This window comes from Bacillus sp. BP-3, assembly GCF_028401955.1.
Taxonomy (GTDB): domain Bacteria; phylum Bacillota; class Bacilli; order Bacillales; family Bacillaceae_G; genus Bacillus_A.
On the sequence record NZ_JAQOTJ010000023.1, the window covers coordinates 1 to 55,302 of the forward strand.

General features: G+C 34.0%; 54 protein-coding genes and 4 pseudogenes. 17 read left to right on the plus strand and 41 right to left on the minus strand.

All coding sequences use genetic code 11. From position 1 onward, the window contains the following. Positions 1-142: 142 nt before the first annotated feature. On the minus strand, positions 143-1,162 hold the full coding sequence (locus PLX19_RS22990; RefSeq protein WP_272191189.1) for a zinc-binding alcohol dehydrogenase family protein: 1,020 nt from the start codon (positions 1,160-1,162) through the stop codon (positions 143-145). 312 nt (positions 1,163-1,474) lie between these two features. On the opposite strand from PLX19_RS22990, the gene PLX19_RS22995 reads away from it, so the two are divergent. Continuing rightward, positions 1,475-2,101: a class I SAM-dependent methyltransferase gene (locus tag PLX19_RS22995; protein WP_272191190.1), complete on the plus strand. Its 627-nt coding sequence runs from the start codon at positions 1,475-1,477 to the stop codon at positions 2,099-2,101. A 349-nt stretch (positions 2,102-2,450) separates the two neighbouring features. Here the strand turns inward: PLX19_RS22995 and PLX19_RS23000 are convergent, their stop codons facing one another. The 6 genes from PLX19_RS23000 to PLX19_RS23025 form a co-directional block, all read right to left on the minus strand. Beyond that, positions 2,451-3,731, minus strand: coding sequence for an L-cysteine desulfidase family protein (locus PLX19_RS23000; RefSeq protein WP_272191192.1), 1,281 nt, complete (start codon positions 3,729-3,731; stop codon positions 2,451-2,453). Positions 3,732-5,012: 1,281 nt separating this feature from the next. Further along, positions 5,013-5,489 (minus strand): DinB family protein, encoded by a 477-nt coding sequence (locus tag PLX19_RS23005; RefSeq protein ID WP_272191194.1) that lies wholly within the window; start codon positions 5,487-5,489, stop codon positions 5,013-5,015. 41 nt (positions 5,490-5,530) lie between these two features. Then, entirely contained in the window at positions 5,531-6,304 is a 774-nt protein-coding gene (locus PLX19_RS23010) for a Cof-type HAD-IIB family hydrolase (RefSeq protein WP_272191195.1), read from the minus strand. A 488-nt stretch (positions 6,305-6,792) separates the two neighbouring features. Then, positions 6,793-7,995: an L-lactate MFS transporter gene (locus PLX19_RS23015; RefSeq protein WP_272191196.1), complete on the minus strand. Its 1,203-nt coding sequence runs from the start codon at positions 7,993-7,995 to the stop codon at positions 6,793-6,795. 137 nt (positions 7,996-8,132) lie between these two features. Continuing rightward, on the minus strand, positions 8,133-8,873 hold the full coding sequence (locus PLX19_RS23020; RefSeq protein ID WP_272191250.1) for a LytR/AlgR family response regulator transcription factor: 741 nt from the start codon (positions 8,871-8,873) through the stop codon (positions 8,133-8,135). After that, positions 8,851-10,617, minus strand: coding sequence for a sensor histidine kinase (locus tag PLX19_RS23025; protein ID WP_272191197.1), 1,767 nt, complete (start codon positions 10,615-10,617; stop codon positions 8,851-8,853). Before PLX19_RS23025 ends, PLX19_RS23020 begins: the two co-directional genes overlap by 23 nt. Positions 10,618-11,683: 1,066 nt before the next feature. Between PLX19_RS23025 and PLX19_RS23030 the strand changes: the two genes are divergently transcribed. Then, a complete protein-coding gene (locus tag PLX19_RS23030; protein WP_272191198.1) occupies positions 11,684-13,195 on the plus strand; it encodes a DUF5050 domain-containing protein in 1,512 nt (503 codons plus the stop codon). Between the two features lie 131 nt (positions 13,196-13,326). Here the strand turns inward: PLX19_RS23030 and PLX19_RS23035 are convergent, their stop codons facing one another. The 3 genes from PLX19_RS23035 to acnA all read right to left on the minus strand — a co-directional run bounded on the left by PLX19_RS23035 (position 13,327) and on the right by acnA (position 17,299). Further along, positions 13,327-13,470, minus strand: a complete 144-nt coding sequence (locus PLX19_RS23035; RefSeq protein ID WP_272191199.1) for a group II intron maturase-specific domain-containing protein — start codon at positions 13,468-13,470, stop codon at positions 13,327-13,329. A 241-nt stretch (positions 13,471-13,711) separates the two neighbouring features. Continuing rightward, a complete protein-coding gene (locus PLX19_RS23040) occupies positions 13,712-14,356 on the minus strand; it encodes an alpha/beta family hydrolase (RefSeq protein WP_272191251.1) in 645 nt (214 codons plus the stop codon). Between the two features lie 219 nt (positions 14,357-14,575). Then, on the minus strand, positions 14,576-17,299 hold the full coding sequence (gene acnA, locus PLX19_RS23045; protein ID WP_272191200.1) for an aconitate hydratase AcnA: 2,724 nt from the start codon (positions 17,297-17,299) through the stop codon (positions 14,576-14,578). Positions 17,300-17,581: 282 nt separating this feature from the next. Between acnA and sspO the strand changes: the two genes are divergently transcribed. Next, positions 17,582-17,731 (plus strand): small acid-soluble spore protein O, encoded by a 150-nt coding sequence (sspO, locus tag PLX19_RS23050; RefSeq protein ID WP_020063103.1) that lies wholly within the window; start codon positions 17,582-17,584, stop codon positions 17,729-17,731. Between the two features lie 34 nt (positions 17,732-17,765). Here the strand turns inward: sspO and PLX19_RS23055 are convergent, their stop codons facing one another. Then, positions 17,766-18,434, minus strand: a complete 669-nt coding sequence (locus PLX19_RS23055; RefSeq protein WP_429757263.1) for a polysaccharide deacetylase family protein — start codon at positions 18,432-18,434, stop codon at positions 17,766-17,768. Between the two features lie 103 nt (positions 18,435-18,537). After that, complete coding sequence (locus PLX19_RS23060; RefSeq protein WP_272191202.1) at positions 18,538-18,804, minus strand: hypothetical protein; 267 nt, start codon at positions 18,802-18,804, stop codon at positions 18,538-18,540. A gap of 207 nt (positions 18,805-19,011) precedes the next feature. Between PLX19_RS23060 and PLX19_RS23065 the strand changes: the two genes are divergently transcribed. Both PLX19_RS23065 and PLX19_RS23070 read left to right on the plus strand, forming a co-directional pair. Next, complete coding sequence (locus PLX19_RS23065; RefSeq protein WP_020063100.1) at positions 19,012-19,158, plus strand: small acid-soluble spore protein P; 147 nt, start codon at positions 19,012-19,014, stop codon at positions 19,156-19,158. Positions 19,159-19,306: 148 nt separating this feature from the next. Next, positions 19,307-19,690, plus strand: a complete 384-nt coding sequence (locus PLX19_RS23070) for an Hsp20/alpha crystallin family protein (RefSeq protein WP_272191203.1) — start codon at positions 19,307-19,309, stop codon at positions 19,688-19,690. Between the two features lie 127 nt (positions 19,691-19,817). Here PLX19_RS23070 and PLX19_RS23075 read toward each other — a convergent pair whose 3' ends face one another. Continuing rightward, the gene (locus PLX19_RS23075; protein ID WP_272191204.1) at positions 19,818-21,056 is read right to left on the minus strand and encodes an MDR family MFS transporter; all 1,239 of its coding nucleotides are present in this window, start codon (positions 21,054-21,056) and stop codon (positions 19,818-19,820) included. Positions 21,057-21,143: 87 nt separating this feature from the next. Further along, positions 21,144-21,536 carry a hypothetical protein gene (locus PLX19_RS23080; RefSeq protein ID WP_272191253.1) on the minus strand — a complete coding sequence of 131 codons (393 nt, stop codon included), beginning with the start codon at positions 21,534-21,536 and terminating at the stop codon, positions 21,144-21,146. 287 nt (positions 21,537-21,823) lie between these two features. On the opposite strand from PLX19_RS23080, the gene PLX19_RS23085 reads away from it, so the two are divergent. Next, positions 21,824-23,032: an alanyl-tRNA editing protein gene (locus PLX19_RS23085; RefSeq protein WP_272191205.1), complete on the plus strand. Its 1,209-nt coding sequence runs from the start codon at positions 21,824-21,826 to the stop codon at positions 23,030-23,032. A gap of 19 nt (positions 23,033-23,051) precedes the next feature. Here PLX19_RS23085 and PLX19_RS23090 read toward each other — a convergent pair whose 3' ends face one another. The 4 genes from PLX19_RS23090 to PLX19_RS23105 form a co-directional block, all read right to left on the minus strand. Further along, a complete protein-coding gene (locus PLX19_RS23090) occupies positions 23,052-23,336 on the minus strand; it encodes an HAD hydrolase-like protein (protein WP_429757262.1) in 285 nt (94 codons plus the stop codon). Between the two features lie 89 nt (positions 23,337-23,425). Beyond that, complete coding sequence (locus tag PLX19_RS23095; RefSeq protein WP_272191206.1) at positions 23,426-23,608, minus strand: HAD hydrolase-like protein; 183 nt, start codon at positions 23,606-23,608, stop codon at positions 23,426-23,428. 110 nt (positions 23,609-23,718) lie between these two features. After that, positions 23,719-25,332, minus strand: coding sequence for a long-chain fatty acid--CoA ligase (locus PLX19_RS23100; RefSeq protein WP_272191207.1), 1,614 nt, complete (start codon positions 25,330-25,332; stop codon positions 23,719-23,721). Between the two features lie 348 nt (positions 25,333-25,680). After that, positions 25,681-26,331 carry a 2OG-Fe(II) oxygenase gene (locus tag PLX19_RS23105; RefSeq protein WP_272191208.1) on the minus strand — a complete coding sequence of 217 codons (651 nt, stop codon included), beginning with the start codon at positions 26,329-26,331 and terminating at the stop codon, positions 25,681-25,683. A gap of 430 nt (positions 26,332-26,761) precedes the next feature. Between PLX19_RS23105 and PLX19_RS23110 the strand changes: the two genes are divergently transcribed. Continuing rightward, complete coding sequence (locus PLX19_RS23110) at positions 26,762-27,445, plus strand: DNA alkylation repair protein (RefSeq protein ID WP_272191209.1); 684 nt, start codon at positions 26,762-26,764, stop codon at positions 27,443-27,445. 170 nt (positions 27,446-27,615) lie between these two features. Here PLX19_RS23110 and PLX19_RS23115 read toward each other — a convergent pair whose 3' ends face one another. The 5 genes from PLX19_RS23115 to PLX19_RS23135 all read right to left on the minus strand — a co-directional run bounded on the left by PLX19_RS23115 (position 27,616) and on the right by PLX19_RS23135 (position 30,886). After that, on the minus strand, positions 27,616-27,810 hold the full coding sequence (locus PLX19_RS23115) for an Ada metal-binding domain-containing protein (protein ID WP_272191254.1): 195 nt from the start codon (positions 27,808-27,810) through the stop codon (positions 27,616-27,618). A gap of 115 nt (positions 27,811-27,925) precedes the next feature. Further along, positions 27,926-28,744, minus strand: coding sequence for an SPL family radical SAM protein (locus tag PLX19_RS23120; protein ID WP_272191210.1), 819 nt, complete (start codon positions 28,742-28,744; stop codon positions 27,926-27,928). A gap of 31 nt (positions 28,745-28,775) precedes the next feature. After that, positions 28,776-29,309 carry a methylated-DNA--[protein]-cysteine S-methyltransferase gene (adaB, locus tag PLX19_RS23125; RefSeq protein WP_272191211.1) on the minus strand — a complete coding sequence of 178 codons (534 nt, stop codon included), beginning with the start codon at positions 29,307-29,309 and terminating at the stop codon, positions 28,776-28,778. Beyond that, a complete protein-coding gene (locus PLX19_RS23130) occupies positions 29,293-29,931 on the minus strand; it encodes a bifunctional transcriptional activator/DNA repair enzyme AdaA (protein ID WP_272191212.1) in 639 nt (212 codons plus the stop codon). Before PLX19_RS23130 ends, adaB begins: the two co-directional genes overlap by 17 nt. A gap of 241 nt (positions 29,932-30,172) precedes the next feature. Then, positions 30,173-30,886 carry a 2OG-Fe(II) oxygenase gene (locus PLX19_RS23135; protein WP_272191213.1) on the minus strand — a complete coding sequence of 238 codons (714 nt, stop codon included), beginning with the start codon at positions 30,884-30,886 and terminating at the stop codon, positions 30,173-30,175. Between the two features lie 207 nt (positions 30,887-31,093). Here PLX19_RS23135 and PLX19_RS23140 point away from each other — a divergent pair, with 207 nt between their 5' ends. Then, positions 31,094-32,005 carry a DNA glycosylase gene (locus PLX19_RS23140; RefSeq protein WP_272191214.1) on the plus strand — a complete coding sequence of 304 codons (912 nt, stop codon included), beginning with the start codon at positions 31,094-31,096 and terminating at the stop codon, positions 32,003-32,005. Between the two features lie 726 nt (positions 32,006-32,731). On the opposite strand, the gene PLX19_RS23150 is transcribed toward PLX19_RS23140, so the two are convergent. The 3 genes from PLX19_RS23150 to PLX19_RS23160 form a co-directional block, all read right to left on the minus strand. Next, positions 32,732-33,307, minus strand: coding sequence for a GNAT family N-acetyltransferase (locus PLX19_RS23150; protein ID WP_272191216.1), 576 nt, complete (start codon positions 33,305-33,307; stop codon positions 32,732-32,734). A 24-nt stretch (positions 33,308-33,331) separates the two neighbouring features. Continuing rightward, positions 33,332-34,345 (minus strand): S66 family peptidase, encoded by a 1,014-nt coding sequence (locus tag PLX19_RS23155; protein WP_272191217.1) that lies wholly within the window; start codon positions 34,343-34,345, stop codon positions 33,332-33,334. Positions 34,346-34,753: 408 nt separating this feature from the next. After that, a complete protein-coding gene (locus tag PLX19_RS23160) occupies positions 34,754-35,992 on the minus strand; it encodes an esterase/lipase family protein (RefSeq protein ID WP_272191218.1) in 1,239 nt (412 codons plus the stop codon). Between the two features lie 322 nt (positions 35,993-36,314). Between PLX19_RS23160 and PLX19_RS23165 the strand changes: the two genes are divergently transcribed. Further along, entirely contained in the window at positions 36,315-37,115 is an 801-nt protein-coding gene (locus PLX19_RS23165) for an ANT(4')-I family aminoglycoside nucleotidyltransferase (protein WP_272191223.1), read from the plus strand. A 355-nt stretch (positions 37,116-37,470) separates the two neighbouring features. Here PLX19_RS23165 and PLX19_RS23170 read toward each other — a convergent pair whose 3' ends face one another. Together PLX19_RS23170 and PLX19_RS23175 are read right to left on the minus strand one after the other, a co-directional pair. After that, on the minus strand, positions 37,471-37,611 hold the full coding sequence (locus tag PLX19_RS23170) for a hypothetical protein (RefSeq protein ID WP_272191224.1): 141 nt from the start codon (positions 37,609-37,611) through the stop codon (positions 37,471-37,473). Positions 37,612-37,695: 84 nt separating this feature from the next. Continuing rightward, positions 37,696-38,187 (minus strand): DinB family protein, encoded by a 492-nt coding sequence (locus tag PLX19_RS23175; RefSeq protein ID WP_272191227.1) that lies wholly within the window; start codon positions 38,185-38,187, stop codon positions 37,696-37,698. A gap of 832 nt (positions 38,188-39,019) precedes the next feature. Here PLX19_RS23175 and PLX19_RS23180 point away from each other — a divergent pair. Then, on the plus strand, positions 39,020-39,388 hold the full coding sequence (locus tag PLX19_RS23180) for a VOC family protein (RefSeq protein WP_272191229.1): 369 nt from the start codon (positions 39,020-39,022) through the stop codon (positions 39,386-39,388). Between the two features lie 231 nt (positions 39,389-39,619). Here PLX19_RS23180 and PLX19_RS23185 read toward each other — a convergent pair whose 3' ends face one another. From PLX19_RS23185 to PLX19_RS23195, 3 genes are read right to left on the minus strand one after another with little or no spacing between them, the layout of a single operon-like run. Continuing rightward, positions 39,620-39,865: a DUF2164 domain-containing protein gene (locus tag PLX19_RS23185; protein ID WP_272191230.1), complete on the minus strand. Its 246-nt coding sequence runs from the start codon at positions 39,863-39,865 to the stop codon at positions 39,620-39,622. Position 39,866: 1 nt separating this feature from the next. Next, entirely contained in the window at positions 39,867-40,340 is a 474-nt protein-coding gene (locus PLX19_RS23190; protein WP_272191231.1) for a peptidoglycan recognition protein family protein, read from the minus strand. A gap of 11 nt (positions 40,341-40,351) precedes the next feature. After that, complete coding sequence (locus PLX19_RS23195; RefSeq protein WP_272191232.1) at positions 40,352-41,155, minus strand: protein phosphatase 2C domain-containing protein; 804 nt, start codon at positions 41,153-41,155, stop codon at positions 40,352-40,354. Positions 41,156-41,308: 153 nt separating this feature from the next. Here PLX19_RS23195 and PLX19_RS23200 point away from each other — a divergent pair, with 153 nt between their 5' ends. From PLX19_RS23200 to PLX19_RS23210, 3 genes are all read left to right on the plus strand, one after another. Further along, entirely contained in the window at positions 41,309-42,118 is an 810-nt protein-coding gene (locus tag PLX19_RS23200; protein WP_272191233.1) for a YitT family protein, read from the plus strand. 563 nt (positions 42,119-42,681) lie between these two features. Continuing rightward, positions 42,682-44,163 (plus strand): PAS domain-containing sensor histidine kinase, encoded by a 1,482-nt coding sequence (locus tag PLX19_RS23205; RefSeq protein ID WP_272191234.1) that lies wholly within the window; start codon positions 42,682-42,684, stop codon positions 44,161-44,163. A 205-nt stretch (positions 44,164-44,368) separates the two neighbouring features. After that, entirely contained in the window at positions 44,369-44,794 is a 426-nt protein-coding gene (locus PLX19_RS23210; protein WP_272191235.1) for a GNAT family N-acetyltransferase, read from the plus strand. Between the two features lie 216 nt (positions 44,795-45,010). Here the strand turns inward: PLX19_RS23210 and PLX19_RS23215 are convergent. From PLX19_RS23215 to PLX19_RS23225, 3 genes and pseudogenes are all read right to left on the minus strand, one after another. Next, positions 45,011-45,613: pseudogene (locus PLX19_RS23215) on the minus strand (DUF4272 domain-containing protein); the annotation flags it as partial. Positions 45,614-45,947: 334 nt separating this feature from the next. Beyond that, positions 45,948-46,121, minus strand: coding sequence for an asparagine synthase (locus tag PLX19_RS23220; RefSeq protein ID WP_272191237.1), 174 nt, complete (start codon positions 46,119-46,121; stop codon positions 45,948-45,950). A 163-nt stretch (positions 46,122-46,284) separates the two neighbouring features. Then, positions 46,285-46,659, minus strand: a pseudogene (locus PLX19_RS23225) (ferritin-like domain-containing protein). 225 nt (positions 46,660-46,884) lie between these two features. Here PLX19_RS23225 and PLX19_RS23230 point away from each other — a divergent pair. Beyond that, positions 46,885-47,241 (plus strand): carboxymuconolactone decarboxylase family protein, encoded by a 357-nt coding sequence (locus PLX19_RS23230; RefSeq protein ID WP_272191258.1) that lies wholly within the window; start codon positions 46,885-46,887, stop codon positions 47,239-47,241. 56 nt (positions 47,242-47,297) lie between these two features. On the opposite strand, the gene PLX19_RS23235 is transcribed toward PLX19_RS23230, so the two are convergent. The 5 genes and pseudogenes from PLX19_RS23235 to PLX19_RS23255 all read right to left on the minus strand — a co-directional run. Further along, a complete protein-coding gene (locus tag PLX19_RS23235; protein ID WP_272191238.1) occupies positions 47,298-47,654 on the minus strand; it encodes a MarR family transcriptional regulator in 357 nt (118 codons plus the stop codon). Positions 47,655-48,037: 383 nt separating this feature from the next. Beyond that, positions 48,038-49,255 carry an NAD(P)/FAD-dependent oxidoreductase gene (locus tag PLX19_RS23240; protein WP_272191239.1) on the minus strand — a complete coding sequence of 406 codons (1,218 nt, stop codon included), beginning with the start codon at positions 49,253-49,255 and terminating at the stop codon, positions 48,038-48,040. 342 nt (positions 49,256-49,597) lie between these two features. Further along, complete coding sequence (gene splB / locus PLX19_RS23245) at positions 49,598-50,626, minus strand: spore photoproduct lyase (RefSeq protein ID WP_272191240.1); 1,029 nt, start codon at positions 50,624-50,626, stop codon at positions 49,598-49,600. Beyond that, positions 50,623-50,886: a transcriptional regulator SplA domain-containing protein gene (locus PLX19_RS23250; RefSeq protein WP_272191241.1), complete on the minus strand. Its 264-nt coding sequence runs from the start codon at positions 50,884-50,886 to the stop codon at positions 50,623-50,625. The genes splB and PLX19_RS23250 overlap by 4 nt, the downstream gene beginning before the upstream one ends. A gap of 440 nt (positions 50,887-51,326) precedes the next feature. After that, a pseudogene (locus tag PLX19_RS23255) lies at positions 51,327-51,431 on the minus strand (IS6 family transposase); the annotation flags it as partial. On the opposite strand from PLX19_RS23255, the pseudogene PLX19_RS23260 reads away from it, so the two are divergent. Then, a pseudogene (locus PLX19_RS23260) lies at positions 51,423-51,890 on the plus strand (galactosyltransferase-related protein); the annotation flags it as partial. The pseudogenes PLX19_RS23255 and PLX19_RS23260 sit on opposite strands and share 9 nt — an antisense overlap. Before the next feature lie 409 nt (positions 51,891-52,299). Here PLX19_RS23260 and PLX19_RS23265 read toward each other — a convergent pair. Together PLX19_RS23265 and PLX19_RS23270 are read right to left on the minus strand one after the other, a co-directional pair. Then, the gene (locus PLX19_RS23265; protein WP_272191243.1) at positions 52,300-52,734 is read right to left on the minus strand and encodes a hypothetical protein; all 435 of its coding nucleotides are present in this window, start codon (positions 52,732-52,734) and stop codon (positions 52,300-52,302) included. Positions 52,735-52,942: 208 nt separating this feature from the next. Next, entirely contained in the window at positions 52,943-53,371 is a 429-nt protein-coding gene (locus tag PLX19_RS23270) for a hypothetical protein (protein ID WP_272191245.1), read from the minus strand. Between the two features lie 322 nt (positions 53,372-53,693). Between PLX19_RS23270 and PLX19_RS23275 the strand changes: the two genes are divergently transcribed. Both PLX19_RS23275 and fosB read left to right on the plus strand, forming a co-directional pair. Continuing rightward, positions 53,694-54,200 (plus strand): DUF1648 domain-containing protein, encoded by a 507-nt coding sequence (locus PLX19_RS23275; RefSeq protein WP_272191247.1) that lies wholly within the window; start codon positions 53,694-53,696, stop codon positions 54,198-54,200. Between the two features lie 241 nt (positions 54,201-54,441). Beyond that, the gene (fosB, locus tag PLX19_RS23280) at positions 54,442-54,858 is read left to right on the plus strand and encodes a FosB/FosD family fosfomycin resistance bacillithiol transferase (protein WP_272191248.1); all 417 of its coding nucleotides are present in this window, start codon (positions 54,442-54,444) and stop codon (positions 54,856-54,858) included. The last annotated feature ends 444 nt before the right edge of the window (positions 54,859-55,302 follow it).

Sequence of the window (55,302 nt, forward strand, 5' to 3'; positions counted from 1 at the left end):
TTTCTAGTTCTTTTGTTCATTAACAAATCAATAATTCCCAGAGTGTCGGAAATCCTGAAGGGTTTCCCAACACTCTGAGAGCTGTAGTACATACAGCTCCATTCTTCATATTTCACCCTTGGTAGTATTCACTTATATACCTTTAAAATGTTTCCAATACAATCTTTCCAATCGTACTTCCTGTTTCAATCATCTCATGTGCTTTTCTAATATTAGCCGCATAAATTGGTGATAGCGTCTTGTTTAAAGTTGTCTTAAGCACTTTTTGATCCAGTAACTCACTAACTTGATTTAACAAAAGATGCTGGTTAATCATATCTTCAGTCTGGTACATAGCTCTTGTAAACATGAATTCCCAAACAAATGAAGCACTTTTACTTTTTAATATCCCTAACTCTAACGGTTTCTCATTTTCTACAATCGAACAAATCTTCCCTTGCGGTTTGATTACTTCTGCCATGCCGTTCCAGTGCTGATCTGTATTATTTAAACAGAAAATATAATCAACTTCTTCTATTTTCATTTGCGATAATTGTTCTTTAAATGATTCACGGTGATTGATAACATAATCAGCACCTAAACTTTCCACCCACTCTCTCGTTTCCTTTCGAGAGGCAGTTGTAATAACGCTTAGACCAGCCCACTTTGCTAATTGGATGGCAATAGAACCTACACCACCTGCACCGCCAATGATTAAAATATTTTTCAATTTATTCTTTTCTTTATTATTAATATCAATTGCTAAGCGCTCAAATAATCCTTCCCACGCTGTAATTGCAGTTAAAGGAATAGCAGCTGATTGGGCATGGGTCAAATTTTTCGGTTTTGCTCCAACAATTCTCTCATCCACTAGATGATACTCACTGTATGTACCTGGTCTAATAATACTTCCTGCATAGAAAACTTCATCGCCTGGCTGAAACAAAGTACAATCTTCTCCAACTTCTACAACAACACCGCTAGCATCCCATCCGAGTATTTTATACTCTTCTTCTTTCTTATCTTTTGGTGCTCGAACTTTTGTATCAACTGGATTAACCGAAATAGCATGAATTTTTACGAGTATATCCCTTCCTTTCGATATTGGACGTGGTAATTCAATATCGATTAGACTGTCCTCATTTTCAATAGGTAGGTATTCTAACAAACCAACTGCTTTCATGTTCGTTTCCTCCGCTTAATAAAATTGAACTTCTATTTACATTATAAATTGCAAAATTTAATTATGTAAGAAGGCACATTTATGTTACATAGCATCACTAATGTTACTATAGATTACCACCTTTTTAAGAGAAATCCCCCCTATCAGAGTTTGTTACCTAAAACTGATTTTAAACACTATAGAAGGATTTCAAAATTTCAAATCGAAGATATACATCTAGTACATATTAGTTGGAGTGATAACAATGATGAATATGAAGATTACTTACACATTGAAAACTGAGGTAGACCATTTATAAAGGAGGCAATTTATTTGCTACGAACGTTTGAAACTACTCAAAAACTTTTTAATGATTGGGCAAAAACTTATGATGAAAGTTTAGAAAATCCAAATGGCCCGCTTTATGGATACAATCATAGTTTACTTGAAGCAAAGCAAATGCTTTATACTAACGATAAAGATAGAATTCTTGACATTGGCATCGGTACAGGTGCTTTTGCAGCTTTAGTAAGTAAAAATGATTCTAATATGTTTGGAATTGACTTGTCAGAAAAAATGTTAGAACAATGCCAAAATAAGTATCCAAACTTCCACTTAAAAACTGGTACTTTTACGAATACAGGACAAAAAAGTGAGAGTTTCGATTCTGTTATTTCAAGTTTTTGTTTTCATGAAGTTTTACCCGAACAAAGAGAAGAAGCATGCAATGAGGTATATCGTATCTTGAAACCAAACGGGACTTTTCTTTTATTAGACATTATGTTCGCATCCAAAATTGCTATGGAAGATGCAAAACAACGAATAGGAAAACGTTGGGACCCTACAGAAGATTATCCCCAAATAACTCAACTTGATACAATGTTAAGAATGAGCGGTTTCTCTAGTGTAAATTGGAGACAAACAGCACCATGTCACTGGGCCGTACTAGCTTATAAGTGAGTTGTAGGAAGTAAAGTAATACATTTCGTTCTTTTCTTAATGATTTTTCTATAGTTTTTTCAAAACATAATCAGCTATTTGATTGAAAAATGAATAGACTATTCCACTTGTATGCTCTTTTAATTCCATATGCTTTATGCTGTATAATGTGTCTTCGAATTATAAAAATTGGTAGACATAATAAAGAATATATAGCTCAGTTGACAAGAAAAATCATCTGAGCTTTTTGTATATTCATATCTTATCCTTACTTTGCTAAACCCTACCCAACAAATACGACCAATTTTATTCGCAGTTGTTGTTAATGGAATATACACATACTCGTCGCGTACAAGGTGATACATCCCTACTATTTTCTTTTATTAATCATCATCTCTAGCATGATCTTATCCATATTCGATGAACCTTCATTTCCTAATCGGCAAAAGTTCTCAATTGTTTTATCAACATCTGCTTCGATAAATCCATCTGTAGCAGAGATACACATTCCTTGTGAGGCTAACAGTGCAGATTGTACAGCTGCGCTTGAACAAGTTGCTACTTTCATCGCACATCCTGCTTTTGCTCCGTCACAAATCATTCCTGTCACATTTCCAAGTGTATTTTGGATTGCATACTTTATCTTTTCAATATCTCCACCTAATAAATATGTAATAGCAGCTGAGGCACTTGCACCAGCAACTGTTACACCGCAAAGTGCAGACAAACGTCCAAACTGATTTTTAATGTAAATCGCTAATAAATGACTTAACGTAACCGCACGAATTAACTCTTCCTCCGAAACATTTAATTTCTCACCTGCGGCTACTACAGGCATCGTTACGGCGATTCCTTGATTACCACTTCCTGAGTTAGCCATTACTGGCATTGTTGAACCGGCCATACGCGCATCTGAACCAGCAGCTGCTAATGCCATCGCATGAGTTGTTAAGTCATCTGATAGAATTCCTTTCAATACATTTGCTTTTAATGTTTTTCCAACTTGTAAGCCGTATTCATTCGACAAGCCATCTAATGCCACATTACGATTCAGTTCAATACTCTTTTTTACAAGTGCCAATCCCTTTACATCTACAGTCGTAACAAATTCATAGATTTCTGGAATCGTTAATTCATCACGTTCTTCTTCAGAAGTGGCAAAGTGTGTATTTCCACATCCATTTTTATAAACAAGCTCCCCATTCGCTTCTACTAATGCGATAAATGTGTGATTATCCTGAATAATAGCCCTTGCATATCCCTCGTCTGTCGTAAGCTTCACTTCAATGTATAGCTTTTTAGACGTATCTGCTAATTCTACAGACACTTTCCCCGCTTCTACTAAAGAGATTGCTTGTTCTTCATCTTCTTCTGAGATTCCGGCTAACACTTCTAAATCTTTTTTGCTATCTCCTGCTAACGCCCCTAAAGCAGCAACAAAGTCAATTCCAGTAGCCTTCATTCCTGGTATACCAACCGCCATTGCATTTTTAATGACGTTTGCACTTGCAAGTACTTCGATTGACTGCATGTCGCCCTTCATATAATCTCTTGCAGTAGCTGCGGCTAACGCAATCGACACTGGCTCTGTACACCCTAAAGCTACAACTAATTCTTTCTCTAACACACGTAACATACTATTCTTGTTCACAAATTATCCCCCAGTCTTTCAACTGCCCATCATGTGAATTAATGAGCAATTTTTCACAAAAAAAATTATTTTCACCTTAATCTTCTGTAAATAACTGTATATAGTTAGCTCAGATGTGTTTAACATCTTCGTCCTTTATTACTCCTATATCCTCTGTATTATATTATAATAATAAATCATCATGATAATTCATTATTATAATTTAATAGTATAACAATGTGTAAGCGATTACAAAGTATTTTTGAACTCTTTTAACATTTTTTTCTATCCGTAGATATTTGCATTGCAAGCAAGCCTTTAAGAAAACAAAAACGATTCAAGGAATGAAAGGCACTCTGGAGAACAAATGCAAACAAAGGGGTTATTTTTAAAATCCGACGTTTATATCCCAAATTTTATTTAGAAAGGAGGCTCTCCGGAGTATACAAAGAGAGTTAAAAAAAGAGAAAAGTTTTCCTCATTACTGTAGCCTCCTTTATAAAGGTAACAAAGAAATGACACGAAATTTATCCATTTTTCCTAAAAAAAAGAATCTTTACTGTTCCACAATTAGATAGAAAAACATTTACATGTAGTATTTCTACTTATATTGAGTTCATTTGGTCACAGAATGAGCAAAATAAATTAAACCCTTCAAAGGTTTCTTATTCATCCATTGAATACAATTAGAATTTTCAGTATAATTATCATACGTATATGGAATTTTATAGGAGGTTAATAATTAATGAAGGACTTCATTGTAGTGTTCTTTTCTATCTTGCTTTCCAATTTCATTTCTAAATTCATATATTCCCATATCAATCTAAATTACAACATATTCCGGGATAAATTCGACATTTTATTATTTACAATTGATTTTGGGATTTATATCATCATTTTTCTAGCAATATACTCTCTTTTACGTAAATTTATAGGGAAAGAAAAAAATTGAATTACTCTACTCCTTTTCTTATTTTATACAAAGAATTTTGTAGTCTTCAAATTAAGAAGTGATGAGGTGAAACAAAACTGAAAACATGTCCTAAATGCCATATCAAAATAAAAAAGACAACCTTCTTTTTACGAAATAACACTCACAAGCTTTTTTGTCCAAACTGCGGTACAACATTACATGTAACAAAAAAATCTTTTTTTGATTTATGTCCTATTTCATTTACTAACTTGTTTATTAATTTTTATAAGTCCAATGACGAATCCATTTCTTATCCTTGCCATATGGATCTTAATTTCAACTTTAATAATTCAACCGATTGCTTTTTTCTATGAGGAAACAGAAGCGAACTAAATTCTTACATAATCCCTTATTAATAAATCAGATGAAACAGGCTCAATGCCAATTTCTCGCGACCAAACAGACAACTGTCCAATGTGATGAATTTCATGAGTAATGATATGACGAATAATTCTTTCATAAGTAAATGAAATTGAATTACCATTCTTACTCTTAACTTCTAAAATTCTCTCACCAGTATCAAGAGTATATGACTCAAGAAATCTCTGTGTTATTTGTTTTGTTATATTAGAAAATATCTTGACATCACTTAGGCTAGAAATTGTATTAATATCTTTTTTAATGACAGTAGTTCCTTGCATCTGATTAACCCATAATTGTTCGCAATCAATCACATGAAATAAATTATGTAAAATGCTACCCATACCGCCTGTACGTTTTTTCGTCAACTCTTCACTCGCAACTGCTTCACACCACTTAAACCATTCTTCTCTAACTTGCCAATTATATTGAAACAAATCTATCAAAGAAATCACTCCAAACAAAAATATCCATTCTTTATTAATACTTAAATAATTCCGTACTTTCTAAGAGCAAAATCGATCCCATCTTCACTTGACTTTTTCGTGACGAAATCTGCAACGGTTTTTAATTGTTCATTCCCATTTTCCATAGCAATCCCAAGACCTACTAATTCCAACATATCTATATCATTTCCTCCATCCCCAAACGCAACAGCCTCGGATTTATCAATGCCAAAATACCGTAAAACACTTTTGATTGCTAAAGATTTGGATACTTCTTCTTGTAATACATTTAAAACAAAAGGGTGCCATCTGCTAAACGTTAAATGTGGAAACTTATGAATGTATTTCTCTACTGTTTCATCAGAAGCATACAAACACATCAAATATACCTCTTGATTATAAATGTGTTTATTTGTAGTTGGATAAGTATTCAATGACAACGTTTCATTCAATGCTTTTAATATTGCTTTATCTTCTACACCATTCATACTAAAATCTTCTGTAAAGAATGACAGCCCGGTATTCTCTATAGATGCAAATTCAACCACTTCTCGAATGATATTTTTATCTATTGGTACCTTATGAAGAACCTCTTGATTGTGCTTCACATAAGCTCCATTTGCTGTAATAAATGTATCGACTCCTAATTCTCTTATCTCATCGCACATCGATAACGGTCTTCCTGTTGCTGCAACTACTCTTATCCCTTTATTCTTCAACGCTTTTATAGCTTCTTTCGTATTATTTGAAATACTTCCATTTTCATGATGTGTAAGAGTTCCATCAACATCAAAAAATACAATCTTATAATTCATAAAATAGCTCCTTTAAAGATAAATATACAAATAAAAAGGCAAGTTTCCAAAAACTAAAAAATCTGATTATTATTCACTCTGATAATATAACCTTAAATATATTAATTTTCAACATTTCTAGAAATAAGAAAACATAACGTGTTGTGAAACAAAGTGTTTAATCTTTATGACTTGATAATTTCATTCATACATACTGATTATCAACGTAAACTATCCACAATTCTATCTGGTTTGAGGAAATTCCATTTTCATTACTTTGGCTTATACCAACCAAAATGCATCCCCTTCCTACTCATTGGTCTTCACACCCTTCTCATTCCTTGAGGAAGGGGAATTCTCTTGAAAATAGGTTGAATTTTAAGATCATATATGTTTATAAATTTAAATAAAAAGAGGGATTTACTTTTCATTAGAAAAGCGAATCCCTCTTTTTTTATCTTTAAACTTTAAATGAGCCTCTTTTTATAATATATCAATATTCAAAATACTCACGCTGCACTACGATAATTTTCTTGTTTTTCTTCTTGTTGACTAGGTGGTCGAATTGAAATAGCAATAATAAATGATACAACACACAACACGCCAATTACCATAAAGGTTGGTTTAAATCCACCTAGAATTGCACCAATAAAGGAACCTGCGAGCGCTCCAAAACCAAAACCTTGATACACGATACCATAGTTCTTACTATGATTTTTTAGACCGAAGAAATCACCAACAATGGCTGGGAAAATGGTGATATTTCCACCAAAACAAAAAGCTACGCTTGCTACACAGGCAAAATAGATACCATAATTTAAATCCACGAAACTGAGTACAAAAACAGACATAGCTATGACGACAAACGTTGTGGAAACAATTTTTAAACGGCCGATTTTATCTGACAACGGCCCCAAAATGATTCGGCCAATCGTATTAAAGATCGCAACCATAGCGACAGCATTAGCTGCTGTTGCTGCACTAAGTCCTACGAGTTGAACACCGATATCTTTTACCATACCAATTAAGTATAAGCCACTCATACATGATGTAAATAACATGATGAATAACAGATAAACTTGTTTTGTGTTTAGCATTTCTCTTGTTGTAAAGTCATGACTTTTTGTTTCATGAACTGTATCTTTTTCAGCGGCTGTATGGATTAGACAAGCACCTATCACTACCATAATTGCAACAATTAAGCCCCAATATAAAAACGCTTGTGATACGCCAACTGAATCAATGAACTTTGCGTTAATGTATTTAAAAATTAGACTACCCGTTCCATATGCGGAGACAGATATGCCAGCAATTAAACCTTTACGTTTTGGAAACCACTTTATTAAATTGGATAGTGAAGTGATATAGGCTGTACCATCTGCGTAACCTACAACAACCCCTGCTAGTACATAAAGCATTGGTAATGAAGAAGCTTGCGAACTAAGCATCAAGCCAATTCCTAAGGCTAATCCGGCTATCATAATGAGCTTACGAAGTCCCAATTTCTCTTGTAATTTACCCGCAAACAAAGTTGAAAATGCTAAAGAAAAGCTAGTAATTGAGAAAGTTATCGCAACAGCATTAAGACTCCATCCGTATTTACTAACTAAAGGTTGATTGAATAAGCTCCATGTATATATCGTTCCAAGTCCCATTTGTACAATAACTGTACCGAGTACAACAAGCCATGGATTAATAGATGATTTTTTCATACTATCCTTCCACCTCTTTCGATTTGATGCCTTTATTGTATAGGATGTAAACGATTGTGTAGGTACTTACAACACAGAGCGTCAAATATATGAAATCAATTACAGAAAAGGAAGGATGAAATGCAAAAAGCTGCTCGTTAAATACGAAGCAGCTTCTTTAATTCTTTTGCATATGTGCGGCTTACAGGCACTTTTGAATCCTCTTTCATAATTAAATTATACGTAGAGTTAAACCACGGCTGGATTTCAGAAATATGATTTACATTTACGATAAAACTACGATGAACACGCTGAAAATTCGTTTGCAGCAATTTCTTTTCTAAAATGGCAAGTGTATCGTATGTCACATACGTATCACAAATCGTTTTCACAATTACTTTTCCGTCCAACAATCCAGCATATACGATATCTTCTATATTCACTAGTACAATCGATTCATCAATAGGTAGCGCTAATTTTTCCATTCTGCTAGATACATTGGGCGCATGTACTTCTTGTTTTTCCGCCATTTCATGCTGTTTTCGTTTTTTAAATTTCTTAATCGCTTGAACAATGCGCTCTTCGTCAAACGGCTTTAAAATATAATCTAAAGCATCTACTTCAAAAGCCTGAATGGCATATTGATCATAGGCCGTTGCAAATACAATAGCAGGTGGATTTTTCATCTTCTTTAGTATATTAGCAATCTCAAATCCATTATCATCCGACAGCTGAATATCTAAAAAAACAAGATCCGGTTTACTTTCTATCAACTTCTCTAACGCTTCTTCTACACTGTCTGCCTCGTCAATAATATCGACCTCTTTCGTTCGATATAATAAATATTTTAATTCGTCACGCGCTAACATTTCGTCATCAATTACTAATATTCTCAATATCGCTTCCCCCTTTTCTTTGAATTGGAATCGTAAAGGAAATCTCCGTCCCTACTTCTAGTCTACTTACAATATGAAGCGTTGTATCTTTTCCAAACAACCCTATTAACCGTTCATTAATATTATATAATGCTGTTCCCGTTCCTTTTTTTGACGATACAACTGCTTTTCCTAACCGCTCTAATCGCTCTGGTTCAATCCCTTGACCGTTATCTTTTACTTTGAAATGTACGCTGTTTCGCTTAGCATAAACATGAATTTCAACTTGGCATATCGGCTGTTTTTTAGAAAATGCATGACGAAGAGCATTTTCTACTAATAATTGCAGCACAAACGGTGGAAGCAAAATAGTATGCAGTTCGTCTTCAATGTACATTTTCACTTCATATTTATTCGGAAATCTTGCTTGTTCTAACGACAAATACGCATGTACATGATTTAATTCCTGTTCCAACGGAATAAGAAGCTGCCTTGCACCTTGTAAATTGCAGCGAAAATACACGCTTAGCTGCAACAATAGTTTTCTTGCTTTCTCTACATCTGTACGACATAAAGCAGAGACTGTATTAATCGCATTAAAAAGAAAATGAGGGTTAATTTGTGCTTGCAGCGCCTTTATTTCCGCATCTTGCAATAATTTACTTTGCAGTTCTGCTTCTCCAAGCTCAAGCTGCGTTGAAAAGATTTTTGCTAATCCTTCTGCCAGCTCTTCCTCAACGGGGCTTAATGAATTCGGATTTTTAAAATAAAGCTTTAACGTACCAATGGTCTTTCCATGAGATGTGAGCGGAATCACGATTGCCGCTTGTAATGAACACCCTTCATGCGGACAATTAATCTCCTCGCGCGACTTTGCTTTCATAATCTCTCCGCCCTTTAACACCTCTTTGGACAATTCAGTAATTAAGCTATGGGAAGGAATATGATGATCAGATCCTACTCCAACATGTGCTAATATTTTTTCTGTATCTGTTAAAGATACTGCATCTGTTCCTGTAAAGCGATGGATAATTTGTGCCACATGCGTACATGATTCTTCCGTTAACCCTTGGCGAAAATACGGAAGCGTTTTATCAGCAATGAGCAATACTTTATGCGTTTGTAATGCCTTCGTATGCTCTTCTTGTCGTATAATGGACTGAATCATTGACAATAGAATATAACTTCCAAAACCATTTACAATAATCATTGGGATTGCAATAGTTTTCACAATGCTCCAGCCGTCATCGATTATGAAAAGAATCATAAGCATTTCCAGCGATACCATACAGATGCTAAGCACTGAAGAAAACTTTGGGGTTACAACGCGATTCCATTTTTGATATAAATAGCCAATATAACCTGTCACAATACCAGCTAAAATAGAAGAGAGTGCACAGCTTAATGCAGTCGTTCCCCCGAGCACATAACGATGAATACCAGATATAAATCCTACTCCTATTCCAACAATTGGACCTCCAAGTAACCCGCTAATCCCAATTCCCATAATACGCGTATTTGCAATCGTACTAGAAGAAGAGACGCCCCGTAGCCAGTTGTCATTCAAAATCGTATTACCAGAAATCTCAATCCCTGTGTAGTTACTTACAATTGTAAATAATGAAAATATGCCAATTAACATAAAGCTTCCCTTATAGCCTTCTTGCTTATACAGTAGCCAACGGAACACCTTAATATGCGAAAGTAAATATCCTAAAATGACGATTAAACCAACGCGTTCAATCATCATCAATAATAAATTCCCCATTTTATGTCCTTCCTTCATGTATTTTTCATTCAATATAGTACATCATTATGTCTATACCGTAAACGTCAATGAAATCCAAATTACATCATAAAGATTGATTTTAAAGTTACTTTTTGTTTCCTTCACTTTCCACAGCGGAATACCACTTAAATTAACAAGTCCAATAAACGCTGTTAGCAGTAAAGAAAAAAAACGCTTAGAGTATAAAAAAATTCTGAGCGTTTTTTCTTTACTTATGTATTCAACATAAACACCCTTAATGTAAATGAGGAAAAATTTGATTGTTCTAATGTTGGCTGTTTATTTTGAAAAATTCCTTCTTCACAAAAATTGTATAAACTAACACCATATTTGACCAAACTAAATCCCTTATAAATGGCTAATGTGATTGATTCGTTATCAGTAAGGAACTAACTATTCCAAAAAGAATTGAGTGAATATAAAGCTATATAAAACTCATCAGAGTTTATTTCGTATGTGAATTTTTGAATAATTTACACTGATCCTTTATAAAAAATAAAGGTAACTACTCAGTCACTCTATGAAAGAACGATAGAAAAGCATTTTTTTAATTGGACAAGATGGACTGGCTATGTATAGTAGCGGTCAGGACCTTTTCCTGCCACGCGCAAGGTTTTAAAACAAAGAAAGGCAGCAATTTTTCGCTGGCATTATACTCGTTACCAAACTTCTAAATGAAGTGTATGGCTGAGTAGTTACAAATTAAAAAATAATTCCCATTCTTTTAAAAGTCCTGGATATGCATCATCGAGCATTCTAAATGGACTATAGTAAAAACTAAAACTAAGTTCATAACCTGTTATAATTTGTAAAATTATGTTTTGAATATTTATACAAAAAACAGCGATATCAGTACATGCACATAAAATTACTGTTTTTTTGAGTTTAACATTTTGTGCCTTTTGTAAAACTAATTCTTGTTATCGGCTTCAAACGGAAAATAAACAGAAAATTGTTTTTATTCACAAAAGCACGTATAATCAAACGCAAGTAGACAATTACTACCAATATTTAATTCTATTGAAATATCATAAGGAGGCAAACAATGGGGAACATTTATGAAAAAACAATAGTTATTATTGCAACCATGGCCATTTCAATTTCTCTTTTTGGTTGTGAAGCAGAAAACAAAACAGCAAATACAACAAATGTCAAGAAAGAAAAAAAGGATACACAAACTGATTCAATAGTACAGCAGCAAATAAAAGAGGCTGAAAAAAGAGGAAATACGGTTGGGAACATTTCTAACAAAGGGAAAATGGTCGAAAGTGATGGTTGGATTTATTATGCGGTCAATGGAAGTAAGAATACAAAAGGTATTTATCGTACAAAGGATTATTTTCAAACATCAGAACTTTTAGTAAAAGATGTAAATGCCTCTTATATAAATATAAACAATCAATCTTTATATTTTATCCATATGGCGACAAATGATAATACAGGTTCAAATGAACTGCCTTCTTTAATGAAGTATGACATTTCAGCTAAAAAACTCGATACATTGAAAACAGATACAAGTTACGTATATATAAAAGATCAAACTTTGTTTTATCCGAAAAAATACTCGGAGCATGGTGGTTTTGATATTGTAGGGATTATAAAAATGGATTTGAAAACAGGACAAGAAGAGGAAACTACACCTAAATACACTGGTTGGGCTCAAACAATAGATGATAGTATTCTACATTGGAATAAAAATCGTGGAAGACAGGTTACCAAGAATAACAAAACCTGGTCAAAGGAAAAGTATGCAGAAATATCTAGTGCGGTATATCATGATGAAAAACTATATGCTGTTGTAGATTTTTCGCTCCCTTTTGAAGCACATAAAGCTACGCACGGTATATACGAGTTAGACGTTCAGCAAAATACAGAAAAGCTATTAATACAGGACGTCTTACAGATGAACATAACAGGGGATACTTTTTATTATGTAAAAAATGACGGTGTGTATAAGAGAAAAATCAATGGTGGAAGTGAAGAATTAATCTATAACAAAGCTCTTGAACCTTCTAAATCTTATTTATATTTTATAGCAGGAGATATGTATCTATATACAGATAATGGCGTTATTTTAAATCTGAAGACAAAAAAATCAAATGAAATAAAAGATAAACCGTTACCTAATGACGCAATGTTAAACAAAGTATTAAATGCACAAAAAGAACTCACCTATATCCAAACGAGAGCATTCACAGGGAATTCAAAATCAATGGGGCGTTTTTCGTACGGGGAATTGCTCATCCCCGCATATAATACAAAAAAAGCGTTAGAAACTACATTGTCTACATATTTCTCAAAACAATTTATTACGGAATATATGCAAAGTGAATATGTAAAAGAAATAGACGGAAAAATGCACTATGTTATTGGAGATCCAAGTTCAAAAGCTGCAACTAAATATATAAAGATTACTTCTTCTCAATTAAAGGATGGTAAGTTAGCAGCAAAAGTGGAGACATATAACGAGTATGCAAATGTAACAAAAGATGTAGAAATAGAATTCAGTTATGAAAATAATCAATGGGTGATAAATAAAATGCCAAGTTTTGAGTAGAGTAGAAAACTGAAACAAATTTCTTTGGTTTTCAGTTTATTCTAGCTTCCTACTTTCACGAGTGTGTATGGTATTTTCTTTATCATGTCCTTAAAACGACCATGTTTCTTTCGAATATTTCTTTGCTTGTTTCAGAAAAGATTGAATCTCTCTAGAACGTACCAGTCTATTTTGCTAAGCCATTTCTGAACAATTGGAGATAAGCTGTAGTAATTTTTAAATCCTTGTAAGATTCGATTTAACCCTTTCACCAACTCATTCAGTTGTAAGTACAATTTATTTCTAGGCTCTGTGTACTTCTGGATATCAAGCCATGTTCCTTGCTGCTGCGATTGCAGTCGTTATTGCTATGCTAGCCATGGTATTTGTGAAACCAGGAAAACAGCAACCTGCATCTTCAGGTGCTGAAAGTTTAAAAGCATAATAATGCAACTCTTTGAATAGTAACGGGGTTAAATTTGAAGTACAAAATGCAAAAGAGGTGCAATTAGCACTTTTGATCCTATCAGTTTATCACTAATTTGTCCTAACGGTTTCTTGGAGTTTTTCTATTACCCTTGATAAAGCTAAAATTGAATTTGTTGTTTCATATTCTCCAACATTTAAGGAATGATTTGCATTTTGAATTACATCAACTTTTAAATTCGATTTACTTAATTGGTCAATTTGATTTGCATTGTAATAATGATCTTTATCCCCGATGACGAAAAGCCCTTGATGTTGACTATTCAAGATTGAGTCAAAGATCGAATCAAAATTTATTAGAGGAGTAAATAAAATCATTTTTGACTTTAGGAATTCTTCTCTCTTCATTAAGTCATTCGCGATTGGTATTGTTCCGAGTGATTTTCCTAAAAAAATAGAATTGTCATATTGTCCATTTTTTAAAACATCTAAAATCACAGGATTAATATCATCCATCATTATCTTTGTTATCTTTTCAATATTATTTTTCGTTGGTTGCTCATTATAGGAGTAATGGACATGGACAATATCAATTTTATTTTGGAGCATTGCCATTGTCGCGTAATAAAACAATGGTTTATCGTAATTGTAACCTGAACCTGAAAACATAAAGCAAATCGTTTTGGAACCCATTTCGAAATGTGTATAACGAATCGATTTGTCGTTTATTTGTAGCTCTTTTTTATTTCCTTTCATCATTGTTCCCTCCGAAACTTTTATAATATAACAACAAAAATTACCGATTGTTTTATTTCCTTTATGTCAAAAATCTTTTTAACGATACCGAGCCGATTCGCAATTATAAAAAAAGAGAAGATAACTTTCGTTAGCTTCCCTTTTTCATACAGTGTAAATATTTATACTAATCTAGAAACTACTAAACTATTGTTCATTTAAAATTATTGAAATCTAAACTTAGTTAGAAACCTTAGACTCTTCTAATTTCTCACGAAGAACCATTTGTAAGATACCGCCGTGACGGTAGTAGTCGATTTCTACTTCGCTGTCGAAGCGTGCTACAACTTCAAATTGTTTTTTGTTTCCATCAAGGTCAGTTGCAACTACTGTTACAAGGTCGCGTGGTTTTACTGTTTTATCGATTTGAATTTCAAATGACTCTTGACCAGTAAGACCTAATGTTTCTGAGCTTTCACCATCTTTAAATTGTAATGGTAATACGCCCATTAATACTAGGTTACTGCGGTGGATACGCTCGAAGCTTTCTGCGATAACTGCTTTGATGCCTAAAAGGTTTGTACCTTTTGCAGCCCAGTCACGTGAGCTTCCCATACCGTAGTCTTTACCAGCGATTACAAGAAGACCTGTGCCGTCTTGTTTGTATTTCATTGCTGCATCATAGATAGATGTCACTTCGCCTGTTGGCCAGTATGTTGTGAATCCACCTTCTGTGCCAGGTGCGATTTGGTTTTTAATGCGGATGTTCGCAAATGTACCACGCATCATAACTTCATGGTTACCACGGCGAGAACCGTAAGAGTTGAAGTCAACTGGCTGTACGCCATTTTCTAATAAGTAACGGCCTGCTGGTGTGTTTTTACCGATAGATCCTGCTGGTGAAATGTGGTCTGTTGTTACAGAATCACCAAATTTACCAACAACGCGTAGTCCTGAAAGTGCTTCTACTTCACCTGGTTCTTTAGATAATCCTTCAAAGAACGGTGGGTTTTGGATATATGTTGAGTCATTATCCCAAGTATATAACGCTTCGTTTGAAGTTTGGATTTCGTTCCAACGTTCGTTGCTGTTAAATACTTGTGCATATTCTTTCTTAAATAGTTCAGATGTTACAACATTTTGTACAACTTCTTCGATTTCTGCCGCTGTTGGCCAAATGTCATTAAAGTAAATTGGGTTGCCGTTTGCATCGTTACCGATTGCATCATTTTTCAAGTCGATATCTACTGTACCAGCAAGTGCATATGCAACTACAAGCGGTGGTGATGCTAAGTAGTTTGCTTTTACAAGAGGATGAATACGACCTTCAAAGTTACGGTTACCAGATAATACAGATGTTACTAATAGGTCATTTGCAGCGATTGATTCTTCTAATTCTGGTGCTAATGGACCAGAGTTACCGATACAAGTTGTACAGCCATAACCTACTGTTTGGAAACCTAATTGATCTAAATAAGTTGTTAATCCAGACTTATCTAAGTATTCCGTAACAACTTTAGATCCTGGTGCTAATGAAGTTTTTACATAACCAGGTACTTTAAGTCCTTTTTCAATTGCTTTTTTCGCAACTAAACCTGCACCAATTAATACATATGGGTTAGATGTATTTGTACAGCTTGTAATCGCAGCAATTGCAATTGCACCTGTTTTCATCGTTACTTCTTCATCTTCTAATACTACTTTCACTTCTTTATCAAATTCTTGCTCTGCGAAGCCAAATCCTTGGTTACCAACCGGTGCCACAACAGCTTTACGGAACTCATCTCTCATGTTAGAAAGAGGAATTAAGTCTTGTGGACGTTTCGGACCAGAAAGGTTAGACTCAATTGTATTTAAATCAATTTCAACAAGATCTGTATAGATTGGATCTTGACTATCAGCTGTATAGAATAAGCCGTTCGCTTTACAATATTCTTCAACGATACGAATTTGTTCTTCGCTTCTTCCTGTTAAACGTAAGTAATCTAATGAAATATCATCGATTGGGAAGAATCCACAAGTCGCGCCGTACTCTGGTGCCATGTTAGAAATTGTTGCACGGTCAGCTAGTGGCATACTTTGTAAACCGCTACCGAAGAATTCAACGAATTTTCCAACTACACCTTTTTGACGTAATACTTGTGTTACTTTTAATGCAACGTCTGTTGCTGTTGTACCACTTGGAAGTGTACCTGTTAATTTCACACCGATTACTTCTGGTACTGGGAAGTATGAAGGCTGTCCAAGCATTCCAGCTTCTGCTTCAATACCACCAACGCCCCATCCAAGAACGCCAATACCGTTAATCATCGTTGTATGAGAATCTGTTCCTACTAATGAATCTGGGTATGCAACAAGTTCACCTTCAGCATTTTTCACTGCATGCACAACTGGCGCTAAATACTCAAGGTTTACTTGGTGAACGATACCTGTTGCTGGTGGAACTGCACGGTAGTTATCAAATGATTTTTGTGCCCAGCTCAAAAATTTATAACGTTCTTCATTACGTTTGAATTCTAAATCCATGTTAAATTGAAGCGCATCTGCTGAACCCGCTCTATCAACCTGTACAGAATGGTCAATAACAAGATCAACTGTAATTTCTGGATTGATTTTATCAGGATCTCCGCCCATATCTGCCATTGCTTTACGAAGAGAAGCTAAATCAACAACAGCTGGAACTCCTGTAAAGTCTTGTAAGATAACGCGAGATGGTTTAAACGGTACATCGATATCTTGAATATCTTTCGTTCCCCATTTCGCTAAATTTTCAACATGTTCATCTTTAATAACACGGCCATCAACTTGACGAAGTACTGACTCAAGTAATACTTTAACCGAATAAGGTAATTTAGAAACATTACCTACCCCTGCATTTTCAAGCGCTTTCAAACTATAATAGTGATACGTGTTTCCATCTACTTCAAATGTTGCGCGAGTGTTAAATGGATTGTGTTTTACCATTATGGTTACCCCCCTGTTAAACGTGACTGAAATTGTCTGAATATAAAATGTAGACGAATTTTTCAATACCTTACGATAATATATTATTACAACTTAAAGGATAAGTAAACAATAAGAAACTTATGGTTTATCATAAGTTTTCTTTATAACCTCGTTGCTGTATAATAATTTTCCCGTTAACAGATACTATTCCTATAAAGTGAAACTTCTTTTAAGAAGGTATTTTACTTTATAAATGAACCGAACTATTCAAATTCTCATGGCTGACTAAGGGGGATAATAATGGGAAAACGTAAAGCAAACCATGTCATTCCTGGAATGAATGCTGCCTCTGCACAAGGACAAGGTACAGGATACAATGAGGAATTTTCGAATGAGCCATTAACACCTGCACAACGCCAAAACAATAAAAAGCGTAAAAAGAATCAATAACTCAAAATCCCAAAAGATAATCTTTTGGGATTTTTCAATGCTTGTACTTTAATAACTCTGACACTTTCACAAAGCGATACCCTTGTTTTTGTAAGACTGGCAAAATTTCTTTTAATGCTTCAACAGTTTGACTTCTATCAGCTCCGCCGTCATGTAGTAAAACAATATCACCACTTCTTGCATTGCTTAGTACATGTTGTACAATTTTATCTTTCCCAGGATTAGACCAATCCTTTGGGTCCTGGTGCCATGACCATAATACAATTTGATATCCTGCTTCTGTCGCTGTTTTAAACACCGATTCATTAATATAACCACCAGGTGGACGGAAAAGGAGTGGTTTCTCTACCCACTTTTCCAAATATTTTTTCCCCTCTAGAATATCATTCTCGAGCTTTTGTCCATTTGTATTCCGTGCATACAAATGGTTCATTGTATGATTTCCAATTTCATGACCATCTTTTAGTACTTGTTTGATTAAATATGGATTACGCTGAACTCTGAAGCCAATCATAAAAAAAGTCGCTTCTGCGTGGTATTCGCGTAATACATTTAAAATTTGCGGTGTATATGTAGGATCCGGACCATCATCGAAAGTAATTGCTATTATTTTCTCATTCGTTGGTACTTCCCACGTTACATAACCAGTAGGCTCTAACTCTTTTCTCATTAACATCTTTGCATCGACTTTCTCAATTTCCATCAAGCTTAACACTATGATTAGACAACTGATTATAATGCGGTTCGTTTTATTTATCATTATTACCTCTTTTTATGTGAAAAGGCTGCTGAGGAAGCTCAACAACCTAATAATCACGCGCTTCCTCCACATTTTGCATAATCTGCCCTAAATCTTGTTCATACTGTTGTAATTGCGTTCGCTGTGTTTCAGAAGCAACTTCTAATGCATTTTGGATTTGTTCATATGCTTCTTGCACTTCTTGACGTAAATGTTTTAAGTCCTGGGCATAATTCGGATCGTTTTTCACAATGTTGTTATACACGTTTTCTGCATCTGTTATTCCTTGCTGCGCAGCTTGAAATGCTTGTTGTTTATCCTTGTGGTACGGCATAATCATTCCCCTTTCTGTCATTACTCTCCATTATCTTTTACCTTTTTCTCAAAAAACATTCTCGTATAAATTTATGAAGTTCTCTCATCCTAAGATAAAGCGAAACTTTAGGCGTAGTGCTCTTCCTCAGCTGATACGTTTCGCTAATCGAGCTTTATCGTTGATTTGATTAATCGCTAAAGCTTAATAAAAAGAGGGGTAGTATAAATGGAGAAAAACAACAGCAAATCCATTCGTAAAAATTCACCGCAAGGACAGGTTTCTGGCGGACAACCGGAACCATTAAGCGGATCACACAAAGTAAAAAATCGAAAACATTCCCGCCAAAAAAATCACGCTCACCATGATATGTAAAAAAATAGACAGTGCATGTGCACTGTCTATTTATCATATATTTATACTATCTCCCCTTTTTGAAAAGCACATTTCCTCTTTCCTTTTCACCTCTAATTTCAAAGTGAATATCGTATTATGAATGAAATTTTACGGAGGTTTTCTTACAATGGGCAAGCAAAAGAAAAAAGACTGCCTTTTTCATGTTGATGGCTTTGAAGAATGGATGAATCAATTTTGCTCCGATTTATACACAAACTCCCCCTCACCAAACGATATTCACGTTGACCTTTTTGAAACAGAACAAGAATATATTTTAGAAGCTGATATCCCGAACATAGTTGAGCAAAATATTTTTATTAAAAAGATGGAGACAGGTCTACAAATTAACATATCTAATAATAATTCCGCCTTGCAGCATATGATTTTCTTACCAGCTACTATTATATATAAAAAAATGTTAGCCTATCTTGAAAATGGTCTTCTTGCCATTCACATATCTAAAACAGAAGCAGCGCAACTAACAGAAAGAACTGTTCTCCTTATAAAATAATTGTATACAAATTTATTAAGTCATATAAGAAATGCCCTTTCTGCAACCGAAAAAATATAAATGTATACGAAAAAAGGTGGCTGATTACAATTATCCACCTTTTTCATTTCGGAACCTTAATTCTAAATCACATTACATTTGTACTTCCTATTTTTTCTTCCATCGTTCTTTTACGAAGCAAACTTCTCGTCAATAAAAGAATTGGAAATGCAAGCATAGAAAAAATCGCCAAAATTACAAAAATCGTAAAACCACTGTGATAACCGTAATAATCTAACAGAAGCCCACCAAACCATGGCCCAATAACAGATCCGATCCCTGAAAATCCCATTGCCCCAAAATATGTTCCCTTTAAATTCGCAACCGCAATTTGATCAATAAACACATCTGTCATGCAAAACATTAATACTTCTCCAATTGTAAATATGACCGTCCAAACAAAAACAGCCCACATTGATTCCGCGAATCCAAATCCACATAATCCTGTACTAACAAATATTGTACCGATCATAATTGATACGAGCGGTGTATATTTTTTACAAACTTGAATGAGTGGGTACTGAACGATTACTACAGTAATTGCGTTTAATGCTAATGCATAAGAAAATAATTCCACTCCATTTTCAAATAGATGAGACTTCGCAAAATATTGAGAAAGCGTTGATGAAAACTGTGCGTATCCTGCTGTACTAATAATAATTCCAATTAATGCAACTAAAAAAACAATGTCTTTTCTTATAATGCGCAAGGAATCTATAAACGTAACTCGTTCTCTCTCTTCTATTTTTTCCTCTCCAACATGATACTTTCGAAATTGTAATACAAGTATAATTGTATAAAGAACATACATAATAGCCGCTATAAAAAATGGTGTTGTTGATTCAGCACTGCCAATCTGAAGACCAACAAGTGGTCCAATCGCAACACCAACATTAATAGCACCGTAACGTAAGTTAAACACCATTAAGCGGTGCTCCGGTTTTGTTAAATCAGATAATAAAGCGCGGGACGTTGGTTCAAAAAATGAACGACACATCCCATTTAGTGCATTTAGGAGGAAAAATGCAGCAACATGCTCCGCAAATCCAAACCCAATAAAGACAAGAATCCAAACTATAATAGAGGATAACATAATCTTCTTTCGCCCGTAACGATCTGATAAATTCCCGCCAATAAAACTTGCAAATACCCCCACTAATGCACTTGTTCCAATAATTGCTCCTGTAACGCCTGCTGATATTCCTTTTGCATTCGTTAAGTAAATTGCTAAAAACGGAATACTCATCGATGTTGCAAATCTTGCAAATAATGTTCCAAAAATGATAGTCATCCCAATTGGATGAATGCTTCCTAACTTCCCCTTCATCTCTTTCACCTTCTCTATATCTAAATGCAACGTAAAGAAAAAGAAAGCTGAAAAACAGCTTCCTTTGAAACCATAATTTTCATTTTCTTAAACACGAACTGTTCGTTTCAGCTCCATATCAATACCATATGTAAACTGTAATTCTTTTAATACTTCCTCTACTAAAATATTCACATTATGTTTACTATTAAATTCTGCTACATAGTTCTCTACTTCTTCATGTGTATAAGCATATTCTCCAGAAATGAAACTTTTCATATCAAAACATTCATTGATGCAAAGTTGAACGAGGAGCTGATCATACATAGAAACTATCTCTTCTTTTTTCCATAATAATTCTTTCACATATAACCGATCAAATATTACACTTTCACGGTTACATTCTTTTAAATGACGGGTCATTTCATTCAATTCTCGATATAGTTCAGAAATATTTGTGTTTAGATGAATCAGTTTGCGTACGCCATTTTCATACAACATATCATCCACCCCCGTTATGTCCCCTTTTTCTCATTATAGCAAGAAAATTCTAAAAAAGAGAATTTTTCTTATGAAATATTAGGAAAATTATACGTAGTGTTTTACAATAGAACTATATATGTCCATTTTAATTTTTCGACATATAAGTCGCTGCTATGTAGAATACAACAGGACTGCCATTAGCTTTCTCCTTTTGCTTTAAACCTTTCCTGCGGGAGAAAAAAGTGGGGTTTTATGTCGATTTTTAAATTTATATTTATAAAGCTAAGTTTGAAAGGAGTAAGGTTGTGAATCACAAATTATTTTATAAAGATCCATATTTACAAACCTTTACAGCTCAAATTACAAAACAGGAACGTGACAAAGACGACAATTTATATGTTGTATTAACACAAACAGCTTTTTATCCAACGGGCGGTGGTCAGCCCCATGATACAGGGCAATTAAATGACACTCCTGTTATAAATGTGGAAGAAATAGATGGTGAAATTCGTCATTACATTACTGAAGTGATTCATACAAATGAAGTAACGGGATATGTTTCTTGGAAACGTCGTTTCGATCATATACAACAACATGCCGGGCAGCATATTTTGTCCGCGATATTTTGGGATCACTTCAATATTCCAACGATCGGTTTTCACCTAGGAAGAGAAATTGTAACAATTGATTTAGAAACTTCTGACCTCTCTTTCGAAATAGCTGAGGAAGCTGCAAATCTTGCAAATCAAATTGTCCTTGAAAACCGTCCAATTACAGTTCGGTGGGTAAATCTAGAAGAAGCAAAGCAACTTCCTTTGCGAAAAGAACCAACTGTAACAGAAAATATTCGTGTTGTGATTATTGAAAATCTTGATTTTAACGGATGTGGTGGTACGCATCCAAAACAAACGGGCGAAGTCGGCCCAATTCAAATTATCAATTGGGAGCGTCATAAAGGAAACATTCGCCTTACATTTGTTTGCGGATGGCGTACAATTGAACTAATGCAGCGCAATCATTTCCTCTTGAAAGATGCCGCACAGCATTTACATAGTAAAGAAAGCAATATTGCAAACAAAATAAAACAGCTCCTTTCTGCTCAAAAGGAAAATGAAAAAGCGTTGCAAGCAGCCAATGAAAAACTCATTCTTGTAGAAGCAAATGAATTGTTACAGCAAGCAGAAGAAACTTCATATGGCAAACAAATTGCCGTTATCTATACAGAGCGTTCTATGCAGGAACTTGCTAAATTAGCAGCTATCCTTACAGAGAAAGATGACCACGCCATTACATATCTTGTTACACAAAACGGCGAAAACTTACAATGCATTTGTGCATGTGGTCCAGCCGTTAAGCTAAATATGAATACCCTTTTAAAAACAGCCCTTCCTCTAATAGAAGGAAAAGGCGGAGGGAATCCAAAAAGCGCACGCGGCGGCGGTAAAGCAACTGTGACAGGCGAAGCATTTTTATCACACCTTATTCATACGCAAAAAGAAACACAAGAAGCATAAATTGCTTCTTGTGTTTCTTTTATATTTGCATACTCTTCTCCTTCAGAATATGAAATAACTGATGATATGAATCAATGTAATAATCTGCGCCTGGGATTGCTTCGTTTTGAAAAGCACATGTTGTAATTCCTAGTTTTGTAGCCGGTATAATGTCTAACTCACGATCTCCCACAACGAAATTGATAGCATATTTCTTTTGCATATGAACATATGATTCTGGATTTGGCTTTTTAAGAAATCCATCTTCCCATCCATAATATTTTAATATCCGCAATACTTCTTTCTTCGAATTATGAGTTACAATACAATTACGATGCGCTCTTTGTAATACTTTTTCTACTCTAGGAAACGGTTGATACTCTCATGGATGCACAGACCTTTCCATGAGAATATTTAATCAATTTGTTGCTGTGATAACCCATAATATTTTACTGCATGTGTAAATGAAATCTTTAAATGTTTCATAATATCATCTTCATGTATGTGTTCTTCTACAACTCTTTTAAACATACGTACAAATACACGATAACTATCTACTAAAGTACCATCAAAATCCCACATTATATTTACTTTCATACACATTCTCCATTGATAACGATGTATAAAGTCACATACCTTCTTATTATAATTTTTCATACATACGCTATTTTACACTACTAACAAAATATGATTATCTTTACAAAAAATTAATCTTCTATATAGAATTCCTCTAGTTCTTTTCGAAGTGCTTGCTTCAAAAATTTCCCGACTGAAGTTTTTGGAATTTCTTTCAGAAAAACAATCTCATCTGGTAACCACCATTTTGCAAATTGCGGTTTTAAAAAGTCATATAATTCTTCTTTTGTAACAGATTGATCTTGTTTTACAACAACGCATGCAACAGGACGCTCTTGCCACTGTTTATGAGGAACTGCGACAACAGCCGCCTCAAATATTGCTTCATGTGCCATTAAGGCATTTTCTAAATCAACAGATGAAATCCATTCTCCTCCGCTTTTGATTACATCTTTCGTACGATCAACAATCTTAATACATCCCTCTTCATCCACCGTAACGACATCTCCTGTATATAACCATCCATCTCGAAATCCATCTACTGTTCGTTCGTCTTTATAATAACTTGCCGCAATCCAAGGAGCACGTAAACACAGCTCGCCCATTTGCTGTCCGTCCCATGCTACCTCTCCTTTTTCTCCAACAACTTTCATCTCTACACCAGGCACTAAATAACCCTGCTTCGCCCGTATTGTAAGTTGTTCTTCATAAGGTAGTTCGCGTTCATAACTTTTCAAACGTGCAAGCGTAACAAGCGGACTTGTTTCTGTCATTCCATATGCATGTACGAACGGAACATTGTATTTTTGTTCAAATGCTGCAATCACACTTTTCGGCGCAGCTGCTCCGCCGCATAAAAATCGTCTTATATTTGATAAATCATAACAATTTTTTTCTAATTCTTGCAGCACACCAAGCCAAATTGTTGGAACACCAGCTGCGATTGTTACTTTTTCTTCCTGCATCATTTCTAATAAAATCTTCGGTGTAAACATCGGCCCAGGAAGAACTTGCTTGGATCCAAACCATGTTGCTGCAAACGGCAATCCCCAAGCGTTTACATGAAACATTGGAACAATCGGCATAGCAGCATCACTTTCAGAAACTGCCGTTGTATCTGCAAGGCCAAGCGACATACTATGCAAAACAGTACTGCGATGCGTATATACGACGCCTTTCGGATTACCTGTCGTAGCCGATGTATAACACATACCAGCTGGCATATTTTCATCAATATCTTTTAAAAATGGAAAATTAGGATCTCCTTCTTCAAGAAGTTTTTCATAGTGGTATACAGGTTGAAGTGAAGTTTCTGGAAGTTCTTTTTCATCAGTCATGATGATATAAGCTTGTACAGTTGATAATTCCCCTTGAATTTTCTCAATAAGCGGTACCATATCTTCATCTATGAGTAAAATACGGTCCTCTGCATGGTTAATAATATAAGAAATGTGTTGCTGGGATAAACGAATGTTAATCGTATGCAGGACAGCACCAATACCAGGAATCGCAAAATAGGCTTCTACATGACGATGGTGATTCCATGCTAATGTGCCAACTCGTTCCCCTTGCTTCACACCTAATTTTTGCAACGCACTAGACAAACGTCTCGTCCGCTCACCTAACTCCTTATACGTTAATCGTGTAATTGTGCTATGTGTACGAGAGATAATTTCTTTCTTTGGAAATAACTTCTCTGCTCTTTCGATCATCGAATTAATTGTTAATGGGACATCCATCATCATATTTCTTCTCCCCCTTATAAAAACGCTTTCATTATTAAATATTACAAAATGACTTATTAACAGTCCATTACATTCATACAAGCTGCCATAAGTATAAAAATTGAAAGTGTTTTTGTCAATATTTTTAGAAAATTTAGATAAATATTTATATATTTTTTTAAAAAATAAACACGGCTAAACATTAATGTTGATATTGACTAAAAGAGACCCTATTCTGAACTGTACTCCGATTGTTAGATACCAAGAATAATTGGAGGTGCAGTTTTTATGAAGAAATACTCTTTAGAAACCAAATAAGCTTATCTTGACGGTGTGGAGTTCTTTCAAATCACAGCTCAGAGTGATATTTTAATATAAATGCCTTCTTCTCATCCATTGCGTCGCAACCCATTTTTCACCTTTGATAACAGGTGCACTGCCATGTAAAGTGAGTTTGTTTAATGATGTATCCTGATAAAAATATTCGAAATATACCGCCATTCCTTTTTTCGGAGATACAGAAAGGTTGAGTTTGGGAAAGAAAGTCTCTCCGCCTTCTTCTACATCATTTAAATATATGACAAGGGTACTCATACGATTATTATTTGCTGCCGCACTGTTTTCTGCGAAAAAATCATAATGCGCTTTATATTCTTGGCCAACTGTATACTTTAAAATCTGTATCCCTTCTCCATGTTCAATAGGAACATTCATGATCGAAGCGATTCGTCTTTCGATTCTAGTAGTGACCTCACTTTCTTCTAAAAACGTACCACTACTCGTCCGCATGTCATTTATATTGCGCGAAACACCAATTTTAGAACGTTTCATTTTATTCCTAGACATTCCCATTAACATTTCACACTCTTCATCACTTAGTACATTTGCTAACACGACAATAAGAGGCTCTTCTATTCTTGAAATAATTTGAATTTCTCTATCTTCCGTTACAATTGTGTTTCCAATGTGGTTAAAAATCGTGAGTTCCTTATTTTCAGCTGTTCGGTTTTCCTTTGTCATGTTCCCCATCTCCCTTAAAAATGATTGGATAGTATAAATATATCATATTTTTCTTTTTATTCGGTTTTTTAAGAGAATTCAATCAACGACTGTTCTTTATTGTATTTTAACTATTTGCATAAAAAAACTCGACTCACTTTGGAATCGAGGTTTATAATTTTTCTCTCTATCTCATATTACGTTAAGAAGAGTGGGGTAAAAACCGGACTCTCGGAGAATTTGAAGGTTTAACGCTCTTCCAATGAATTATTATTAGTCAGCTTTTATTTATCCAGTTTTATTTATACAAGGGAATATTTAAAAGTAACTAATAATATTGTTTCGATATCTTGCTGTTATATTCAATTCTTGACTTTTCCAGAAAATAATCAGTTATAGTGAGGTTGTCAAATAGTAAATGTAAAGAAATCAAATAAATAGGAGAGCCCGAATGGAAAATATAATTAGAAAACAAATCTTTGAACTCATTGATACAGACTATCAGAAGTTTTCGGCCGCACTTATACCTACTATTAACAATGTATTAGGTGTTCGGCTGCCAGAGCTTCGTAAAATAGCTAAAAAAATTGCAAAGGGTGACTGGCACACTTACCTTGAAACAGCAAAGGATGAATATTTCGAGGAAATCATGCTGCAAGGTATGGTCATTGGCTATGTTAAGACGGATATTGAAGAACTCCTGGTTTATGTGGCTTCGTTTGTGCCGAAAATTGATAATTGGTCGGTCTGTGACAGCTTTTGTATAGGTCTTAAATCTACAAAGGAAAATAAAGAACGTGTATGGGAGTTTTTACAGCCCTATCTGTCTTCTAAGAAAGAATATGAGATACGATTTGGAGTGGTTATGCTCCTAGACTTTTATATCGAGACCGAATACATCGAAAGGGTGCTCAACCTCCTGGATCGTGTAAAGCATGAAGGGTTTTATGCCAAAATGGCGGTTGCGTGGGCTGTCTCTATCTGTTATGTGAAACTTCCCGATTTAACAATAGAATATTTAAGAAACAACATGCTCGATGATTTTACATACAATAAAGCCTTGCAAAAAATTACGGAATCTAATCGTGTGGATAAAGAAACAAAAAGTATTATCCGCAGTATGAAACGGGGATAGGAAAATAAAGAGGTCAATGAAATTGAGACAACATGAAAAATAAGTTTGCATATGAAAAGTGTACGTTTATGTATCACTGCGATTCTATTTACAAAAAATCCGAACTGATTCAATATCATAATAATCCAAAATTTCGTCATGCGTTTTAAACATTTTCATTAGCCCTCTTATCATTTCTTTTTCTTCCATCGTACATAGTTTTCAGGTATGCAAACTGCACATGGCCTAAAACCTGCTGATATAGCCGTCTGTTCATCAGCAAAAAACACGCGGTGTTTAACGTATCCAACTTTTGTTATAGCTCTAATCGCTGAGGGACAATCTAATCTTCCATATAATTTACTCGGTCGATACCCACCAAAAATTCCCGGTGTATCACTTTAATATGGATGCATATCGGCCCCCAACAGGGTGAATGTCTTTTTTCTATTTTCAGCACTTTTCTCATAATCTTTATACATGCAATCACTTCCTATTTTTTTACGGCTCAAACCCAGCCTGGCTCACATAAACGTGATTTTCCGGAAAGATTTCAATAAATCGGTTATATACTTTTTTAATTACATGTGGTCCATACCATTCTTCTAAACCAATTTGGGCGTATTTTTTCTCAATATCAAGTTTTCTTGTGCGTTTTCCACCACTGCCATCGCCCATGAAGTAGTCATCAATACATATCCGATCGACGAATGACTTCAATTTCACAGGAAAATATTCCCCACTCGGTAAGATGGGGGCTATAGCAACTTGGGTCGGTATTCCCGTAGCCGCTAATTTTTCCAATATCTTAAAGCGCACCTGAATTGGGGGGGCCTTTGGAGTAAAATGTTTACGTATCGTTTCCAAATCTGTCTCAATTGTCATACTTACTCGAACTTTATCTTTAAAATGTTGCAGCAAATCGATATCTCGAATTACAAGTGGGCTTCTAGTCTGTACTAATAGGAAGTCAGGGGGATCTTCTACCATAACTTCTAGTAAAGATCGCGTCACTTTTTCCTTATGCTCTATTGGTTGATACGGGTCTGTACTTGATGACATAAAAATGGTTACATTCCCTTTGGCTTTGGCGTGATAAAGTTCCTTTTTTAATAAATTCGCAGCTCCTTTTTTAACATCGACCCAATTTCCCCATTCCCCTTCTCGAAAAAGAGATACAGGCATTTCGCGTACATAACAATAGGAACACCCAAATGAACAGCCTGTATAAGGATTTAGTGAATGAGTATATCCAGAAAGAAAGCCAGTCCCTTTATTTAGAATGGTTTTCGGACTTTTATAGAATAATTCACTTTTCATGACGGAACCTCCATTCATTGTATGGCAATAATTACTCATTGCTAGATGAAGCTCGCTTTTCCAGATCCAGGAGCTGTGTCTTCATTTCTAATCCGCCCCGATAGCCAGTTAATGAGCCATTCTTTCCTATTACACGATGGCACGGTACAGTAATTAATACCGGATTAGCCCCAATAGCCGTGCCTACAGCACGAACAGCTGCTGGTTTATTTATATCATTTGCAATGTCGGAATAGGATTTCGTCTGTCCATAAGGAATTTCACAAAGTGCATTCCAGACTGCTAGCTGAAATTGCGTACCTACGTACTCAAATGGAACAGTAAAGGTTTTCCGCTTTCCTTCTAGATACTGAGTCATTTCAACGACATAGGGTTCAAGCGTTTCATCATCTTCAACCAGAGAACTTCCTGGAAAGCGTTTCTTAGCCCATTCGAACAATTCCTCGAATGGTTTGTTCTGTGAACCTACAAACACAAGCCCCTTTGTAGTTGAAGCAATATAAAAATTCCAATCCTTAAACTTTAATAAAGACCAATAAAGGGTTGGTTTATTCTTTGTTTCCATTGTACTTTCCCTCCATTTTACTCATTTGACGAAATTGTGTTGGTGTCTGTCCAGTTTTCTTTTTAAATAATGTAATAAAATAAGGCGCGTTAGCCATCCCCACACATATAGCGATATCTCCAATCGCTTTATTTGTCTGAATCAAATACTTTTTAGCCGTGTGTACTCTAACTTGTTGTATATACTCAACCGGCGTAATGCCTTTAATTCTTTTAAATGTTCGATGCATATGATACGCACTCCCATGACAAATATCTGCTAACGATTCTAGAGTTAATTTTTCTGTGAAATTTTTATCAATGTATTCAGTAATTAAATCAACCCACTCGCTATCAGGCAGATTTTCATTAGTGGGCTTGCAACGTTTACAAGGGCGAAAATTTGCGCCGAGAGCTTCTTCTGCGTTTGGAAAAATGCATACATTTTCTTTTTTCGGAACGCGAGATTTACAGGATGGTTTACAGAATATCCCTGTCGACTTTACAGCGTAGAAAAATTGATTATTGTACGCTGCATCATTATTTATAATTGCTTGCCACTTTTCATCTGTTATCATTTCTATATCATTCGAAATTCTATGATCACGGCTCTCTTTATGTCCGTTATTGATACTATCCAGCATTTATCTCACCTCTCCTTACAATATACTCCCTATAAATTCAGAATGTACAATTCTAGGAATGGAATAGCAAGATATTGAAGTTTAATTTTTATTCCGCATTAACGGGCAGTAATACTCCCACCTCAAAATTCAGCAAAAGCAAAGAAGTTAGGCGAGAGATAAACTACCCGTAAAAGCCCGATTGATGAGGGCTTTTAATCAGTGGGGGATGAAGAAAAACCCCACTGATTAAAGTTTCACTTTATTTAGAATCGTGAAAAATGATTCCAAGACCGTATCGTTCTCCAGCGGTAACCGTGCTTACTCCGTGACGAACCGTATTTTTGTAATATCCTTTTTTACCTAGAACAGGTCTATGGTTAGTAGGAAAGATCAGCGCGCTGCCTTGTTCTAAAGTAATTACATGTCCCCTACTCTGAGCACGAGGAATTTGTTCCACTAATAGAGATTCTCCACCGCAAAAGTCTTTATCTCGTTGATTTAATACAAACACTACTTGAAACGGGAAAAATATGTCGCCATATAAATCTTGATGCAAACAATTAAACCCGCCTGTTTCATACTTTAATATTAAAGGTGTCGGTCTAGTTTGTTCATATTTTTCACAGGTGTTCAAAAAATCTTGAAGATGATCTGGAAACTGTTCTGTTTTCTTTAAATAACCCAACCATCGATTGGCTGTTTTGGCCAATTCTAGATAAAAGGACTCTCTTAAACTTTGGATGATTTCAGGTAATGGATAGGAAAAGTATTTGTACTCCCCATCCCCAAAGCGATATCTCGTCATATTGATTATCGTTCTGTATGACTCTTCTTCACAATACAATTCTATGAAGAATTCACATTCCTCTTTTGTTAAAATCACCGGAAGCTTTGCAAATCCTTGCTCATCTAATTCATTTTGAATTGAATCCCAATTTAAGTTTTCGACACGTGTTTTTATATCTTGGACCATTTTTACCCACTCCTATTTAGCATTCTTGATAACTAACACTATAACCTCATAAATAGAAAAAAATAAGGTGTTTAGAATGTAATAGCAAGATAACAAAATTAATAAAGATTATTATGTGATAAAGTAAAATTTCAATCAGTGTGAGTTTTCTTATAATTTTTTTGTAAATAGTATAGAAAATCGTAATGAGATGAGGAGAATGAAAAAGTGACATGGCATGAAGTCAATGATGTTATTGCAATTGCATTACCTGAAAATTTCGACATGAATGCTAACCTAGGCTATCTAACAAGGGAAAAAAATGAATGCATGTATGAAATAGAGAACGATATAATTACAAAAGTTATAGCGATTGGGGAAATTCGGTCCTTAGTACAGGTAAGCGTAATCAATAATAAACAAATGGTTGTTCAATTCCTAAATGATTCTAGACCTATTGAAAAGTGGAAACGGGAAGAGATTGTAAAATATATTCATGAATGGTTTGATCTTGATAACGATTTAACACCATTTTATGAAATGGCAAAAGCAGACCCATTACTTAAAATGCCTGCCCAAAAATTCTATGGATTGCGAGTTGTCGGCATTCCCGATTTATTTGAAGCTTTATGTTGGGGAGTTTTAGGGCAACAAATTAACTTAGCCTTCGCGTACTCCTTAAAGAAGCAATTTGTAGAAGGGTTTGGCGATTCCATCGAATGGAATGATAAAAAGTATTGGGTGTTCCCACCGTACGAACGAATTGCACAGTTAACACCTACCGACCTAGCAGATATTAAAATGACGTTAAAAAAAAGTGAATATATCATTGGAATTGCCAGTTTAATGGCAAGTGGAGAATTATCGAGGGAAAAATTAATGAAAATGAACTTTACAGATGCTGAAAAAAACTTAATTAAAATACGAGGAATCGGTCCTTGGACAGCCAATTATGTTCTAATGCGCTGCCTCAGGTTTCAGACAGCTTTTCCAATCGATGATGTGGGCCTTATTAATTCGATAAAAATATTACGTAATATGAACCGAAAGCCTACGAAAGATGAAATCTTAGAAATATCGTTTCCATGGAAAAACTGGGAATCTTACGCTACCTTTTATTTATGGCGTGTCCTTTACTAAAAAATTACAACTTAAACGGAAATGTACTCTATAAAAAGAGAATGAACTTTAAAACCTAATTCCTTCTGTTGGTTTTGAATACAGTTTGATTAAAAAGTAATTTATAACATTGATTCCATCCTAAAAAGCCCCTCTACTTTTTGAACAAAGATTAAACAAAATATAGAGGGATTATTGTTTATACATGAATTTTTTATAAAAAAGATTAATAATTTCAATAAGAAAATCATTACAAACAGCCCTGATTATATATTAAATTTGTCTTTACAGTTCTCGCAAATAAATTTCCCCTCTAAATTTAAATAGGCTTTAATTTCTGTAAACCCTTTTCTCTTAGGATAGGGTACGATTACTAATGCTTGTTCGTCCTTTTTAATATCTTCCTTACAGTAGATGCATTTCGGAACTATCAATGCCACATTAATCCCCTCTTTCAACTTCCTATTTTTACACTATATTTCAAACTATCCCTACTTTTATTATACAACACATCTCATTTAGAATTCTTTGATAGAAACGTCGCAACTTTTTTCAATTAAATAATGTAGTAATTTAACAAATCATTCAGGATTGAAATAGATTTTTTGTATTTTTAGTAAATATCAACATGAATAAGGAACAGATCCAATAAGTAAAAAGATATCACATAATAGTCATGACTATTATGTGATATCTTTTGTTTTTCATGACCTTTTACATTTTAGGTCTTGATAAATTGTTTCTCTATTACTCTCTCTTTTGTATATTATATTCCTCTCGCAAAATCGCATATATTTTCGTGTCTCGATATATTCCCTTCACAAACATATCTTTACGCAACGTTCCCTCATACTGCATTCCTAGTCGTTTCATCACTCGTTCTGATTGTACATTACTAGCATGACAGCCTGCCTCAATACGGTTTAACTGTAATACTTCAAATCCATATCGAATACATGCTTTTGCTGCTTCCGTCGCAATGCCTTGTCCCCAATAGTTTGGCGATAATGCATACGCTAGCTCCGCCTTATGATGATTTTTGTCATACTCGATAAAACCGCACGTCCCTATGATCTTTTTTTCGTTTTTCAGTTCTATTCCGTAAGCCGCCATTTCTCCCTTTTCATATTGATCTAGGATCGACTGTACGAATATTTGTGAATCCTGTAAAGTTCCATGCGGATACCATACTGTATACGTCGCAATTTCTGGATTTGAAGCATATTCAAATATATCAGCAGCATCTTGTATTGTTAACGGTCGTAAACATAATCGTTCTGCAATGAGTGTTGGGTATTTTTCTAAGATATTTCTATATTCCATTCATGTCAGTTCCTTTCTACATTTCTACTTAAAATGCTGTGTAATTACTCCTTTACCCTCTTCTACTTCAACTTCTGCAAACGCCCCGTTTATAAATGTAATTTGCGGAGGCCTATGACCGCAGTCTACATCATAAATAATTGGAATTTGCAGCTCATTAGTAAGTTCTGCATATACATCTTCAGCGGTATATTCATTTACTGGATGATTGGCAGCACTGCGTCCAAATAAAATACCTGAGCAATTATCAAACCAACCAGCCAGTTTCATTTGAACCAACGTACGTCGTAAATCAGTAGTAGTTAACTCACAATTTTCAAAATACCAAATAAGTGGATCGTCATGAAAATGGTTCTTCCTAAACTCTTGCAAGTTACCAAATGGCGTGCCAATGAGGTGTCTAATCACATCGATACATCCACCAAGCAATCGACCTGTAATGTTCACATTACCATTCGAAAGTGTTTTCCAATTTGTATTTTCTGTTAAGTGAAACACACACGGTGATGGATTATTATGTTGCCATTTCGCTTGATATTTCTCTGAAGAATACTGAGTGATTGAATCCCCAGCTTCCGTTGATAACACACTTTGCCACATTGCTGTTGTATCATCAGAATATTCGCCTCTTACATCTACGAAATTTGTTCCGTGAGCAGTCGCTATTCCTGTTTTTAAAGTTATCGCTAATAATAAAACACTCGTATCTGAGTATCCCAATAACCATTTCTTATTTATCTTTTCAAAATCAATTTCTTCTAGAATTTCAATTAATAGTTCTCCCCCCCAAGGCGGAATAATAATATCAATGTCCTCATCTTGCATCATTTCCATAAATTCATTTGCTCTTTTTTTCGCACTAGTAGACTTCGCTTTCTTTTGTGTCCAAACTGTTTCTCCGCAAACGACTGTATAGCCTTTTCTTTCCATACTTGCACAAGATTGTTTAAACATATTATGTAACGCTTCATCTACACCAGAAGAAGGTGCCGTTACCCCAATCGTTGCTCCTTTTTGTAAAAACGGATATTGTATCATATGTATTTCTCCATTCTTTTCTATATATTTAGATTTGTATTCGTTAAACTACTATCGAAATCCTCCATTTCATGCAATCCAAACTGCTTGAAATCATCACTTCTTATCTTAAAAACTGTTTATAAAACATTCAAAAGGAAGTAGGGAAAACACGTTATATTAAGTAATATAATGGAAGATTTGTAGATAACTAAGAAAGGTGAATAGGCCAAGCTATGAAGCATGTCATGAATATAGATTTAGCAAAAGCAATTCTGACGAAACTTTTATAATATTTTTATCCCCTCCATATATGAATGAAGGGGATTTTAATTTCCTTCCTCTAATTGGAGTAGCACCACATCACGATCAAGCTAATATTTTGTGGAACAAGAGATTTCTTTAGTTGATGGATGTGTGGTACTCCCTCTAATTCAAAGGTAAACGATAAATATTCCCAGCCACTTCATTATAAAACGAATATATATCACTAATCCCCAAAGTATCCGCAAGATCGATTCCAATAAAATCGATATGATCCCAATTATATTTTGTCACGGTATAATTCCAGACACCTTTTTGAGCATTTCCTGCATACAGCTGATTTCGATGTCCTATCGGATATTGTGACGAAACAACACTAACAAGTCCATCATTCGGCCACCATTTTTCATTAATACTTGGCTCTGCATATCCTCGTGTAAACTTTCCAATATGTAAGCCAGACAAGTACATCAGTGGATTCATCGTCAACAAAGGTACAGAATATCCCGTCAGTAATGAACGATACGTCGCATCTCCTGTATAAGAAAAATAATATACATCATCATATGTTTTTACCCATCGATTAAGCTCTTTAGATCCAGCTGTCGTTAAATCGTATGCACTAATATCTTTACTTTTCCAAACAGAACTATTAAGCATTCGATCCGCATATTGCAAGAAGCTCTCTCCTTGTTTTCGCTTTAATCCCCATTGTTCCAATTTAAAGTCATAGCCAAATGTTTCCGGATTATTACCTGATAAACTAGCAATCTTTATTACAAATTCTTTAATAAACGAAGACATCGTTTCTTCATCCGCAAACGTAGAACCGTTATGTGGCGTACCAATGCTTGTTACACTCCGTACCCAATCTTTATTCCCTTCAAATAACGGAGATATTCCTACCTCTGGATGTTGTTTATAATACTCTCGTTCTTCTAAACTTCCCTCCTTTAATAGTTGCAATAAAACCCTTGCCGTCTGACCACCCATGCTATGTCCTACAAAATGAACTTTATGTTGATTATCCCATTGGCTATATACCCCTGAATATGTTTTTCCATAACGGGCATGTCCATGCGCTTTCGCATGTGCTTCTCCATAATCAACTGTTCCACCTTTTAAATACGAATATAACTCTGCTGCACGATCCCAATTGCTTGAAAATGGTCCAACCGAAGCTGTATATGTTCTATACCCTTGTCGGTTCAAATTTGTCTCGATATCTTTAAAACCGCCCCAATACTTAAAACCAAACAATTCATCACGGCCCCAACCACCTAAACCATGAATAAGAACAATCGGTTCTTTTTGATTTTGTTCCTCTGCTTTTAATTCAAGAGGCGACCAAAATAAACTAATAATAAGTAAAATAGAAAGCATTACTTTTACGTATCTCCTCATAAAAAACCTCCTCTATTTTAGATAATATTTTACTGAATTTTCTGTTATTTTTGAAGATGTGAAAATTTTTCTCAACAATTATTCTTACATGTTCTAACAAAAATGAGTTCTTTATATTCTACTTTGACTAAACGCTCTAAAAAATTTACAATTAAATTCATAAAATGGATGTTATTATATTTATCGGTTTGTATATATTATAAATTTAGAAAGGTGGTTTATTTAAATGACATCAGAGAAAATCCCTCGTTAAGCCCGCGGACCTCCTTGACCATTTATATATGATTTTATTCAATATTTTTATAAAAAAGGAGAAATATATATGATTGGTCCAAGAAAAGTTACAAGAGAAGAAAGAATGCAAATCGCTTATACGATAGCAAATCAAATATTAGAAAAGTACGGTTCAAACGTTAAAGCTATTGGTATCTACGGTTCTTTGGCTAGAAAAACAGATGGTCCATTTTCAGATATTGAAATAAAATGTATTTTGCATTCTTTAGAAGATAGCTATAGCTATGAATGGACAGCAGGTAATTGGAAGGCTGAAGTAAACTTCGATAGTGCAGCTGATGTTGTAGAAGAAGCCACTACAGTAGAAGAAGAATGGCCTCTTACTCATGGACAATTCTTCACAATACTACCAATATATGATCCTGAAGAATTTTTCCAAGAGTTAAGACAAAAAGCAAGTTCTGTAGATCACACAATTTTTCAAGAAGCGATTTGTAAAACATTAGTTGAAGAAATGTACGAATACATTGGGAAATTAAGAAATATAGAAATTCAAGGACCTGAAACATTCTTACCTACTTTAGCTATAAAAATAGCAACTACAGGTGCGATGATTTTAGGATTACACAACAAACGATATTTTACGACGTCAGCTCAAGTATTGCCTGAGACTATAGCTTTTACAGATAAGCCAGAAGGATTTGATGTACTTTGCAAAATGGTGATGTATGGGTATCTTTCTGATCCCAAACAAATAATTAATGTCTGTGAGAACTTTTGGAAGGGTCTATTAAGTTGGACAGCTAAAAATGGTTATATAATAGAATGTTCAAATGATATACCTTCTAATTGTGGTCACCATACATGCCCATCAACCCAATCAGAATAACTTTCCCCAAAACGAAAAAAATGAGCTAAGTTCTCATAAATAACCGTAGAGATATCAAATTTTCATATTTGGGTTATTTCAAAATCTTAGGTTGATGAGCATGGGGTCCTGCCAACATTTCGCGGTTATCTGTACTCGAATGTGAAAAAACCTTGAAATATAGGGCTCTGCACATTGTTTACATGTATTCTTGTGAGAGCATCACAAAAAGCAGTCCATAACTGGAATAATTCAGTCTTGGCCTGCTTTTTTTCTGTCATTCAAGTATCGTTTTCGTTAGCTCAATCATCCTATTTTAACTTTTTCAAGGCAGACCTACTTTATTTGTTTTAAACCCGTAAACCAGAAATAAATGTTAACAAAGCTGTTCCACAATTCCCTCAGGTAAATAACCGCACTCATCTCTTTGAATAAATAGGAATTGCTGCTTAATGCCGTCAAGTAACATATCTGTGCTAAAGCTGCTGTTAGGAGACGTTTTCTCCGTTGCCGACATTTCGTCAAATAGCTCGACAAATATTTGATGTAATTCGTGATATATAGGCCCCCACGTTCTCGAACTGCAGTGCAATTTTTCGTCCTATTCAAAAGAGCGGCGCGATGGCCAAGAGCCTTGTAACTTGCGGATCAGGATAATTTGGCCCGTATGATAAGCGTCATGGAGAATGAGGCTGTTCAGCCACTCGTCTAATGGGCGATTAGTAACAAGAGCTTGCAATTGGTCAACGCTTAAATTCGCAATACGCTCACGGATGCCAAGATGGGCGCTTTTTAGCCTATTTTGCGTGGCTTCCCAATCGCTCTCTGTTTTCGAAGCGACTGCAAACGTATCGTCATTCGTCAACCCTTCCGGATACTGCGATTCCTCACCAGTAATTCTTTTGAGCAACCGTTCCTTGTAAAAAATCAAATGCTCAACTGTCTCCCAAATCGTGTTCGCATGCTCGCCAGCCGGGCGCCAATCTGCTTGCTCCGCCGTAAGCGCTTTGATTGCATCAGTGAGCGGCGGATACCAATCTTCTTTATCATAGCAAAAGTCCCAGTTTTGAAGTAACGATTCCATTCTGTTCATTCCAAATCCTCCTTAGCGCGTATTGTAACTATTAAAAAGTTTTCACTAAATAATTCAACTAATGAAAATATGACTCCTTCTTCAGATACATTGTTATTTAATTCAATGTCCTTATTCCACAATCCGGATCTTCAGTGGAGTAACATTACTGAAGTTTTACTACATCGACAAGACATGCTTAATTTCATGCATTGTTAAAATCTCAATGTTCATAAGAATAATAAAGTCATTTTGTTATTATATTTCTTAAAGAACTTTCAGTTCTTTTAACATTTCAAAAGCAAAGCGAGCATTTGGATATGTAATAGAACCGTCAGCAATCACTTTAAAATAATTAACCATAAATTAATGAATTTCAAGTAATTTTCAAATAAAGTTATTGAAGTAATCAAGAATTACTAAAACTCGTAACGACTTAAGGGTACGTAGGACTACACTTTTGAAATCAAATAGGAATTCTCCTTCAACGTCCCTATTCAATAAAAAGAGAATACATGTCATAGAGTATATTTTTCGTGATTTTTTGGTAGAATCCTACATCCATCAACTTAAGAAAACAGAGCAATCCCAAAAAGAAAAAGTAAGATGAATCCTTATAACTAACTGTAGAAAAACAAAATTTTTGTGTAGGGCCTATTTAAAGATAGTAACTGGATGGGAATGTGGTGATACGTGGGGATTCTACGACAAAAGTGGTAGGATTTCCACTTGAATTTCATCTTTTAGATTGATTCATCTAGCTGTTTCTTTTAATAAAATAGTGATTAGATATATTGAACTTAAAAGATATAAAATGATATTGGTAATAATCAAATACTTATAAAAAGTTTTGATGATTAAAGAGATTTTTGAAACACATATTAATGTAAGTAATTATAAAATATCCGCTGAATTCTATAAAAAATTATTTAATATTATTCCTTTGTATAAAGACTCTAATGAAAAGTCTAAATTTTACTGGATCGGAAAACATGAAGAAGCTATGTTTGGCATTAGAGAAAATTATCCTTCACCGGAGGTTCAGCGTCAACATTTCGCTTTTAGAGTAGATGTGAAAGATATTATTAAGGCGAGAAATTATTTAAATGAATTAGGAATTAAATCTGCAAATTTCTTTGGTAGAAATTCCGAAGAATTAGAATATGCAGCCTATTTAAGTGAATGGGATGCGGAACACCAAGAAAAATCAATAAAATTGTAGTTATAAACCGAAAAAAATGTAATCCTTTCTAATCTAGCTTGTTTAGAAAGGATTACGTTTTCTTGTATTTGAAGGTATTAAAATTTCTTAAATTGATGGGCATGTAAGGTGACCCCTAATTGATAACTTATTTAATTCCAAACAAAGGCAACATAGTCAATAAACAAAACCTAAATAAAAACACTCCTCGTGAATCAAATGGAACGAGGGGTGTTTTTTTATACATTGCTTCTATTTAGTTGGCTTTTCTAACACATATAAGTCTTCTTCTATATTAGTAAGTTTATCTGCAACAAGTTTTCTAGCATCCCCTATTGCTTGATTATATATGTGCGGCCCTAGTTCTTTTATCATTTCTTCAATTAATCGCTCCGCTTGAAAACGGCCAATCTCTCCTAACTCTTCTTCTTCAAAAAATTCTTGAATATGTTCTACAAGTGTTTCTTTTTTTTCATTTTGTAATTTCATAAACATCATATTATAGAGCTCCTTTTTCATTAGTTGATAAAACATTCCGTAGTGTTTCCATTGAAAACCGCGTTCCGGGACACGTTTTTGTTACCCCATCTAATTCACGATGACCGAGTACTTGCTTACTATCTAAAGAAAATTGATACATAAACTGTTTACATAGCCACTGCAAAGAAATCATTTGTACTGGTGTTGGATTATAGACGTCAAAATTTCCAGATATACAAATCCCTATACTTTCTGTATTATAACCTTTCGCATGAGCTCCTATATGCAGCCCTCTTCCTTCGTAAATGATGCCATTTTCTTCAATAAAATAATTATATCCTATTCCGCTCCATCCTCGACTATTTTGATGAAATTCATGTGTCTTATATACATCCCAGCCAAATTCCGCCGTGTGATGAATGATAAGATGTGTAACAGCTTGCAATGGTTGCAGCGGATCACGAAAAGATAAATGAGCCATCTGAATTTGCATAACCTCACCCTTTACAAATGAATACTAATTGCTGTTTTATCATCTGGATGAATAAGCTGTTTCGCTTCTAATTCTTCTATTATTTTTATGTATTTCTTAATACCATGTTCCCACACAAATTGTGCACTTGTTTCTAGCGGCCAATCGAGATGAAACAAGCCATCTGAACAAATAAATAGATTGGTAATTTCTTGTCGTAACAGTTTCCCTTGCTGAATAAAAGATATTGCTTCATTCATCCCGTTTGCAACAGAATATCCGTTTAAAGTATTTGCCATGTAACGATTGTAGCGTAATTGCCTTTTTTTATCATTAAATATTGCTTCATTTGGAACAGAAAGTCCCTTTTTACGGTCTTCCTCGCGTTGTTGCTTGGCCCGTTTACTAATGCCTTTCACTGTGTCTTTTGTAAGTACTTTTACGGATCCGTCAACAAATTTAGCAACAATCATACAATCTCCAAGCTGCGCATATTCTATTGTTTTATCTGTAATATGAATAACAGCAATGCAAGTACACCAAAGTTCATCCTTTTTTGTCGTATCAATCTGATATAATTTCATTTTTTCTTGCAGTAATTGATTAGCTGTAGCAACATCAGTTTGTAATGAATCCACTCCTGAAATCAATTCAAAATGTTGCTGAAACAAATGGGAAGCTAAATATGCTCCGTTATGTCCATTCTCATCTTGAAAATTAATTAACGGCGTCGCCCCATCACACACACCATATAATCTTAAAACTTCATTATAAATTAGTGCATCTTCACATTCTTGTTTTAATGGACTTGTTTGTTGAAAAAACTGGACCTTCATATCCCTTTCCCCCTTAGTATAAATCGCTTCCATTTTTCGAACTAATCTAACTTACCAAAATAAACTGTTTTTCCGCAAATCTTACAATCTCATATATAATTTTGAATTATTGTCAATTTGTATATAGCATCTTTAATAAAGGACGGGAAAGATATGTATCGATTACTCGGAGTGATTTTAGGATCTTTAGTTGTAGCACTTTCTTTTAATCTTTTCCTTATCCCCCACAAAATTTTAAGTAGTGGGATTAGTGGAATCGCAATTATCGTTGGAATCTTAACTCCCTTTAATACCGGATTAGTGAACTTTTTACTAAACCTACCTATTCTTATTTTAGGGTATATTGGACTTGGAAAACGATTTATTGGATATACAATTATATCCGTTATTACCCTTTCGGCAGCATTATACGTGATTCCTGTACATGCAGTGGCAACAGATGCACTACTTTCTTCTTTATTTGGTGGTGTAATTGCCGGAGCGGGTATTGGACTTGTTTTCAACTGCTATGGTTCAACAGGTGGTTTTGATGTTATTGGAATGTTACTTTCACGTAAAAAAGATATTCAACTTGGCGGACTCTTAATCGTACTTAATGCTATTGTAATCGTTATTTCTGGATTTTTCTTTGATTGGGATACAGCCTTAAATAGCTTATTATCAATTTTCATTACTGGGAAAGTAATTGATGCCATCCACACAAAGCACCGAAAAGTAACTCTAATGATTGTAACAAGTCAAGCAGAACAAATGAAAGAAAAGCTCCTTTCAAGTCTTGTTCGAGGTATTACACTACTTGATGGAGAAGGCGCATACTCTAATGAGAAGAAACGTGTGCTAATGACTGTTATTTCTAGGGAAGAACTAGCAGGAATGAAAGCTATGATTTCTGAAATTGATCCACAAGCATTCGTGAATATTACAGAAACTGTGGAAGTATTAGGATTATTTAGAAGAGGATAAAAAACGAGGTGGCACTGCATCCACCTCGTTTTTTATTTATTTTTACGTTCCATAAATTCAATTCGATTCCCAAATGGATCCTACTATATAAAATCTCGTAACATTAGGACGTGCTGTATCGACTATAACGGAAACTCCTTTTTGTGTTAAATTTCCTTAAAAACCTTCAATATGCTGAACATAAAACGTCATAACAATCTACTCCCCGTTACTATCATTGATTATGTCCGAGATTATTTTAACAATAACTTCCACAACTATTATAAAGGTGTATAAGAGAAACGAAAGAACTTATCTTACATATTGTCAACCCGAAATAAAACTTGTAATTCAGAAATATTTAATAAGAAATTGACTATTTATCCATATCACGTCTATACTCTTAAAGAATATAACATTTGCAGCGTTATGTATTTAAAATAAAATATACAGTATATTACCTATTTCAAAATCGTTATACATATATGAATATATCCGGGGGAATTATGAATGCGGAGGAAAAGATTTACGTCTGGAAAAAAAGCATATATCCAAAAAGACGCACTACTTTTACAAAAAATAGAATGAAAGAGATAGAAAACACAACACACTGCAAAGAAAATTTCACATTAACAAAACAACAATTAGATTCACTTCTTAAAGACACAGTAGACGCTATCGTTGTTCTTGATTTAGAGCTACGTGTAATGAAAGTAAACAATGCCTTTGAAACTCTTTTCGGCTGGACTGAACAAGAAATACTTGGAGAAATAATACCTACGATCCCAGATTTCTCAAAAGATCAATACAACAAACTATATCAAAATCTTGCACATAATAAACTGTTTACATCGAAAGAAACAATTAGGCAACAAAAAAATGGAAGTTTAATACATGTCACTAATTTTATCTCCCCTATTGTAAATACATATGGAGAAGCAGTAGCGTTTGTAAGTAGCCTAAGAGATATTACCGAACGAAAAAAAATGGAACTCGCGTTAAAAGAAAGTGAAAAACGCTTACGAACTCTTATAAATGCGATGCCAGCATTTATTCTTTTGAAAGATGAAAAAGGAAGATGGCTTGAGGCTAATGATTATGCAATTTCTAGTTTACATTTTGAAAATGTACCATATCGCGGTAAAAAGGATAGTGAGCTCATCCAATATAATGAATCTTATCGTAACTCCTTCTTATACTGCGAAAAGTCCGATCAATATGCATGGCAAAACAAAGAGAGCATGTGTCGTGAGGAAATTATTCTTCATGCTGACTCCACTCCTATCATTCTTAACATTATAAAAGTTCCACTTTTTCATCCTGATGGATCGCGAAAAGGGATTGTCATTATGGGACAAGATATTACAAATTTAAAGGAAACAGAAGAATTATTAAAAAAATCCGAAAAGCTCGCAGTTGTTGGACAGCTAACTGCTGGTATTGCCCATGAAATACGGAACCCCTTAACTTCTTTAAAAGGATTTTTAAAATTGCTAGAACCTGATATGAGTGAAAATAACAAATGGTATGTTGATGTTATGCTAAATGAAATTACTCAAATGGAATCGATTACAAATCAATTTATGGCAATGTCTAAACCACAAGCCATATCCATACAATCTTATCTAATTCAAACATTAATCGAGGAAGTGGTAACATTTATTTCACCAACAGCAATGATGCATGGTACACATATCACCATGCATCACACGTCCTCTTTACCTGCAATTCAATGTGATGGAAATCAGCTCAAGCAAGTATTCATAAACATATTAAAAAATGCAATAGAAGCAATGCCTCACGGAGGGACTATTTCCATTCAAACAATGAAAATAGAAAATCAGTCTATAGTCATCAGCATTACCGATGAAGGTTGTGGAATTCCACAAGATCGTATTTCTCGTCTAGGTGAACCCTTCTATAGTTTGAAAGAAAAAGGAACTGGATTAGGTTTAATGATGTGCTATAAAATCATTGAAGAACATAATGGAAAATTACAAATTACAAGTGAATTAAATAAAGGGACAACTGTATATATTCGGTTACCTATATTCCCAAAAGCTTAATAAAAAAGAAGAGCAAACAGAATTTACTTTTCTGCTTGCTCTTCTTTTTTTATACAATACTTCACTAACATTGGAATCTGCACTACTTCTAAGAGGGATTATGTTAACTTTTACATGAATATGATATATAATTAAATCTGAACATTTGAAAAAAAGAAACACAAAGATGCTAACTTAAAATTATAGAGAAATAGTGGGAGGATTTATGGAAAGACAATATACAATCTCAAATTATGCACCAACATTAGAAGAATATAAATATTTATGTTCAGTTGTGGGTTGGGAAGATTATATGAACTTTGATGTTGCCGACATATCATTAAAAAATTCTGTTTTTGCCGTTACGGTTAAGGATGAGAGTAAGGCCATAGGAATGGGAAGAATTGTTGGGGATGGAGCTATTTACTTTTACATTCAAGATGTGGTAGTTCATCCAGATTATCAAGGAATGGGTATTGGCAAAAAAATTATAAATGCGTTAGTAGAGTATCTAAAAGAAAACGCACCAAATAAAGCGTTTGTAGGATTATTTGCATCAGAGGGAAAAGAAAAATTTTATGAAAAATATGATTTTAAGGATTACTCACCTAGTATGACAGGAATGTTTACTGTAATAACGAAATGTGATTAAAAAATTTATATCGAGGTCGCGCCCCATCACCATCAACTTAAGAAATTAATTGTTCCCCAAAACGAAATTATCCCTATATAGAGTATCGCCAGCATTTTGAAAAAAATACCCGCTAAGCAAAAAATACAATGAGCCGCCCATATGGACAGCTCATTTACATAATTCTCGTTATCTGAAATAAAAAAGCTCTACAGAACAAAGAATATAGAATATAGATTATGTATCCATGGAGATGCAGTCCCAATCTTCATTTTTATAACTGATTAGCCAGAACAAGCCCCTTCGTCTTTCAACAACAATACTTTCCTGCATACCAGCAGTCGCTTCTCTCCCATTAATTCTATCATGTACACAAGCCCAATGAAGCCGATAAATGAGGTCGGCCTCGTCCAAAATCTCTTCTGCACTTCGTAATCTTGTTTGTTGATAAAATTCATTAAAAGAACCACAATTAGAAACGAGTTTAATTGCGTAATGACAGTCACAGACCTCTTTTGGAAATTTTAGTGTATTCACGAGACCTATTGACCAAAGTAAAACCCATTGAGCTTCATACTGCCATGCAATCTGTATGGCTTCTTTCTGGTCAGGTTGCTCTGAATTTAGGAAATCTCTTTCCTGCTTCGTTAATGATTCAACCACACCGAACTTTTTCAGCAGCTCCATGACGAACTCTTTGGAAATTTTCAAATCTCCTTCTTGGACAACATCACAAGCATATTGTATAACAATCAGCAAAGCTACTGCTCTCTTCGTAATCTCTTCTCGATTTCTCAACTGAATACTTGTCAAAGGCGGCAATTGAGGCAACCCTTCGATTGAATAGTATATTCATTTTTATTACGTACAACCTTGAATCCATTTTGGAAAACTTGAGTAATGAAACCTTCTATATCATTTGTATCGTTCCTTGATGCAAATATCGTGAAAAATCTCAAATTTCCCCCTCCTCTAATGCTTATATTCAACTTAGCTTTTAAATTTTAAAAAACAAAAGAACATAAGCTGTTTAACATATTATACATGACTAATAGGGGGCACGTCACATATATAGCTAATTTTTGGATTACTTTAATAAAATAAACAAAATTAAAAATTAATAAGCACTTTCGATATTAAAAAGGCAAGCATGAAAAGGTGCTTGCCCTATCTTCTAACGACGATGTTCCACAAGATCAATTACACCTAAAACAACGTGAGCTAAACCGAATCCAAATACTGTATTTACAATCATCTTATTAGACCCACGAGTTTGCTTAAGAGCATAACCCGCAGCTGTAACTGCTGTACCTAGTGTAGTTGGAATTAATCCTTCACGAATATTCATAGTAACGTCCTCCTAGTATCGCAGTTAGTAATTATGATTTAATGATTTAATACTTTGAAATTAAATTATTAAATCAAGTATTAGTATTTTCCTGTTTTGTGGAAAATATGTGGAACTATTTTAAATACCTCTACTTAATTATGATACAGCGTAACTAAAAATGTTAATGCGTAAGTTGTTTTAATACATTTACATGTTCCCTATCTTTATCTAAAATATCATGTATTAACTTATGACTTTCTGGATCCAAATCACCTTGTACAATTTCTTCTGATATTTTAATCCCATAATAATCTTCGCCCTTTAACGCGCTATTTACAATTCCTTCTGTTGTATCTGGTACTGTAAATTGACTTATCAACCCTTGAACAAAGCCAACGATTCCTTCATTATTAACTGGTACTCCTCCAAGATTTTGTATTCTTTCTGCTACTTTTAAAGCATGTTGTTTGTGATCTTATTGTATTCTTTGAAATTCCTTTTTTATTTCTGGATCTTTTAAATTTTCTATATAATGCTCATAAGCATGAATACCCATGTACTAACCTTTTAAAAAGGAATTTAATGTATTAACTATACTTTTTTTCCATATAATCACGTCCTTTTGTACAATATCCTAAGCTAATTTCTTGTTATATCATTCCTTTAAATCCTCTCTCACCTTTCACTCCTCCTGATATAAATATCATTGGGGTTTAATCAATTCGGATTAGGTTAATACTAACTTTTGTTTAAATATATGAGAAATGGAGCTGGATTAAATATGGAATTTGAAGATAGAAACTCTACAGAATCTGCACTTCATCATTATAAGTATGGTTTGGGTTTATTTACTGAGAAGATGCCTAAGCTAGCTGAACAATTTAATTCTTTTACAGAGGAATGCTTTAAAGAAGGCACCTTATCCAAAAAGCAAAAACAGCTAATTGCTTTAGGTATTAGCCTTTATTCTCAGAATGAATATTGTATCATTTATCACATTAAAGGATGTCTAGATCAAGGAGCTTCAGAACAGGAGATCTTTGAGGCAGTGGGAGTGACAACTGCATTTGGTGGTGGAGCTACTATGAGTCAGACAGTTACTCTTGTACAAGAATGTATGCAAGAGTTAAAGCAGTAATAAGAATATCATCATGGATTGAGGAATATATTTTTGGAGTTTATGTGTTACTATTCTTACACAGGATTTTTTTGCCCATCCCCTCGAAAAGGGGGGATGGGCAAAAACACCCACACAATAAATAAAAACAAAAAACTTGAGCGTGTGCTAATTACACTCAAGTTTTTTGTTTTCTCTGTTAGCAATATCAGGTGCGATCTTTTGTCGTTTGGATTATGTGTTGTGAAAATAAATTCTTTTTGCAATAACCGTTGGATACTTCCTGTCACTGTTGGTCTGTCCACCAACAGTCTCTCTGCAACCAGAGAAAGTGTCGTTCCATTCGGATGAAAAGATATATCCTTTAAGACAGCCCATTTCTGTGCTGTTATTTTATATATTTTTAATCGATTTGATAATTCTGTTTTCGTCATCACGCTAACTTTATGCAATAGATAAGATACCCTAAATTGTCCATATACAACCCCTTCTAGTTAGAATACTAATTATATATCCAAAAGTCAAACACTCAAATAACATATTCAAATAAATGCGATGCATCTCACAAACATTAAGATTTCTTAACATTGGGATGGCGAACTTATAAACTTCACAACAACCTTTATTTAATAAAAATGGACAGGCCCTAAATCTTTGGGTCTGTCCGAAATATTTACATTCTAAATTTTTAATTTTTAATTTAGTATTTGAAAATGTTGGTTCTCCTTATTCATTATAATACCTATAAATATGTAATTTCTATATCATTAAGTACATTAATTCTTGAATCTCTAATTTTTTTATGTACGTATACATTCTATTTATTTAATTTCGGTCTAGACTGCAAGTATAAATTTAAATTAGGACTAGAACCTTTTATAATTACATCTCGGATAATTTTAGAAAGTACCATACTATAAACTAACCCATTATCACCATATGCATAGATAAAATAACAATTAGGAAATTCTTCATACATTCCGATTATAGGTAAACCATCATGAGTACCACCATAAAAGGCACTTAAATAAAATTCAGGTTTAACTGTAATATTAGGAAAGAGCTTATTGAATTCATGTAATAGCTTTTCTTTATTATGGATTAATTTTGAATCTCTCTCTTCAGCAATGTTTGTATCTTCATCTAGACCACCTATAATAATTCGATTATCTGCTGTAGTTCGCATGTATATATATGGTCTAGCGGTTTCCCATATGAGAGTGCGTTTATGCCAGGATGAAAAATCTTCAACAGGGGTAGTGACAATTGCATACGAGCTAATTAGCGTAGCGTTCTTTTCTTTTTTTAATTCTAATCCTTCATAACCTGCAGCTACGATTACTTTCTTGGCAATAATGGAATTACCACTTTTGGTATAAAAAGTAGCGAAGTCTTTTTCTAATTTTTTCCCAACAATCTCAGTATCTTCATAAATCTGTACTCCTTGATTAGAAGCTTGCTTTAATAAACTATGTGTAAATTTATAGGGATTTATTTCACCATCTTCATATGTATAAAGGGCAGCACGCTTTTTAAATGGATATTTCTGTCCAATTTGTTTTTCTGATAACCAATCTGCTTTAAAACCATGCTTTTGTAAGTAATAAAGCTCTTTTTCTAATTTCCTAATATCCTCTTCATAGCTTGCAAAATATAAACTATCACGTCGCATAAAATCAGAATGAAAAGGTAATTTTTGATTTGCAAATTCAATATCATTAATTGCTTCTTCACATAATTTCATATGTTTTACTGTATACTCTTCCCCAAATGTATTAACAAGCTCAAAAAACATTTTATCACCCAAATATTGTATGAGCGCTGTATTGGTTAGATTACTGCCATGTCCAACCTTTCGTTTATCAACTACAACTACACTTAAATCCGAATCACATAAATAGTATGCTGATTGAGCCCCTGAGCTGCCAGCACCTATTATTAAAACATCACAAATTATGTCTTTTTCTAAACAAGGATAAGAAGGTGGATTAGGAAAAGTTGTGTTCCAATATAATTTCCCTGTCTGTAAATCCATTACTATTACACCATCCTATATAAAATAATTACATCCTCATTTTTATTTCCAAACTAATTCAAATATATACTGTCTTTAAAAATTCGGTTTATAATTTTATTAAAGGTTATTTCGTACTAATATAACTAACTAGGTATACCTGACATAAATTCTTTAACAAATAAATGAATTTCATCTTTAATCTGAAAATCCATACAAAAACATTATCACTTATATATAAAAAATTGATTTAACCTCTTGTAAGTAATCAACGGAGTTAAATTGAGATACATTTAATGTGGCGTTATAAACTGGTGTTTATTTCTAACACCTATATACTGTTGTAACAGAGTTGGTATTCTTTTATGTAAAATATTCTAAATTTGCATTGGGAAAGAACTTCTCCATATAAGAATAAAGATAATTTTTTATATCTTCTTCTTCTTCTTTTTGATAAATGTATTTTCCAATTCCGTATTTTCCCCATTTATATCTTCTTTTCTCTTCATCTAATTCCAATTTTGTCATTGGATAATTTTTTTCAATCACTCTCTTAGCAGGCTTTGTAAAACGATGTTGAATAAATTCAAATGTGATATCATCACGTGCATCAGTGGGTAATTCAGCATCAAGACGCTCAAACATCTGATAGTATCCATCTTTCCAACCTTCATGAAGATAAATCGGAGCAACAATGAATCCGAGGGGATATCCTGCTCTTGCTACTTTTCCAGCTGCCTCAATCCTTTTAGCTAGTGGAGAAGTTCCTGGCTCAAAATTTTTAATAACATAATCAGCGTTTACACTAAACCGAAATCTTGTTTTTCCATTATGCTTTGCATCAAGTAAATGATCTACATGATGAAATTTTGTAACAAACCTCAATTTTCCATACTCGGATTCTCCAAAATGCTCAATTGCGCGTTTGAGGGTATGAGTCAAATGATCAATTCCCACAATATCGGATGTACAGGAGGCTTCAAACCTTGTCAGTTCAGGTGCACGTGCCTCTATATATTTGTCAGCAGCTTCTAGAATTTCGTCGACATTTACATAGGTACGGATATATGGCTTACTTCCCATTGTTGTTTGTAAATAGCAATAATGACAATGGCCCATACAGCCTGTTGCAAACGGAATAGCATACTCTGCTGAAGGCTTTGAGGTATCAAATTTTAGTGTTTTTCTAACGCCCACGACAAGAGTAGATTTTGCTACCCGATACTTTTGAAAATCGTTTTCTCCTGGGAGATCTCTCACTTGATTATGAGAAGTAGTATGCCGAATTTCAACATCCATCTTTGCAAATTTTTCATGAAGCTCTCTCCCTAATGGATAATCCAGTGCTTTGGGTTCAAAGTATACAAGTTTAGGCATGAATGGATTATTCATTCTATCATCCCTTCTGAAGCATCTCCATAATAGTAGTTGTAAGCTTGGTTTGCCTCTTCTTCTGTAGAATAAACAGCCATTTCATGTGAAAGTGGATAATAATTTTCATAAAGAAACAATGCTAATTCATTAGGAGTATTAGGGCTATTTACAACAGCTGCGGCTTGTATATTTGCTACATCCTGAGTGTGGGGATTGCGATAAAAAACATAGACAATATCTCCAGTATGATAAGTTTTGCTTTTGTTAGACAATTCCATTCGATCACCTTTTTTTTATAAAATTTACTGCATAAAGTTTTTCATTAATAAAATTTTCCCTTTAGGGTTTAGAATTATGTCATCTATATTATGGAAAAATTAAATGGAGTTAATTAAATTTGGGGAGGGTAATATTTTTAGGTAATTAATACTATTACTTCTTATCAGAGCGGACCAGTGCTATTTTAGAATAAAACGAGCGTGTTTTGAAAAGAGACTAATCAAAACATGCGCTTGAAATATTCTAACAAATTAATTTTTATACAAAGTGAAATCATTATTTGTGTTGCGTGTCTAACTCATATAAATAACACGAATTTTATGTTATTTTTCGAAATGTTTTTTATTTTTAATGGAGTGAAAAATAAAATGGATATAGGTTCTGGTGCAAAAATACTTTACAAAAAACATAGAACGGCAATGTTCTGTTAACTGAGAGGTTAAACAGCTAATCCAAACAATTTATGAATGAATTCAGCTTCATTTCGGGCAGATTTCACCCTTTGGTGAAGTTGCCCTTTTCTCATCATATGCATAGCTTCGACGCTGATACCCAAATGACAGAGTCTATGTTGTCTAATGTAGATAAACATTTAGCTTCAGGCAAATACATTGGCGGTGGGGTAACTGGAAAGTTTGAAAGAATATCCTTAGGAATATTTATTTCCGCAATATTAATAATAATCCCCTTATTTTTTAAGTATGGAGCTATATCTGTAGGGATTTTTTGGTGCTACAGAAAAGACTTTATGGCAATCAACGGATTTAATGAAAACATGCTTATGGCAGAAGATGCAGATTTTGCTAAACGGTTAAAAGAATGGGGAAAACAAAATAATAAAAAATTCGGTACAATTAAAAATGAAATGATAACTTCATGTAGAAGATTTGATACATATGGAGACTGGACTTTACTTAAAAATCCAAAAGTAATCTTAGCCTATCTAAGGGGAAATGATAAAAAATACGCAGATAAAACATATTATGATAACCAAGAAAGATAACAGTGAATAATCCTAAACAAATCATCATCAAATGAACTAATGAACCAAGATAAATAAAATTTAACAAAACTAAAAGAATCTTATTTATTTAGGATTCTTTTAATTTTGTTGAATGCAAACTTTTGAATATTAGTTTACTTTGATTTTATTGGTTTTATCGTACTTTACTCATTTTCTCCAAAATCACCGACAAAAGTATACATTCAAAACACGATAAATAAAGAGTTTAAATACCTATAAACAAAAAAAGAAAAATCTAGATTTATGCTAGCTTTTTACATAAGTCACATTTTAGACAGTAAAAAAGAATCTTCAATTAGAAGATCCTTTTGCCTTATTATTCAATTAACCTTCTTGTTACTTGAATAATAAATTTTAATAAAAAAGATATATTTAAACACATTATTAATTAAATGATTAATTCTTTTTCAAGAAAAGTTACTACATCATTCCATTCTTTTATTGTTGAACCTTTTTCATATTCAAATTCTCCGAAATTTATATTGTTATCTGGTTCATCTTCATAAAGTGAAAATTCTCTTATTAATGAACCTTCTTCTATAATTACAAGTTCTGCATTAAAATTTTCATCATAGTAAGCGTATGTAACAGAATTATCTTTTGCAAGTTCTATCCAAGATACATTTGATAGACCAAAGAATGCTTCGCCTTCAAGGTCTACAAAATATGTCCATCCATCTTTATGTTCAGAAAAATACACTGATTCATCGATAAAATTCCCATATTGATCTAATTGAAATTCGATTTCTTTATTCATCCAGTCACAATAACGTTTTTTAGCTTCTTCTAATGATAAACTTATTTTAAAACAACATTCTCTCAATCTAGTTTCTCCTCCTCATTTTATAAATAAAATGTCCAACATTATAGATAGGATGTTGGTTAAAAAAAACTATATACTATTACGTATCTTTAATATTACAGAATAGCCGTGTGTAGTTTTTAAAAAATTACATCCTAATATACCTTTAATTGACATAATTCTCGTTAGCGGAAGTTGATATATGTAATTAACCTGCGAAAAATTACCATCACAAGACTGGAATTATGCCTTCCAACTCAGTAATTTCCTCACTAATTAATTGCTCTATTTTTTTTATAAAATCATCAATTTGATTAAGTTCTGTAAGAATAAATAGATTTGAACGCATCCAATAAGGCTTTGATTGCTTATTGTCAGTTACTATCTCAATACCTACAATTCCTCTTTTATCATGTAAGAAAAATCTCATAGATAAGAAATGAGTTACATTGTCTATATCCTCACCTGAAACCCATTGAAACTCATGTAGTTTAAAAGTGGAAAACTTGATTATTCCCGCTTTTAAATCTTCGAGTTCTTCATTGGTGGTATATATGTTAATGTTTGCAGTGCCATAAAATCCAGTAAAATCAAAATTCAATTCAAAAAAATTAGTATCTTCCCATATCCTTTTTATTTTTATATTCGGTTCAGGCATTGTGGTCTATCCTCCCATAAATTGCACTTTCCACTTGAGAATATTATAACAAGTTTTTCTTAACAAAACGGTTCCGTTAGATAAGTAAAACCAGTGAATATCCTATACATGCTCGGTTAACATAACGTCCTATTATAGGTAGCAAGTTTTTCTCCATGTAATAGTCAGGTAGTATTTTTTCCATTGTATGGAGAAATTCGGCTGGTTTTTAACTTTCGCGAAGTTGAACAGACAAAAAAAGGTAAAAATGATAAAATATAGTTCAAAAAGAGCTGCGTGGAGATAAAGAAATAAAAGATATCGTAGAAGGGGGAGTTAAAAAATGGAAAAATTATGGGAACGACCAAAAATAAAAATCCAAAAAACAAAAAGTGAATGGATTTGGGATATCATTGGATATTCATCTTTTTTAGTATCAATAATTTTTTTGATCATTATTTGGGGAAACTTACCTGAGCAAGTGCCGGGACATTATAACGCAGCTGGGGTTGTTGATCGTTGGGGAACAAAATGGGAACTTTTAATTTTACCAGGTACTGGGGTATTCATACTTCTCTTAATGCAGGCTTTAGAAAAGTTTCCCGAAGTTCATAATTACCCACGAAGATTTAATAAATCGAATGCTGAGAAGTTTTATTTGAATAGTCGAAAAGCGGTTAATCAAATAAAAAATATTTGTTTATTTATCTTTGCTTTGATCCAATATGAGTCAATTTCAATAGCTTTAGGGTGGGGAAATGGTTTTGGAAAATTATTTATACCTATCGTAATTATCGGGATGGGTATTCCAATTGTGTTGGGTATAATGAGGCAACGAAAAATTAAATAACATTCTTGTAGTTAAAACGGTATTGGGAAAAGAAAAATAATTGGTAAGTATCAATGGTAAAGGGAAAATCAAAAAGATAAGATCTAAATAAGAAAAAAACCACATTGAATAAACATATATGTTTGGTTAACATAACGTCACATTCTAGGTATCACCGAACTGATTTATCTATATTTTCGCTTATAAATAGCTTATATTATAATTTGTATAATATATCCAAATAAAGAGGAGGAAATAAGCATTGTTAAGCATTAACCACATTTGTTTTTCAGTTTCAAATCTAGATAAATCAATAAATTTCTATAAAAATGTTCTTCAAGCAAAGCTACTTGTTAAAGGGAGAAAGTTAGCCTATTTTGATTTAAACGGATTATGGATTGCTTTGAATACAGAAGAAGATATTCCAAGAAATGAAATTCAACATTCATACACTCATATTGCATTTACTGTAACAGATGAGGAGTTCCAAAATCTGAAAAGTAACTTAATAAAAAATAAGGTTACTATTTTACCTGGACGTGAAAGAGATCAAAGAGATAAAAAGTCAATCTACTTCACAGATCCAGATGGACATAAATTTGAATTTCATACTGGAAGCCTACAAGATCGTTTAGAATATTATAAAGAGGATAAAACACATATGGAATTTTATATCTAAAGTTAAATGAAAAATTCCTCTATAAAAAACAAAGCTATATTTATGTATACCATATACAAATCTAGTTTACATAAAGTCTCATTATGAGAAGCAAGGAAAAAGGCGGACCTTTACTCTTACAAGGGATTCGCCTTTTTCCTTTTCTATGATTCTATGCATCTTTTTATACATTCCTATTTTGACGCGCCTTTTGGCCTCCCCATAGATCCCTATGCCTCCCGATTTTTTTCATAAATTCTTGCATGCTCTTAGCATGGGGGTTTTCCGAAATGCTGGCGGTACCCCATCGCTAGCAAGCTAATAAAACAAAATACCCCCTAAAATGAAAAAATACGCTATTCTTTCTGTAGAATCATAGGAAAGGATGGCGTTTTGTATGTCTATTTCTGTATCTGATGAATTACAACTATTTGCTCAAGAAATTCAAAGTTTCTTATCCCCAAA

What these genes read in the sequence shown, in the direction of transcription:
- splB (WP_272191240.1), bottom strand. Translation starts at nt 50,626, where the DNA reads ATGAATAATCCATTCATGCCTAAACTTGTATACTTTGAACCCAAAGCA.
- PLX19_RS23185 (WP_272191230.1), bottom strand. Translation starts at nt 39,865, where the DNA reads ATGATGTTTATGAAATTACAAAATGAAAAAAAAGAAACACTTGTAGAA.
- PLX19_RS23060 (WP_272191202.1), bottom strand. Translation starts at nt 18,804, where the DNA reads ATGCCGTACCACAAGGATAAACAACAAGCATTTCAAGCTGCGCAGCAA.
- PLX19_RS23150 (WP_272191216.1), bottom strand. Translation starts at nt 33,307, where the DNA reads ATGGAATATAGAAATATCTTAGAAAAATACCCAACACTCATTGCAGAA.
- PLX19_RS23105 (WP_272191208.1), bottom strand. Translation starts at nt 26,331, where the DNA reads ATGACAAAGGAAAACCGAACAGCTGAAAATAAGGAACTCACGATTTTT.
- PLX19_RS23175 (WP_272191227.1), bottom strand. Translation starts at nt 38,187, where the DNA reads ATGAACAGAATGGAATCGTTACTTCAAAACTGGGACTTTTGCTATGAT.
- PLX19_RS23015 (WP_272191196.1), bottom strand. Translation starts at nt 7,995, where the DNA reads ATGAAAAAATCATCTATTAATCCATGGCTTGTTGTACTCGGTACAGTT.
- PLX19_RS23030 (WP_272191198.1), top strand. Translation starts at nt 11,684, where the DNA reads ATGGGGAACATTTATGAAAAAACAATAGTTATTATTGCAACCATGGCC.
- PLX19_RS22990 (WP_272191189.1), bottom strand. Translation starts at nt 1,162, where the DNA reads ATGAAAGCAGTTGGTTTGTTAGAATACCTACCTATTGAAAATGAGGAC.
- PLX19_RS23190 (WP_272191231.1), bottom strand. Translation starts at nt 40,340, where the DNA reads ATGCAAATTCAGATGGCTCATTTATCTTTTCGTGATCCGCTGCAACCA.
- PLX19_RS23200 (WP_272191233.1), top strand. Translation starts at nt 41,309, where the DNA reads ATGTATCGATTACTCGGAGTGATTTTAGGATCTTTAGTTGTAGCACTT.
- PLX19_RS23230 (WP_272191258.1), top strand. Translation starts at nt 46,885, where the DNA reads ATGGAATTTGAAGATAGAAACTCTACAGAATCTGCACTTCATCATTAT.
- PLX19_RS23055 (WP_429757263.1), bottom strand. Translation starts at nt 18,434, where the DNA reads ATGGAAATTGAGAAAGTCGATGCAAAGATGTTAATGAGAAAAGAGTTA.
- PLX19_RS23075 (WP_272191204.1), bottom strand. Translation starts at nt 21,056, where the DNA reads ATGAAGGGGAAGTTAGGAAGCATTCATCCAATTGGGATGACTATCATT.
- PLX19_RS23270 (WP_272191245.1), bottom strand. Translation starts at nt 53,371, where the DNA reads ATGCCTGAACCGAATATAAAAATAAAAAGGATATGGGAAGATACTAAT.
- PLX19_RS23080 (WP_272191253.1), bottom strand. Translation starts at nt 21,536, where the DNA reads ATGTTGTATGAAAATGGCGTACGCAAACTGATTCATCTAAACACAAAT.
- PLX19_RS23040 (WP_272191251.1), bottom strand. Translation starts at nt 14,356, where the DNA reads ATGAAAGGAAATAAAAAAGAGCTACAAATAAACGACAAATCGATTCGT.
- PLX19_RS23250 (WP_272191241.1), bottom strand. Translation starts at nt 50,886, where the DNA reads ATGGAATTGTCTAACAAAAGCAAAACTTATCATACTGGAGATATTGTC.
- PLX19_RS23100 (WP_272191207.1), bottom strand. Translation starts at nt 25,332, where the DNA reads ATGATGATGGATGTCCCATTAACAATTAATTCGATGATCGAAAGAGCA.
- PLX19_RS23010 (WP_272191195.1), bottom strand. Translation starts at nt 6,304, where the DNA reads ATGAATTATAAGATTGTATTTTTTGATGTTGATGGAACTCTTACACAT.
- PLX19_RS23165 (WP_272191223.1), top strand. Translation starts at nt 36,315, where the DNA reads ATGATTGGTCCAAGAAAAGTTACAAGAGAAGAAAGAATGCAAATCGCT.
- PLX19_RS23235 (WP_272191238.1), bottom strand. Translation starts at nt 47,654, where the DNA reads ATGACGAAAACAGAATTATCAAATCGATTAAAAATATATAAAATAACA.
- PLX19_RS23130 (WP_272191212.1), bottom strand. Translation starts at nt 29,931, where the DNA reads ATGCTGGATAGTATCAATAACGGACATAAAGAGAGCCGTGATCATAGA.
- PLX19_RS23155 (WP_272191217.1), bottom strand. Translation starts at nt 34,345, where the DNA reads ATGATACAATATCCGTTTTTACAAAAAGGAGCAACGATTGGGGTAACG.
- PLX19_RS23120 (WP_272191210.1), bottom strand. Translation starts at nt 28,744, where the DNA reads ATGAAAAGTGAATTATTCTATAAAAGTCCGAAAACCATTCTAAATAAA.
- acnA (WP_272191200.1), bottom strand. Translation starts at nt 17,299, where the DNA reads ATGGTAAAACACAATCCATTTAACACTCGCGCAACATTTGAAGTAGAT.
- PLX19_RS23210 (WP_272191235.1), top strand. Translation starts at nt 44,369, where the DNA reads ATGGAAAGACAATATACAATCTCAAATTATGCACCAACATTAGAAGAA.
- PLX19_RS23070 (WP_272191203.1), top strand. Translation starts at nt 19,307, where the DNA reads ATGGGCAAGCAAAAGAAAAAAGACTGCCTTTTTCATGTTGATGGCTTT.
- adaB (WP_272191211.1), bottom strand. Translation starts at nt 29,309, where the DNA reads ATGGAAACAAAGAATAAACCAACCCTTTATTGGTCTTTATTAAAGTTT.
- PLX19_RS23170 (WP_272191224.1), bottom strand. Translation starts at nt 37,611, where the DNA reads ATGTCGGCAACGGAGAAAACGTCTCCTAACAGCAGCTTTAGCACAGAT.
- PLX19_RS23110 (WP_272191209.1), top strand. Translation starts at nt 26,762, where the DNA reads ATGGAAAATATAATTAGAAAACAAATCTTTGAACTCATTGATACAGAC.
- PLX19_RS23135 (WP_272191213.1), bottom strand. Translation starts at nt 30,886, where the DNA reads ATGGTCCAAGATATAAAAACACGTGTCGAAAACTTAAATTGGGATTCA.
- PLX19_RS23160 (WP_272191218.1), bottom strand. Translation starts at nt 35,992, where the DNA reads ATGAGGAGATACGTAAAAGTAATGCTTTCTATTTTACTTATTATTAGT.
- PLX19_RS23240 (WP_272191239.1), bottom strand. Translation starts at nt 49,255, where the DNA reads ATGGATTTACAGACAGGGAAATTATATTGGAACACAACTTTTCCTAAT.
- PLX19_RS23095 (WP_272191206.1), bottom strand. Translation starts at nt 23,608, where the DNA reads ATGAAAGTAAATATAATGTGGGATTTTGATGGTACTTTAGTAGATAGT.
- PLX19_RS23205 (WP_272191234.1), top strand. Translation starts at nt 42,682, where the DNA reads ATGAAAGAGATAGAAAACACAACACACTGCAAAGAAAATTTCACATTA.
- PLX19_RS23065 (WP_020063100.1), top strand. Translation starts at nt 19,012, where the DNA reads ATGGAGAAAAACAACAGCAAATCCATTCGTAAAAATTCACCGCAAGGA.
- PLX19_RS23025 (WP_272191197.1), bottom strand. Translation starts at nt 10,617, where the DNA reads ATGGGGAATTTATTATTGATGATGATTGAACGCGTTGGTTTAATCGTC.
- PLX19_RS23180 (WP_272191229.1), top strand. Translation starts at nt 39,020, where the DNA reads ATGATTAAAGAGATTTTTGAAACACATATTAATGTAAGTAATTATAAA.
- PLX19_RS23195 (WP_272191232.1), bottom strand. Translation starts at nt 41,155, where the DNA reads ATGAAGGTCCAGTTTTTTCAACAAACAAGTCCATTAAAACAAGAATGT.
- PLX19_RS23220 (WP_272191237.1), bottom strand. Translation starts at nt 46,121, where the DNA reads ATGAATATTCGTGAAGGATTAATTCCAACTACACTAGGTACAGCAGTT.
- sspO (WP_020063103.1), top strand. Translation starts at nt 17,582, where the DNA reads ATGGGAAAACGTAAAGCAAACCATGTCATTCCTGGAATGAATGCTGCC.
- PLX19_RS23275 (WP_272191247.1), top strand. Translation starts at nt 53,694, where the DNA reads ATGGAAAAATTATGGGAACGACCAAAAATAAAAATCCAAAAAACAAAA.